51 protein-coding genes and 3 pseudogenes (2 of these 54 running past the window's edge) are annotated in these 56,703 nt (G+C 64.3%); 29 read left to right on the top strand and 25 right to left on the bottom strand.

The annotated features are described in order from the left end of the window. On the top strand, window positions 1-743 hold the 3' portion of the coding sequence (locus HV770_RS32675; RefSeq protein ID WP_175165622.1) for a glucose/quinate/shikimate family membrane-bound PQQ-dependent dehydrogenase. Its footprint begins 1,657 nt before the window's first position; 743 of the gene's 2,400 nt are visible here — the last part of the coding sequence; the start codon falls outside the window, past its left edge; its stop codon occupies window positions 741-743. Between the two features lie 203 nt (window positions 744-946). On the opposite strand, the gene HV770_RS32670 is transcribed toward HV770_RS32675, so the two are convergent. Then, window positions 947-1,120 carry a hypothetical protein gene (locus tag HV770_RS32670; protein WP_175165621.1) on the bottom strand — a complete coding sequence of 58 codons (174 nt, stop codon included), beginning with the start codon at window positions 1,118-1,120 and terminating at the stop codon, window positions 947-949. A 171-nt stretch (window positions 1,121-1,291) separates the two neighbouring features. Here HV770_RS32670 and HV770_RS32665 point away from each other — a divergent pair, with 171 nt between their 5' ends. The 5 genes from HV770_RS32665 to HV770_RS32645 all read left to right on the top strand — a co-directional run bounded on the left by HV770_RS32665 (window position 1,292) and on the right by HV770_RS32645 (window position 5,426). Beyond that, complete coding sequence (locus HV770_RS32665) at window positions 1,292-1,897, top strand: 2'-5' RNA ligase family protein (protein ID WP_175165620.1); 606 nt, start codon at window positions 1,292-1,294, stop codon at window positions 1,895-1,897. A 366-nt stretch (window positions 1,898-2,263) separates the two neighbouring features. After that, a complete protein-coding gene (locus HV770_RS32660) occupies window positions 2,264-2,665 on the top strand; it encodes a DnaJ family domain-containing protein (RefSeq protein ID WP_175165619.1) in 402 nt (133 codons plus the stop codon). A gap of 119 nt (window positions 2,666-2,784) precedes the next feature. Next, window positions 2,785-3,411, top strand: coding sequence for a tRNA adenosine(34) deaminase TadA (gene tadA, locus HV770_RS32655; protein WP_425497524.1), 627 nt, complete (start codon window positions 2,785-2,787; stop codon window positions 3,409-3,411). 25 nt (window positions 3,412-3,436) lie between these two features. Then, the gene (ldcA, locus tag HV770_RS32650; protein WP_175165618.1) at window positions 3,437-4,363 is read left to right on the top strand and encodes a muramoyltetrapeptide carboxypeptidase; all 927 of its coding nucleotides are present in this window, start codon (window positions 3,437-3,439) and stop codon (window positions 4,361-4,363) included. Window positions 4,364-4,688: 325 nt separating this feature from the next. Continuing rightward, on the top strand, window positions 4,689-5,426 hold the full coding sequence (locus HV770_RS32645; protein WP_175165617.1) for a GntR family transcriptional regulator: 738 nt from the start codon (window positions 4,689-4,691) through the stop codon (window positions 5,424-5,426). Window positions 5,427-5,529: 103 nt separating this feature from the next. On the opposite strand, the gene HV770_RS32640 is transcribed toward HV770_RS32645, so the two are convergent. Further along, window positions 5,530-5,790 (bottom strand): hypothetical protein, encoded by a 261-nt coding sequence (locus HV770_RS32640; RefSeq protein ID WP_175165616.1) that lies wholly within the window; start codon window positions 5,788-5,790, stop codon window positions 5,530-5,532. A 14-nt stretch (window positions 5,791-5,804) separates the two neighbouring features. On the opposite strand from HV770_RS32640, the gene HV770_RS32635 reads away from it, so the two are divergent. From HV770_RS32635 to HV770_RS32610, 6 genes are all read left to right on the top strand, one after another. After that, entirely contained in the window at window positions 5,805-7,286 is a 1,482-nt protein-coding gene (locus HV770_RS32635; RefSeq protein ID WP_175165615.1) for an NCS1 family nucleobase:cation symporter-1, read from the top strand. A 52-nt stretch (window positions 7,287-7,338) separates the two neighbouring features. Next, the gene (locus tag HV770_RS32630) at window positions 7,339-8,169 is read left to right on the top strand and encodes an aspartate/glutamate racemase family protein (RefSeq protein WP_175165614.1); all 831 of its coding nucleotides are present in this window, start codon (window positions 7,339-7,341) and stop codon (window positions 8,167-8,169) included. Window positions 8,170-8,398: 229 nt separating this feature from the next. Further along, entirely contained in the window at window positions 8,399-9,349 is a 951-nt protein-coding gene (gene puuE, locus HV770_RS32625; protein WP_175165613.1) for an allantoinase PuuE, read from the top strand. Next, window positions 9,346-9,867 (top strand): 2-oxo-4-hydroxy-4-carboxy-5-ureidoimidazoline decarboxylase, encoded by a 522-nt coding sequence (gene uraD / locus HV770_RS32620; protein ID WP_121317807.1) that lies wholly within the window; start codon window positions 9,346-9,348, stop codon window positions 9,865-9,867. Before puuE ends, uraD begins: the two co-directional genes overlap by 4 nt. 82 nt (window positions 9,868-9,949) lie before the next feature. Next, window positions 9,950-10,963 (top strand): allantoicase, encoded by a 1,014-nt coding sequence (alc, locus tag HV770_RS32615; RefSeq protein WP_175165612.1) that lies wholly within the window; start codon window positions 9,950-9,952, stop codon window positions 10,961-10,963. Then, window positions 10,960-11,472 carry an ureidoglycolate lyase gene (locus HV770_RS32610; RefSeq protein WP_175165611.1) on the top strand — a complete coding sequence of 171 codons (513 nt, stop codon included), beginning with the start codon at window positions 10,960-10,962 and terminating at the stop codon, window positions 11,470-11,472. Before alc ends, HV770_RS32610 begins: the two co-directional genes overlap by 4 nt. Window positions 11,473-11,581: 109 nt before the next feature. Here HV770_RS32610 and HV770_RS32605 read toward each other — a convergent pair whose 3' ends face one another. The 4 genes from HV770_RS32605 to uraH form a co-directional block, all read right to left on the bottom strand. After that, on the bottom strand, window positions 11,582-12,928 hold the full coding sequence (locus HV770_RS32605) for a type II toxin-antitoxin system HipA family toxin (protein ID WP_175165610.1): 1,347 nt from the start codon (window positions 12,926-12,928) through the stop codon (window positions 11,582-11,584). Continuing rightward, the gene (locus HV770_RS32600) at window positions 12,925-13,191 is read right to left on the bottom strand and encodes a helix-turn-helix transcriptional regulator (RefSeq protein ID WP_121317815.1); all 267 of its coding nucleotides are present in this window, start codon (window positions 13,189-13,191) and stop codon (window positions 12,925-12,927) included. Before HV770_RS32600 ends, HV770_RS32605 begins: the two co-directional genes overlap by 4 nt. Window positions 13,192-13,460: 269 nt before the next feature. Next, the gene (locus tag HV770_RS32595) at window positions 13,461-14,654 is read right to left on the bottom strand and encodes a urate hydroxylase PuuD (RefSeq protein WP_175165609.1); all 1,194 of its coding nucleotides are present in this window, start codon (window positions 14,652-14,654) and stop codon (window positions 13,461-13,463) included. Window positions 14,655-14,933: 279 nt separating this feature from the next. Further along, window positions 14,934-15,287 carry a hydroxyisourate hydrolase gene (gene uraH / locus HV770_RS32590; RefSeq protein ID WP_121317819.1) on the bottom strand — a complete coding sequence of 118 codons (354 nt, stop codon included), beginning with the start codon at window positions 15,285-15,287 and terminating at the stop codon, window positions 14,934-14,936. A gap of 516 nt (window positions 15,288-15,803) precedes the next feature. Here uraH and HV770_RS32585 point away from each other — a divergent pair. Continuing rightward, entirely contained in the window at window positions 15,804-17,201 is a 1,398-nt protein-coding gene (locus tag HV770_RS32585; protein ID WP_175165608.1) for an 8-oxoguanine deaminase, read from the top strand. 85 nt (window positions 17,202-17,286) lie between these two features. Here HV770_RS32585 and HV770_RS32580 read toward each other — a convergent pair whose 3' ends face one another. Next, a complete protein-coding gene (locus tag HV770_RS32580; RefSeq protein WP_006051768.1) occupies window positions 17,287-18,219 on the bottom strand; it encodes a LysR substrate-binding domain-containing protein in 933 nt (310 codons plus the stop codon). A gap of 250 nt (window positions 18,220-18,469) precedes the next feature. Between HV770_RS32580 and HV770_RS32575 the strand changes: the two genes are divergently transcribed. From HV770_RS32575 to HV770_RS32560, 4 genes are all read left to right on the top strand, one after another. Next, window positions 18,470-20,071: an ABC transporter ATP-binding protein gene (locus HV770_RS32575; RefSeq protein ID WP_175165607.1), complete on the top strand. Its 1,602-nt coding sequence runs from the start codon at window positions 18,470-18,472 to the stop codon at window positions 20,069-20,071. Between the two features lie 84 nt (window positions 20,072-20,155). Next, window positions 20,156-21,259, top strand: coding sequence for an ABC transporter permease (locus tag HV770_RS32570; protein WP_175165606.1), 1,104 nt, complete (start codon window positions 20,156-20,158; stop codon window positions 21,257-21,259). Between the two features lie 31 nt (window positions 21,260-21,290). Further along, the gene (locus HV770_RS32565; protein WP_175165605.1) at window positions 21,291-22,220 is read left to right on the top strand and encodes an ABC transporter permease; all 930 of its coding nucleotides are present in this window, start codon (window positions 21,291-21,293) and stop codon (window positions 22,218-22,220) included. 60 nt (window positions 22,221-22,280) lie between these two features. Next, window positions 22,281-23,375 carry a BMP family ABC transporter substrate-binding protein gene (locus HV770_RS32560; RefSeq protein WP_175165604.1) on the top strand — a complete coding sequence of 365 codons (1,095 nt, stop codon included), beginning with the start codon at window positions 22,281-22,283 and terminating at the stop codon, window positions 23,373-23,375. Window positions 23,376-23,598: 223 nt separating this feature from the next. Here HV770_RS32560 and HV770_RS32555 read toward each other — a convergent pair whose 3' ends face one another. After that, the gene (locus HV770_RS32555; protein WP_175165603.1) at window positions 23,599-23,805 is read right to left on the bottom strand and encodes a dodecin; all 207 of its coding nucleotides are present in this window, start codon (window positions 23,803-23,805) and stop codon (window positions 23,599-23,601) included. 319 nt (window positions 23,806-24,124) lie between these two features. Between HV770_RS32555 and HV770_RS32550 the strand changes: the two genes are divergently transcribed. The 3 genes and pseudogenes from HV770_RS32550 to HV770_RS32540 all read left to right on the top strand — a co-directional run bounded on the left by HV770_RS32550 (window position 24,125) and on the right by HV770_RS32540 (window position 26,991). Next, window positions 24,125-25,717 (top strand): ABC-F family ATPase, encoded by a 1,593-nt coding sequence (locus tag HV770_RS32550; protein ID WP_175165602.1) that lies wholly within the window; start codon window positions 24,125-24,127, stop codon window positions 25,715-25,717. Between the two features lie 145 nt (window positions 25,718-25,862). After that, window positions 25,863-26,255: pseudogene (locus HV770_RS32545) on the top strand (nitronate monooxygenase); the annotation flags it as partial. 85 nt (window positions 26,256-26,340) lie between these two features. Then, entirely contained in the window at window positions 26,341-26,991 is a 651-nt protein-coding gene (locus tag HV770_RS32540) for an OmpW/AlkL family protein (RefSeq protein WP_175165601.1), read from the top strand. Between the two features lie 153 nt (window positions 26,992-27,144). On the opposite strand, the gene HV770_RS32535 is transcribed toward HV770_RS32540, so the two are convergent. Continuing rightward, window positions 27,145-27,348 (bottom strand): DUF1289 domain-containing protein, encoded by a 204-nt coding sequence (locus HV770_RS32535; protein ID WP_121317842.1) that lies wholly within the window; start codon window positions 27,346-27,348, stop codon window positions 27,145-27,147. Between the two features lie 199 nt (window positions 27,349-27,547). Further along, window positions 27,548-28,852, bottom strand: a complete 1,305-nt coding sequence (locus HV770_RS32530) for an Nramp family divalent metal transporter (protein WP_175165600.1) — start codon at window positions 28,850-28,852, stop codon at window positions 27,548-27,550. A 566-nt stretch (window positions 28,853-29,418) separates the two neighbouring features. Here HV770_RS32530 and HV770_RS32525 point away from each other — a divergent pair. From HV770_RS32525 to HV770_RS32510, 4 genes are all read left to right on the top strand, one after another. Next, entirely contained in the window at window positions 29,419-30,519 is a 1,101-nt protein-coding gene (locus HV770_RS32525; RefSeq protein WP_175165599.1) for a polyamine ABC transporter substrate-binding protein, read from the top strand. Between the two features lie 92 nt (window positions 30,520-30,611). Then, a complete protein-coding gene (locus tag HV770_RS32520; protein ID WP_425497521.1) occupies window positions 30,612-31,805 on the top strand; it encodes an ABC transporter ATP-binding protein in 1,194 nt (397 codons plus the stop codon). Then, complete coding sequence (locus HV770_RS32515; RefSeq protein WP_175165598.1) at window positions 31,802-32,734, top strand: ABC transporter permease subunit; 933 nt, start codon at window positions 31,802-31,804, stop codon at window positions 32,732-32,734. The genes HV770_RS32520 and HV770_RS32515 overlap by 4 nt, the downstream gene beginning before the upstream one ends. Further along, window positions 32,731-33,549: an ABC transporter permease subunit gene (locus HV770_RS32510; protein WP_175165597.1), complete on the top strand. Its 819-nt coding sequence runs from the start codon at window positions 32,731-32,733 to the stop codon at window positions 33,547-33,549. Before HV770_RS32515 ends, HV770_RS32510 begins: the two co-directional genes overlap by 4 nt. 69 nt (window positions 33,550-33,618) lie before the next feature. On the opposite strand, the pseudogene HV770_RS32505 reads toward HV770_RS32510, so the two are convergent. Both HV770_RS32505 and HV770_RS32500 read right to left on the bottom strand, forming a co-directional pair. Then, a pseudogene (locus tag HV770_RS32505) lies at window positions 33,619-35,021 on the bottom strand (methyl-accepting chemotaxis protein). Between the two features lie 241 nt (window positions 35,022-35,262). Further along, window positions 35,263-35,604, bottom strand: coding sequence for an alpha/beta fold hydrolase (locus tag HV770_RS32500; protein ID WP_246291410.1), 342 nt, complete (start codon window positions 35,602-35,604; stop codon window positions 35,263-35,265). A 119-nt stretch (window positions 35,605-35,723) separates the two neighbouring features. On the opposite strand from HV770_RS32500, the pseudogene HV770_RS32495 reads away from it, so the two are divergent. Continuing rightward, a pseudogene (locus HV770_RS32495) lies at window positions 35,724-35,843 on the top strand (TetR family transcriptional regulator); the annotation flags it as partial. Window positions 35,844-35,987: 144 nt separating this feature from the next. On the opposite strand, the gene HV770_RS32490 reads toward HV770_RS32495, so the two are convergent. From HV770_RS32490 to HV770_RS32480, 3 genes are all read right to left on the bottom strand, one after another. Further along, window positions 35,988-37,172, bottom strand: a complete 1,185-nt coding sequence (locus tag HV770_RS32490) for a tetratricopeptide repeat protein (RefSeq protein WP_175165595.1) — start codon at window positions 37,170-37,172, stop codon at window positions 35,988-35,990. A gap of 113 nt (window positions 37,173-37,285) precedes the next feature. Next, on the bottom strand, window positions 37,286-37,966 hold the full coding sequence (locus HV770_RS32485) for a PspA/IM30 family protein (RefSeq protein ID WP_175165594.1): 681 nt from the start codon (window positions 37,964-37,966) through the stop codon (window positions 37,286-37,288). Window positions 37,967-38,510: 544 nt separating this feature from the next. Continuing rightward, window positions 38,511-39,146 carry a hypothetical protein gene (locus HV770_RS32480; RefSeq protein WP_175165593.1) on the bottom strand — a complete coding sequence of 212 codons (636 nt, stop codon included), beginning with the start codon at window positions 39,144-39,146 and terminating at the stop codon, window positions 38,511-38,513. Between the two features lie 469 nt (window positions 39,147-39,615). Here HV770_RS32480 and HV770_RS32475 point away from each other — a divergent pair, with 469 nt between their 5' ends. Continuing rightward, complete coding sequence (locus HV770_RS32475; RefSeq protein ID WP_175165592.1) at window positions 39,616-42,114, top strand: penicillin-binding protein 1A; 2,499 nt, start codon at window positions 39,616-39,618, stop codon at window positions 42,112-42,114. Between the two features lie 130 nt (window positions 42,115-42,244). On the opposite strand, the gene HV770_RS32470 is transcribed toward HV770_RS32475, so the two are convergent. Then, complete coding sequence (locus HV770_RS32470) at window positions 42,245-42,472, bottom strand: hypothetical protein (protein ID WP_175165591.1); 228 nt, start codon at window positions 42,470-42,472, stop codon at window positions 42,245-42,247. 16 nt (window positions 42,473-42,488) lie between these two features. Here HV770_RS32470 and HV770_RS32465 point away from each other — a divergent pair, with 16 nt between their 5' ends. Next, window positions 42,489-43,367 carry a lipid A biosynthesis lauroyl acyltransferase gene (locus HV770_RS32465; RefSeq protein WP_175165590.1) on the top strand — a complete coding sequence of 293 codons (879 nt, stop codon included), beginning with the start codon at window positions 42,489-42,491 and terminating at the stop codon, window positions 43,365-43,367. 537 nt (window positions 43,368-43,904) lie between these two features. Here HV770_RS32465 and HV770_RS32460 read toward each other — a convergent pair. Genes HV770_RS32460 through HV770_RS32450 form a run of 3 tightly spaced genes read right to left on the bottom strand, consistent with a single transcriptional unit; the run spans window position 43,905 to window position 49,686 of the window. After that, window positions 43,905-45,416 carry an efflux transporter outer membrane subunit gene (locus tag HV770_RS32460; protein WP_175165589.1) on the bottom strand — a complete coding sequence of 504 codons (1,512 nt, stop codon included), beginning with the start codon at window positions 45,414-45,416 and terminating at the stop codon, window positions 43,905-43,907. A gap of 2 nt (window positions 45,417-45,418) precedes the next feature. Further along, window positions 45,419-48,547, bottom strand: a complete 3,129-nt coding sequence (locus HV770_RS32455) for an efflux RND transporter permease subunit (RefSeq protein WP_175165588.1) — start codon at window positions 48,545-48,547, stop codon at window positions 45,419-45,421. Beyond that, complete coding sequence (locus tag HV770_RS32450; protein WP_175165587.1) at window positions 48,544-49,686, bottom strand: efflux RND transporter periplasmic adaptor subunit; 1,143 nt, start codon at window positions 49,684-49,686, stop codon at window positions 48,544-48,546. The genes HV770_RS32455 and HV770_RS32450 overlap by 4 nt, the downstream gene beginning before the upstream one ends. A gap of 219 nt (window positions 49,687-49,905) precedes the next feature. Here HV770_RS32450 and HV770_RS32445 point away from each other — a divergent pair, with 219 nt between their 5' ends. Beyond that, entirely contained in the window at window positions 49,906-50,523 is a 618-nt protein-coding gene (locus HV770_RS32445) for a TetR/AcrR family transcriptional regulator (protein ID WP_175165586.1), read from the top strand. A gap of 149 nt (window positions 50,524-50,672) precedes the next feature. Here the strand turns inward: HV770_RS32445 and HV770_RS32440 are convergent, their stop codons facing one another. Next, window positions 50,673-50,885, bottom strand: a complete 213-nt coding sequence (locus tag HV770_RS32440; protein WP_121317873.1) for a hypothetical protein — start codon at window positions 50,883-50,885, stop codon at window positions 50,673-50,675. 256 nt (window positions 50,886-51,141) lie between these two features. Here HV770_RS32440 and HV770_RS32435 point away from each other — a divergent pair, with 256 nt between their 5' ends. Beyond that, complete coding sequence (locus HV770_RS32435) at window positions 51,142-52,191, top strand: LysR family transcriptional regulator (protein WP_175165585.1); 1,050 nt, start codon at window positions 51,142-51,144, stop codon at window positions 52,189-52,191. Between the two features lie 44 nt (window positions 52,192-52,235). Here the strand turns inward: HV770_RS32435 and HV770_RS32430 are convergent, their stop codons facing one another. The 5 genes from HV770_RS32430 to HV770_RS32410 form a co-directional block, all read right to left on the bottom strand. Continuing rightward, window positions 52,236-52,466, bottom strand: coding sequence for a DUF2795 domain-containing protein (locus HV770_RS32430; protein ID WP_175165584.1), 231 nt, complete (start codon window positions 52,464-52,466; stop codon window positions 52,236-52,238). 248 nt (window positions 52,467-52,714) lie between these two features. Next, the gene (locus tag HV770_RS32425; RefSeq protein ID WP_175165583.1) at window positions 52,715-52,969 is read right to left on the bottom strand and encodes a hypothetical protein; all 255 of its coding nucleotides are present in this window, start codon (window positions 52,967-52,969) and stop codon (window positions 52,715-52,717) included. A 228-nt stretch (window positions 52,970-53,197) separates the two neighbouring features. Then, window positions 53,198-54,535, bottom strand: a complete 1,338-nt coding sequence (locus tag HV770_RS32420) for a C45 family autoproteolytic acyltransferase/hydrolase (protein WP_175165582.1) — start codon at window positions 54,533-54,535, stop codon at window positions 53,198-53,200. 173 nt (window positions 54,536-54,708) lie between these two features. Continuing rightward, the gene (locus HV770_RS32415; protein ID WP_175165626.1) at window positions 54,709-56,442 is read right to left on the bottom strand and encodes a ClcB-like voltage-gated chloride channel protein; all 1,734 of its coding nucleotides are present in this window, start codon (window positions 56,440-56,442) and stop codon (window positions 54,709-54,711) included. Between the two features lie 112 nt (window positions 56,443-56,554). Continuing rightward, window positions 56,555-56,703, bottom strand: the 3' portion of a protein-coding gene (locus HV770_RS32410) for a glutathione S-transferase (RefSeq protein ID WP_175165581.1). It continues 589 nt past the right edge of the window; 149 of the gene's 738 nt are visible here — the last part of the coding sequence; its start codon lies off the right edge, out of view; it ends in the stop codon at window positions 56,555-56,557.

Here is a 56,703-nt window from a genome sequence, read left to right as displayed (position 1 = left end):
TGACGGGCGCCGATATGTGGGGCGCCACGATGTTCGATCAACTGGTGTGCCGCGTGATGTTCCAGCATCTGGACTATGACGGTACGTTCACGCCGCCATCGGAACGGGGCACGCTGGTGTTCCCCGGCAACCTTGGCATGTTCGAGTGGGGTGGCCTTGCCGTGGACACGGATCGGCAGATCGCGATTGCCAATCCGATCGCACTGCCGTTCGTGTCGAAGCTGATTCCGCGCGGCCCGGGCAATCCGATCGAACCGGATAAGAACGCCAAAGGCGGCACCGGCACCGAAACCGGCATTCAGCCTCAGTACGGCACTCCGTTCGGCGTCGAGTTGAATCCGTTCTTCGCGCCGACCGGTTTGCCGTGCAAGCAACCGCCGTGGGGATATGTGTCGGCGATCGATCTGAAGACGAATCAGATCGTCTGGAAGAGGCGTATCGGCACCGTGCGCGACAGTGCGCCGCTGCCGCTGCCGTTCAAGATGGGGATGCCGATGCTGGGCGGCCCGATGACGACGGCGGGCCACGTGTTCTTTATCGGCGCCACCGCCGACAACTATATCCGCGCGTTCGACACGGATACCGGCGACATGTTGTGGCAGGCCCGCTTGCCCGCAGGCGGCCAGGCCACGCCGATGACCTATGAAGCGAATGGCAAGCAGTATGTCGTGATTGCCGCGGGGGGACATGGCTCGTTTGGCACGAAGCTGGGCGACTATGTGATGGCTTACGCGCTGCCTTGATTGCCAGGCGGGGGGCCTTGCGGTATCTGTGCCGGCGATCGGCGCAGATGCCGCGAAGCCTTCGCCGGGGTGGCGGTGCGCAAGGTAGCCAAAAGGCTTTGCGGAAGGGTGCGTGTGTGCCACCGGAACGTTCCGTACTGCCCAACTGACTCTGCAATTCCTGTTGTCTCGACCGTATCAACAGAAACTGGCGCGCAGTGTTTTCAGCGACGGCATGCAGCGGCCTTGCGCCGTAAACCCTGCAAAATGCCCGCGCCGATGCAGACGTCCAGCCCGACGATGCCACGCGAGCCGGCTTTCGGGACGCCACTTCTTGCGCGGGGCGCATCGTATTTCGCGGCGTCGTCCAACACTTCGAGCTTTTTGCGCAGTTCCACATTGCCGTGGATACTGTATGAATGTACAGTGTTGTTCGCAGGGCGGAACGTGAGTCCATGTGGTCCCGTCCGGGAAACACAGGGTGTTACTGATGCGTCGTGGTCAGGCGCGCACGAACTTGAACACGAAGAAAGATTCCTCTATGCCGGCTTTACCCGGTGACGAACGAAATGCCTGAACAACTATGGTTGCCCGGACTCGAGGCGCCGCCGACGCCAACGGACGGTCTGTTTTTCGCGGTCTTCCCCGACGCCAATACGGCGGCCATCATGTCGAAGTTCGCGCAAGAACTCTGCGCGGGCACGCGCGTACGCAGCAAACCACTTGCGGCTAACCGTCTGCACGTGACATTGCTGCATCTCGGGAATTTCGCAGGCGGCCTGCCGCCGGATAAGGTCGATGCCGCGATGCGGGCCGCCGCGTCGATTCGCATGGCGCCATTCACGGTGGAATTCGACGCGGTCGCGAGCTTTGCGTCGAAACCCCGGCCGGGTCCTCTGGTGTTGACCGGTGGCGGGGGCGCCGCCGGTCTTCATGCGCTTCATGACGCGCTGGGGCAAGCGTTGGAGCATGCTGGTTTCGGGGGGCGCGTGGGTTCAGTCGTTACGTCCTATGTGCCGCACGTCACTTTGGCGTATGGCATGCCCTGGGCGGCGGAGCGTCCCGTTGAATCCATGTGCTGGAACGTGCGCGAGTTTGCGTTGATACACAGTCTGCTTGGACGCACGCGCCACGTCGCACTAGCGCGTTGGCCGTTGACGGCGGCTCAGTCGTGATGTGCGACGGCATGGCGTGAGGACGCGCGCCAGTCAACCAGGCGGCGCACGCCGCAAGCGAGTGGCGAATAAGTCGTTCATTGCGACGGATCGCACGATTTCGGTTACCTTGAAGCAAGGAGCGGGGCACGGCAGGAGCAGGCGGGAGGCAGCAGGCAGCGCAAGCAGCGTCGTGCACGCACGCGGCTCTTACAGCGCCCGGTTGCCTCCACCAGAAGCATACCCAGTCGGGTCTTTCAGCATTGCCGATCTCTATGTGTGCCAAATACGCAATATCTGAAAGCCGGCGCGTTTTGTCCGCCAGACGGGCAGAACGGTCGTGCGCTCCCTGATAGAATGCTTGGGCCGCAACGTAGTGGATTGCAGATGAAATTGCTTGATGCGCTTGTCGAACAGCGTATTGCCGCCGTCGCCGCGCGTGGCGAATTCGACGACTTGCCGGGCGCGGGTGCGCCGCTGCCCCTGGACGACGATGCGTGGGTCCCGGAAGAGGTGCGCGTCGCCAACCGGATCCTGAAGAACGCGGGCTTCGTGCCGCCCGCTGTCGAGCAGTTGCGCGCGTTGCGCGACCTGCAAACGGAGCTGAATGCCGTGAGCGACCAAGCTACCCGTTGCTGTCTCCAGGCGCGCATGCTGGCGCTCGATATGGCGCTCGAATCGCTGCGCGGCGGCCCGCTGGTTTTGCCGCGCGACTATTGCCGGCGAATCGCCGAGCGGCTGTCGGAGCGCGCCAGCAACCTCAATACAGCTGACGTGGGTTCGCGGTGAGCGACGCGCTCGTCCACCGCGCCGCCTCGGGGTCACGGCCGGAGCCGGCATTCGGCGAATCCCGTGAAACGCCGGACGTGCCGGTCGCGTCTAACGAATCGATATCGACGTGTCCCGACGTGGCCGACGTTGTCGTAGCGTCGGCGGTTGACAGTGGCACGGCAGCGATCGACGCTGGCACACCCGTCGATCCGCCCGCGCCAGCCGTTTTCTCCGAACGTGATCGCCGCTTCATGGGGCTCGCTCAGGCTGCCGCCGAGGAAGCGCGGGCGGCCGGCGAAGTGCCGGTCGGCGCGGTGCTGGTGCGCGGCGACGAAGTCATCTCCACAGGTTTCAATCATCCGATCGGCGCGCACGATCCGTCGGCACATGCGGAAATGGTCGCCTTGCGCGCCGCCGCGCAAGCTGTCGAAAACTACCGGCTGCCGGGCTGTGAACTCTACGTGACGCTCGAGCCGTGCCTGATGTGCGCCGGCGCGATCATGCACGCGCGCATCGCCCGCGTCGTGTTCGGCGCGCGCGATCCTAAAACCGGCGCATGCGGCAGCGTCGTCGATGCGTTCGCAAATCCGCAACTCAATCATCACACCACGGTGTGCGGCGGCGTGCTCGAAGCCGAATGCGGCGCGGCGCTCAAGTCGTTCTTCGCCGAGCGGCGCCGAGCGAGCCGCGCAGCGCGCGCGGCGGCACGCGGCGAAGCAGATCCCGAAGCACACAGCGAAGCGGCCCGCACCGAGCCGCACTAAACAACAACACCAGCAGGTCTTGCCCATGACCGTCCACCGCACTATCGAACTGATCGCGCCGTCCGGCTATCCGCACGACCCCGAGGTCCTGCATCGCGCGTTGCGTCGTCTGCATGCGCAGGGGCACAAGGTCGACGGTGAAGAGGCGACGAAGCGCCGCTATCAGCGCTTCGCGGGCACCGATGGCGAGCGCGCGGCCGATCTGAACCGGCTCGCCGATCCGTCGCGCCAGCTTCCCGACGTGGTGCTGGCCGTGCGCGGCGGTTACGGCGCGGTGCGCATCCTGCACGGGCTCGACTACGAAGGGCTGCAACGGCGCCTCGCCGGTCAACCTGTCGCGCTCGTGGGGCACAGCGATTTCACCGCGATCCAGCTCGCGCTGCTGGCGCGCGCCGGCTTGAAAACGTTCGGCGGCCCGATGCTGATGAGCGATTTCGGCGCGGAGGATCTCAGCGAATTCACGATGCAGCACTTCTGGTCCGCCGTGTCGCAGCCGACCATGACGGTGACGGGCAACACGCCGCAGGCGCAGCCGGTCGACGTGTCGGGCATGCTCTGGGGCGGCAATCTGGCGGTGCTGACGTCATTGATCGGCACACCGTATATGCCGCCGGTGCAGGGCGGCATCCTGTTCATCGAGGACGTCAACGAGCAGCCGTTCCGGGTCGAGCGGATGATTTATCAACTGCATCTGGCCGGCATCCTCGCGCAGCAGCAGGCGCTCGTGTTCGGCGACTTCTCGGGCAGCAAAGCGTACGACTACGACAATGGCTATGACCTGAACGCGACGATCGAGCAGGTGAGGTCGTTGATCGGCATTCCGGTCGTCACGGGGCTGCAATTCGGGCATGTTCCCAACATGCTGACGTTGCCGGTGGGCGCGGACGCGCATCTCGTCGCCGATGCGCGTGGGTTCAAACTGAGCCTGTCCGGCTATCCGTGTCTCGGCTGAACTGACGGCTGGATGGAGCCGGAGCGAAGCGGGGGCCGGCCCGCTTTCTTTTTGAATTCTAAAACGCAACTAACCGTCAATCATTTGCACCGCCCGCATGCAGGGCGAGACCACGGAAGACGCGCACGTTTTGTTGACAAAATGCGCACTCAATAGACAGCGTCCACGCCACCTAATTAAACTCATACTGAAGCCGGGCCTCACAACGCGGCGTGCCGCTTGACCGCCCACTGAGCCTGGCGTTGAAGATTGTCGAAATTCAAGATAAAAATTGTTGACAATCTTTATGTCCATCCTATGATGACCATCATACCGAGACGCAAATATGTCCGACACAGACGCCGCCGCGAACAGTTCGAAGCCCGAAGCAATTGCAGAGCGCATCCGCGCCGCAATCCTCGAGCATCGGCTCGCACCTGGCGCCAAGCTGACCGAAGCACAGTTGTGCGAAGTATTTGGTGTGAAGCGCGGTCCGATCCGCCAGGCGCTCGCGCAACTGGCGACCGACCACCTCGTCGATCTCGAACCGAATCGCGGGGCTTTCGTCGCGAGTCCGTCGCTGCAGGAAGTGCACGAGGTGTTCGAAATGCGCCGCATCATCGAACTCGCGGTGGTCGAAAAGATTTGCAGCGGTCACGGCATGCGGCGATTGAAGAGCATCGGCAGCATGATCGGCCGTGAACGCAAGGCGTTCGAAACACGTGATTTCCCGGCATGGATCCGCCTGTCGGGCGAGTTTCATACCGAGCTGGCGGGGCTCACCGGCAACGCCGTGCTGTGCGATTGTCTGAGTGGACTGGTCGCGCGCTCGACGCTGATTTCCGCACTGTACGAGTCGCTTGGGCGCAGCCCTTGCTCGTTCGAAGATCATCAAGCCATTCTCGCCGCGCTCGACGCCGGCGATGCGAAAGAGGCGGCGGCGTTGATGTCGCGCCATCTGCAAAGCGTCGAGTTGAAAATGCTGGATCGCCCCGCACGTGGCGCAGCGGATTTGCATGAAGTGTTCGGCGCGCTCGGATCGGCATCGAAAGAGGCGTCCAAAGCCGGATCGACCCCGGGCTGAGGCACGCAGCAAGAGGACCGGCGAGCACCCACGAGCACGAATCAGCAGGAACAGGCACGCGTCCATCAGCGGCGCGCGCGGCACTGAATTGAACTGAACCGAATCAGGCGTTGCAAAGCGGCTCGGCGTGAGCGCTGCCGGCTTGCGCACGCACGTCCGTCGCCACGCGACCGACTTCGAGCAGCGACGCATCGCCGGGAATTCGCGGCGGCTGGCGATGCGATAACCACAAGTACTTCAGTACGGAGACGCCCGCGGCACGGCCCACCGGATGGCGCAGGCTTTCTCGATTCCAGATGGACGAGGAGGGCGCGACCGGGATGGCCGGTGCAACGTCCTTCGATGCGCTATCGACGGTCCCCATCTCAAGGAGGAATCATGGCTCAGTTCAGTACAGCGCCCGGCAATCCCTCGATGTCCACTTATATCGACGACGGCGCGCAAGCCGATCCGTCGATGCCGGCCGGCTACAGCGAGCGGCTCTATAACAAAGATCTCGCGCCGCTGCGCAATCAAACCTGGGGCGCGTACAACATCTTCGCGTTCTGGATGTCGGACGTGCACAGCGTCGGCGGCTACGTGTTCGCGGGCAGTCTGTTCGCGCTCGGCCTGACGAGCTGGCAAGTGCTGATCGCGCTGCTGGTCGGCATCACGATCGTCAACTTGCTGTGCAACCTGATCGCGAAACCGAGCCAGGCGAACGGCGTGCCTTACCCGGTCGCGTGCCGCGCCACCTTCGGCGTGCTCGGTGCGAATATTCCCGCGGTGATTCGCGGGCTGATCGCGGTCGCGTGGTACGGCATTCAGACCTATCTCGCGTCGAGCGCGCTGGTGATCGTCGTGCTCAAGTTCGTGCCGTCGTTGCTGCCTTATGCCGACGTCCATCATCATGGCTTCATGGGCCTGTCGACGCTCGGCTGGGCCGGTTTCATGCTGCTGTGGGTCTTGCAGGCGCTGGTGTTCTGGCATGGCATGGAGACGATCAAGAAATTCATCGACTTCGCCGGTCCCGCCGTCTACGTGGTGATGTTCATTCTGGCGGGCTACATGGTGTATCGCGCGGGATGGCGCAACATCGGCATCAACCTGGGCGGCGTCAAATATCACGGCATGGAGGTGGTGCCGGTCATGATCACGGCGACCTCGCTGGTGGTCTCGTACTTCTCCGGGCCGATGCTGAATTTCGGCGACTTCTCGCGCTACGGCAAAAGTTTTCGCAGCGTGAAGCGCGGCAACTTCTGGGGCTTGCCGGTCAACTTCCTCGCCTTCTCGCTCGTGACGGTGATCACGACCGCCGCGACGTTGCCGGTATTCGGGGAGCTGATCACGGACCCGGTCGAAACGGTCGGCCATATCGATTATCCGACTGCGGTGATCCTCGGCGCGTTGACCTTCACGATCGCGACGATCGGCATCAATATCGTGGCTAACTTCGTCTCGCCGGCCTTCGATTTTTCGAACGTCGCGCCGCGCCTCATCAGCTGGCGTGCGGGCGGGATGCTCGCGGCGGTGGCATCGATCTTCATCACGCCGTGGAATCTGTTCAACAACCCGGCGGTGATCCATTACACGCTCGACGTGCTCGGCAGCTTCATCGGCCCTTTATACGGTGTCCTGATCGTCGACTACTACCTCGTGAAGCGTCAGAAGATCGTGCTCGACGATCTGTATACGGTCGCGCCCACCGGCTCGTACTGGTATCGCAACGGCGTCAACTACCGGGCGGTGGCCGCGTTGTTGCCGGCCGCGCTGATCGCGGTAGTCTGCGTGATGATGCCCGGGCTCGACGGTATGGCGAATTTCTCGTGGTTCATCGGCGCGGGTCTCGGTGCGCTGTTCTATCGCGTACTCGCGCGCTGAATCCCGCAGTCCCCAGGCGGGCTCCGTTCGGAGCGCGTCAACAGGAGTTCCTATGCGCATCAAACTGATCAACCCGAATACGACGCAACGCATGACCGACGCCATGGGCCGCTGCGCCCGTGAAGTCGCCGCGCCCGGCACAGAAGTGATCGCGGTGAATCCGACCATGGGGCCACCGTCGATCGAGGGCTATTACGACGAAGCGCTCGCCACACCAGGCCTGCTGGCCGAAGTCGCCGCGGGCGAGCGCGAAGGTTGCGACGGCTACGTGATCGCCTGCTTCGGCGACCCCGGCTTATACGCGGCGCGTGAGCTCGCGCGCGGCCCGGTGATCGGTATAGCGGAGGCGGCGATGCACGCGGCGAGCGTGCTGGCTCCAGGCTTCTCGGTGGTGACGACGCTCGCGCGCACCTGCGGCATGGCGTGGCATCTCGCCGAGCGCTACGGCATGAAGCGCTTTTGCCGCAACGTCCGCGCGACCGACGTCGCCGTGCTCGATCTCGACAAGCCTGGCTCGGCCGCGCGCCGCATCATCCTCGACGAATGCCGGCGTGCGCTTGCCGAGGACGGCTCGGACGCGATCGTGCTTGGCTGTGCGGGCATGGCCGAGCTGTGCGCGCAGATCGAGGATGCGCTCGGCGCGCCGGTGGTCGAAGGCGTGACAGCCGCGGTGAAATGGACGGAGGCGCTGGTCGCACTGCGCCTGTCGACAGCCAAGCGCGGCGACTACGCAAGGCCGTTGGCCAAGCGCTATGACGGCGCGCTGGCCTCGTTCGGCCCCGCGCCGGCTGAGCCGGATCCGCAGCGGCCGCACGACGCCGAAACCGCCGAGCCGCTGCGGGTAAACGCTAGCGCGCCGGGCCAGCACATACATCCCGTCTGACACGCACTATCTGGCCGGGTGTATGGGCGCACCCGGGTGTTTTCGCTACACTGGCTCAACTCGGCGCGGGTGCCTGAAGTGCTTTTTCGCCGCTGATTCAGAAGGTTGGGTCGGTGGCGGCGAGCGACTCGAGCACCGCCCGCCTGCTCATGCACAGGCTGCGCCACGTGCCTGCAGTGTGAGCGCCCGCGCGAATTTTCCGTACCGTCACCACGCATTCCGTCAAACCATGCCACTCGACCCGAACTACCCACGCGATCTGATCGGCTACGGCCGCCACCCGGTGCAGGCCAACTGGCCGGGGCGAGCGCGTGTCGCGGTGCAATTCGTCCTGAACTACGAAGAGGGCGGTGAAAACTGCGTGCTGCACGGCGACCCCGCCTCGGAGCAGTTTCTCTCGGAGATCGTCGGCGCGGCCGCGTATCCGGCTCGTCACATGAGCATGGAGTCGATCTACGAATATGGCTCGCGCGCGGGCGTCTGGCGCATCCTGCGCGAATTCGAAAAGCGCAAGCTGCCGCTCACGGTGTTCGGCGTCGGCATGGCGATCGAGCGGCATCCCGACGTGGCGCGCGCGTTCGTCGAACTCGGCCATGAGATCGCGTGCCACGGCTATCGCTGGATTCACTATCAGGACGTATCGCCGGAGAAAGAGGCGGAGCACATGCGCCTCGGCATGCAAGCGCTCGAACGCGTGACGGGCGAGCGGCCGCTCGGCTGGTACACCGGGCGCGACAGTCCGAACACGCATCGGCTGGTGGCCGAATACGGCGGCTTCCTGTATGACTCGGATTACTACGGCGACGACCTGCCGTTCTGGATGGACGTCGACGTGACGGGCGGCGCGCGGGTGCCGCAACTGATCGTGCCGTACACGCTCGACACCAACGACATGCGCTTCGCGAGCCCGCAAGGTTTCAACACCGCGGACCACTTCTTCACCTATCTGCGCGACGCCTTCGACGTGCTCTACGAAGAGGGCGACGAAGCGCCGAAGATGCTGTCGGTCGGCATGCACTGCCGCCTGCTCGGACGCCCTGGGCGCTTTCGCGCATTGCAGCGCTTTCTCGACCATATCGAACAGCACGATCGTGTGTGGGTGACGCGGCGTGTCGATATCGCGCGGCACTGGCGCGAACATCATCCTTACCAGCCAAACAAGCGCGGGGCGGCCGCATGAAGGCGATGCAATACACTCTGGACCAACTCAACAGCATTTCGGCCGACGCGTTCGTCGCAGCGCTGTCGGGCATTTTCGAGCACTCGCCGTGGGTCGCGGAAATCGCCGCGCGGCAACGGCCGTTCGCGAGCATCGACGAACTGCATCGCACGATGTCGGGCATCGTCGAAACGGCCGGTGACGAGAAGCGGCTCGCGCTGATCAACGCTCACCCGGAGCTTGCCGGCAAGGCCGCGGTGCGCGGCGAGTTGACCGCCGAATCGACCCGCGAGCAGAGCGGCGCGGGCCTCGCGCAATGCACGCAGGAAGAGTTCGACAAACTGCTCGCGCTCAATAGCGCGTATCGCGAGAAGTTCGGCTTCCCGTTCATTCTCGCGGTGCGCGGCTATGACCGTCACGGCATCATCGCGAATTTCGAGGCGCGCGTGAACAACAGCCACGCCGACGAATTGCGCGCGAGCCTCGATCAGATCTACCGCATCGCACGTTTCCGGCTCGACGACCTGATCGACGCGTAGGCCTCAGGTACGGCTGAGGCACGCATCGCGGCCCTCGAACCGCAACGTTTTCCAGCATCTTCACACATCAAGGACGACAACGATGGCACTCCCGATTCTCGACCCCAACGCACCGGAATTCACGCGCCGCTATGTGAACCTGGCGGACCCGCGTCTGGGCGCGCAGGCGCTCGAGTCCAGCGACGATTTCTTCGCCCCGAAGGAGCGCATGCTGAATCCGGAGCCGGCCGTCTTCATTCCCGGCAAGTACGACGACAACGGCAAGTGGATGGACGGCTGGGAAACCCGCCGCAAGCGCGTGACCGGCTATGACTGGTGCGTCGTGAAGCTCGCGCGTGCGGGCGTGATCAAAGGGCTCGACCTCGACACCAGCCACTTCACGGGCAACTTTCCGCCGGCGGCATCGGTGGAGGCGGCGCGCGTGCTGGACGGCGCGCCGAATCAGTCCACGCAATGGATCGAGATCGTGCCGTCCACCACGTTGCAGGGCAATAGCCACCACTATCTCGGCGTGAGCGACGCGAACGCGTACACGCACCTGCGCGTGAACATCTATCCGGACGGCGGGATCGCGCGTCTGCGCGTGTACGGTCAGCCGCAGGTCGACTGGGCCGGTGCGAGCCGCACCGAGCAGTTCGATCTGGCCGCGATGGAAAACGGCGCATACTTGGTCGCGGCCAACAATCAGCACTTCGGTGCGGCGTCGACGCTGCTGATGCCGGGCCGCGGTGTGAACATGGGCGACGGCTGGGAAACACGGCGCCGTCGCGAGCCGGGCAATGACTGGGCAATCGTCGCACTGGCGCAGCCGGGCGTGATCGGAAAGATCGAAGTCGACACGGCGCACTTCAAGGGCAATTATCCGGACCGCTGTTCGATCCAGGCCGCGTACGTGAAGGGCGGCACCGACAGCTCGCTGATCACGCAGGCGATGTTCTGGCCGGTCCTGCTCGGCGAACAGAAGCTGCAGATGGACAAGCAGCATTTCTTCGAAAGCGAGATCGCGGCGCTCGGGCCGCTCACGCATATTCGCTTCAATATCATTCCGGACGGCGGCGTATCGCGTCTGCGCCTGTGGGGCACGCTCGCATCATGAAAACGCTCGCTATCGAACCGCTGACGAAGGAAGCATTTGCCGCGTTCGGCGACGTGATCGAACTCGAAGGCGCGAAGCAGATTCCGATCAACCTCGGCACGACGATCCGCTATCACGATCTCGCGAAAGTGGACGTCGCCGACGAGAACGGCCGCACGCTCGTGAATCTGTTTCGCGGACAGCCGCGCACGCTGCCGTTCGAAGTGAAGATGCTCGAGCGTCATCCGCTCGGCAGCCAGGCGTTCGTGCCGTTGAACGACAAGCCGTATCTGGTCGTGGTGGCGCCCGCGGGTGAGCTGGACGCGGCGAAGATTCGCGCGTTTGTCACGAGCGGCTGGCAGGGCGTGAACTATGCGAAGGGCGTGTGGCACCATCCGCTGATCGCGTTGGCGGAGGTGAGCGACTTTATCGTCGTCGATCGTGGCGGTGAGGGGATCAACCTGAATGAGCAGGATCTGGCCGAGTCGCTCTGGCTGACTGAAGATGCGTTGAGCGCAGTCGCGGTTTGAGGTGATGAGCGATGAAAGCCACGGCGTGTGCCGTGGGCTTTCTTTGCATTGCGCGAACCTGAAGCCGGAACGGACCGTCGGGCGCCCACGCGACACAACGCCCGAACTCTCAGCGCTTACCTAGCAGCGGCGAGCGCCCGATCACTTCGCGCGCCCGTTCGGCCGGCTCGGGCGCGGAAAACCCGGCGGCTTCGATCGCCGGTTTGAGTCCCTTGAACTGCAGGCTTTTCTTCGGCGAGCGCAACGACGCCATGCCGTCGTCCCACGCATGCAGCATCTGCTTCGCGACCGTGTGCCACTGCGGTTCATTGCGCGCCGCTTCGATCACCTCATGACCGACGGCGACCGCCGAATCGCACAACGCCTCGGCCATCTGCGCGTACTGACGTGGCGCAATGCCCATGCGCGTGTTGAAAAAGCGCTCCAGCGTCTTGCCGGCCGCCCAGGTCTTGCGGCCGTCGATCGGCAGGCCCGGCGGATTGGCCGCGAAACGCGGATACGCCTGCGTCGTGACGACGTCGTACACGGGCGTGAACGCGACATCGTCGACCGAGCTGTAGAACAGCGCGATGTTCTTCGTGTGGCAGTCCGCGTTACGCACGACGTAGTTCGTCAGCAGATGCCAGCCGAGCTGCTGGAGCTGCTGTCGCATGCTGTTGCGATCGAGCAGATACGCGCGCGCTGCATTGAGCATTTTCTCGCTGGTCGAATTGTATTTTTCGTGCGGCGGCAAACCAAGCAGGCCGCACATGTCTTCGACGCCATACGCGGGCAGTCCTTGTGCATCGACGTCGAAGCGCTCGACGACCAGCGCCCGGCCATCGTCCGACATCTGCGTGCGCGCCACCGGCACGACGCTGAGCCGTTCCAGCACGCGCATCGAATAGAACTCGTTGAAGCCGAGGAACGGCGTGTTGTCGTCCGAGCCCTTGACGATATGGCGGCTGGTTCGGATGGTCGGCTTGCCGAGCACCAGCGGCGCGGCGGTGCCGGCCGCCTGTTCCTGCGGCGCGATGAACTTCGGTACAGCGCCGGAGATGGCCGCGCGCGCATATTCGCGCACGAGTTGCGCGAAATGATCGGCGGTGTTGTCGCCGTGCAGGATGTCCTGAACGTCGAGCGCCTGCAGTTCGGTGCCCGGCGCGACGCCTTCGGGCGTCACGGTCACGCGGCCGATGCCCATCGCGCCGACCACCGCGAGCAGCGACAGGTCGGTGCCGTCGAGCAACGGACCGAACTGCTCGCGGATCAGATTCAGCAGGTAACCTTCAGGCAGGTTCTGGCGGAAAAACGGATGCAGGTCGCGCGGCCAGCGCCAGGCTTCTTCGCGCACCGGCATGGTCAGGCTGACGAAGTCGGTGGCGCGGGCGTCGGCGTTGTATTTGAGGACGTAGTCGTCGCGCTCGCGAAACAACGTGGCGACGTTCCTGCCCAGCACCTGGACGTCGAGCCTCATGGGTTCGGCTCCGGGCTGCGTTGCTCAGCGAGGATGTCTTCCAGCGTGCGCCCGTGCCCATGCGCGACGAACTTGAGGTCGTAGCCCGCCGCTTCGAGCAGACGCAGCAGCACGGACACGCTCATGTCGTTGCGGGCGAGCGTTTCCATGCGCGCGACGGTGGTGCGCGCCACACCGGCGCGGCGCGCCAGTTCTTCTTGCGATAAGTTGTTTTCGCGCCGCAGCGCTTTCAGCATGTCCGATACGTCGGCGAGATGGGTCATATGTAGCCCCAAGGCATCAATTTCGGCGATTGGTATTCGTATTGTAGCCCATCGGTTACAAAATCATTTTTTAAGTTTGTGTCTCACGGGCTACATTTTACCAGAGTTCGTGCGATTTTGTGGCCCAAGGGCTACATAATGACGCGGCTTCCCGATCTGTGCCAGCCACGCCCCTCAGGACGAAAAAGCGGGCTTGCCGCTCGCGCGAAAAGCCCGCTTCGTGCCGCTGCGTCGATTGGCAAGCCGAACCTCGCGTCCGGCCGCCTCGCTTACTTTGCCGCGCCTCCTTCGAACCAGGCCGCGATTTTCATCCGCTCGTCGTCGGTCATGTGCGTCACGTTGCCGAGCGGCATCGCCTTCAACGTCACAGCCTGCTGATAGATCCGCTGCGCGTTCTGCGAGATTTCGTCGGGCGTATCCAGCAGCACGCCGGCCGGTGCGCTGCCCATCATCGTCGGATGCGCGGAGTGGCAGGCCACGCAGCGCTGTTGCAGCACCGGCGCGATGTCGGTGACCCTGACCGCCGGCGCGTTCGCGGCCTGCGCTTGTGGCACGAGCGGCTTCGGCATGGTCCAGAAGAGGGCGCAGAACATCAGCGCGATGCCGACGAGCGGCAGATACCACAGCACCTGGCCGCGGTGGCGCATCACGAAGAACTGGCGGATCAGCGCGCCCGCCAGCATGATGACCAGCAGCACGGCCCAGTTGTACGGATGCGTGTAGGTCATCGCGTAGTGGTTCGACAGCATCGCGAATACCACCGGCAAGGTGAAATACGTGTTGTGCACCGAGCGTTGCTTGCCACGCTTGCCGTAGATCGGGTTCGGCGTGTTGCCTTTGAGCATCGCGTCGACCATCTTGCGCTGGCCCGGAATGATCACGAAGAACACGTTGGCCGACATGATCGTCGCCAGCATCGCACCCATGATCAGATAGGCCGCGCGGCCCGCGAAGATATGGCAGGCGAGCCACGCGGCGATCACCACGTACACGCCGACGCAGATACCGAGCGCCTTGTCGCGGTTGCCGAGAATGCGGCACAGCGAGTCGTACACGATCCAGCCGGCCGCGAGGAAGCCGATCGCCGACGCGACGGCGACCACCGGACCCATGTCGAGCACGTTCTTATCGATCAGATACGTGGTCGGCGAGAACAGATACAGCACGGTGAAGAGGCCGAAGCCCGACAGCCACGTGGTGTACGACGGCCACTTCGACCAGTGCAGATCGTCGGGCATTTCCGGCGGCGCGACGGTGTACTTCTGCATGTTGTAGAAGCCGCCGCCGTGCACGTGCCACAGTTCGCCGAACACGCCGCGCCGGCGCTGGTTCGGATCCTGCGGCGGTTTGAGGCTGTTGTCGAGCGCGACGAAATAGAACGACTCGCCGATCCAGGCAATCGCGGCGATGACGTGGAACCAGCGAATCGCGAGATTCAACCAGTCGGTGATAAAGCCTTCCATGACACTCCTCCACTTCTGATTCGTTGTATGCGCGATGACGTTCGGCGCCTCGCTGGACCCGTCTGACGGATCTCGGGCCGTCCGGGCTCAGCGCGCTGACCGCGGGGTCGAAGACGCGATGCGCTCAGTTCGCACGGCGTCGAATTTTTTATGGTCTCAGGTCCGCCGGGGGGAGAGGCCACGCGCGTTCGAATGCGTTTCGCGGGTGCTCGCGAGGCATCAGGAAAGTGCCGGCGAGCATCTGCGCAATGCAATCGGACGTGGCCGCGCCAACGCCGCCTAGCTGCCTCGATACGTGCTGTACGACCACGGCGACACCAGCAGCGGCACGTGATAATGCGCAGCGGCGTCGGCCACGCCGAAGCGCAGCACCACACGATCGACGAAACGCGGCTCGGGCACTTTCGTGCCGATCGACGCGAAGTAGTCGCCCGCGCCGAACACGAGCTCGTATTCGCCCGCGACGAGTGCGTCGCCCTCCAGCAGCGGCGCGTCGCAGCGGCCGTCGTCATTGGTGGTGGTGGTTTTGAGCGCGCGGCGCGTGTCGCCCGCCAGCGCGAAGAGTTCGACCTTGATGCCCGCGCCGGGACGGCCGTTCGCGGTGTCGAGCACATGGGTAGTGAGCTTTCCCATTCGCAATTTTCCTTGTGTGTTTGCGAGGTTTCGGCGGCAGCCCGATCCAGATACGTTTGCGGCGGATCGAGGCTCCACGTCAGTGGCTACATACCCGTCGGCGAATTGAAGCGAGCGCCGTGGCAGCCATTGTAAAAAGGTTGTTCCGTTCAGCGCGCGCGAGATAGGAAAGATAATACCTGGCGCATGTTGGACAGCCCGTCGAAAGCCGCAGCGAGTTGCCTGGTTCGGCTGCTGCGCGTCGCTTCGATCGTAGCGGCGCCAAAAAAGGCCCACTATATCGATAGCGTGAGGTTGGGTATCGCATTGGCGCGAGTTGCCATGCTTATTTTGGCCGTCGAAGGTTACACCTGTGCGCCGCGGCGGAGACGAACCCTTTGCGGCGCACCCCGAAGACGGCGGAACACGCCGGGTAACCGGGCCAACGGCGTTCGACGGGACGCGGCGGCGCGGTTGGCGTGCCGTCACATCGCGTTCGAGCGGCTTTGCACGGAAGTATTGAAGCGGAGAAAACGAATGACGATGGAACAGGCGACACAGCAATCGGGAAAGGCGAAGAAAACGATGCTGGTCAAGCACGCGCAGGTGCTGGTCACGATGGACGGCGCGAGGCGCGAACTGCGCGACGGCGGTCTGTATATCGAGGACAACCGCATCGTCGCGGTCGGGCCGACGGCGCAGTTGCCGCCCACCGCCGACGAAGTGCTCGACCTGCGTGGCCACCTGGTCATCCCGGGTCTCGTGAATACGCATCACCACATGTATCAGAGCCTCACGCGTGCGTTGCCCGCCGCGCAGAACGCCGAGCTGTTCGGCTGGCTCACGAATCTGTACAAGGTGTGGGCCCATCTCACGCCGGAGATGATCGAAGTCTCGACGCTGACGGCGATGGCCGAACTGCTGCTGTCCGGTTGCACGACGTCGAGCGACCATCTGTATATCTATCCGAACGGCAGCCGGCTCGATGACAGCATTGCGGCGGCACGGCGGATCGGCATGCGTTTTCATGCGGCGCGCGGCAGCATGAGCGTGGGGCAGAAGGACGGCGGCTTGCCGCCGGATTCGGTGGTCGAGCGTGAAGCGGACATCCTGAAAGATACGCAGCGGCTGATCGAGACGTATCACGATGAGGGGCGCTACGCGATGCTGCGGGTAGTGGTCGCGCCGTGCTCGCCGTTTTCGGTGAGCCGCGAGTTGATGCGCGAGTCGGCGTCGATCGCGCGTCACTACGGCGTGTCGCTGCATACGCACCTCGCGGAGAACGTCAACGACGTTGCATACAGCCGCGAGAAGTTTGGCATGACGCCCGCCGAGTATGCGGAAGACCTCGGTTGGGTCGGCCACGATGTGTGGCATGCGCACTGTGTGCAACTCGACGACGCGGGCATCGAACTGTTCGCGCGCACGGGCACCGGGGTTGCGCACTGTCCATGTTCGAACATGCGGCTTGCCTCGGGCATTGCACCGGTCAGGCGCATGCGTCTCGCGGGCGTGCCGGTGGGGCTGGGCGTCGACGGTTCGGCTTCGAACGACGGCGCGCAGATGGTCGCCGAAGTGCGCCAGGCGTTGCTGTTGCAGCGGGTCGGTTTCGGGCCGGATGCGATGACCGCGCGCGACGCCTTGGAGATCGCGACGCTGGGCGGCGCGAAGGTGCTCAATCGCGACGACATCGGCGCGCTCGCGCCGGGCATGGCGGCGGACTTCGTGTCGTTCGACCTGCGTCAGCCGCTGTTTGCGGGCGCGTTGCACGACCCGGTCGCGGCGCTGGTGTTCTGTGCGCCTTCACAGGTGAGCTATAGCGTGATCGGCGGCAAGGTGGTGGTGAAAGACGGCCAGTTGACGACGCTCGACCTCGGGCCGGTCATCGAGCAGCACAACCGGCTGGCGAAGACGCTTTACGAGGCGGCGGCGTAGAAGGGGAAAGTGCGGGAAAGCGAGCAGGGACGCCAGCGTCATGCGCGGCACGCCCGCCACCCGCGCAACAGCTGAAAACGAGGCGTCAGGGTTTGTCGATCAACGTCCTGGTCGCTTCGGCGACCAGACTGCGCAGCCAGCGCACTTCGTCGGAGTAATGCACGCGTTCGTGCCACAGCTGGTAGTACTGCATGGGCGGGAAATCGAGCGGCGCGGGCACCACGGTCAGCGGCAGGAACTTCGCGTAGTAATCGGCAAAGAGGCGCGTCGTGGTGAAGATCAGATCGGATTTGATCAGCACGTACGGCGCCAGATTGAAGTACGGCAACGTGACGACCACGTGACGCTTCAGGCGCTCGCGCGCGAGATGCACGTCGATCGCGCCGCGCTGGCCCACCGAATAAGGCGTCGGCGCGAGATGCGGGGCGTTCAGGTACTGGTCGAGCGTGAGGCCGCCGCGTTTGGCGAACGGATGCGTGTTGCTCATCAGGCAGACGATCTGATCGACGAACAGGTTCGACAGATGCAGTTGCTCCGGCGGCTCCGGCCAGTTGCCGACCACGATGTCGAGCTTGCCGTCCTCGAGCGCGAGTTCGTAGTCGAAGGCGGGCCCGAGCGAGTGAAATTCGAGCGTCGCGTTGGGCGCGGCCTGGCGAAAACGTTCGACCACCGTCGGCACGAACAGCACGTTCAGGTAGTCCGGGCAGCCGATCCGGTAGCAACGGATCGAGGTCGCTGGATCGAAGTTGTGCTGCTGGAACTTGATGCGTTCGATTTCGCGCAGCGCGTTCTGTACCGGTTCGAGCAGGCGCAGGCCGTACTCGGTCGGCACCATGCCGGATTTGCCGCGCACCAGCAGCGGGTCGCCGGTGATGTCGCGCAGGCGGCGCAGCGCCGCGCTGATCGCAGGTTGCGACTGATTCAGCTTGACGGCCGCGCGGGTGACGCTGCGCTCCATCAACAAGGTGTGCAAGACGCGCAGTAGGTACGTATCGATCGCCTCGCGTTGCTGGCTCATGACTTCTCCGAAATATATGTTCTGGCTGATCGAACGGGCGTGGGGGTATATGCGTTTTAATATGAACGAAAAACGACGTCAAGGGTGGCATACCCGCAGAGCGCGCTGCGGCGCGGGTTTGCGGGAATTTTGATGGCTCGACTGAGCGGGTCGAATTAGGTATTGTCATCCGGTTGTGGTGACGGATCGTCCGCCGGCAAGGTGGACGGACGCGCCGAAACCGGACGTCACTGACGCACTACGGAATCACATGAGCGACTCTTCTTATAGCGACGGCGCCGCCGCGCAGCCGGCAGCGAGGCCGGAACAGGCGGCGCCCCGGCTGATGCTCGAGGGCATCACCAAACAGTACCCGGCGGTGCGCGCCAACGACGACGTCACATTGATCGTCGCCCCGGGCGAGATCCATGCGGTGCTCGGCGAAAACGGCGCCGGCAAAAGCACGCTGATGAAGATCATCTACGGCGCGGTGCGGCCCGACGCCGGCGAGATTCGCTGGGAAGGCGAGGTGGTCGAGATCGCGAACCCGGCGGCGGCGCGCAAGCTCGGCATCGGCATGGTGTTCCAGCATTTTTCGCTGTTCGAGACGCTCACGGTCGGCGAAAACATCGCGCTCGCACTCGACGAACCGTTCGACCTGAAGACGCTTTCCAAACGCATCCGCGAAGTCTCGGCTGACTACGGGCTCGACATCGATCCGCAGCGTCACGTGCATAGCCTGACGGTGGGCGAGCGGCAGCGCGTCGAGATCGTGCGCTGTCTGTTGCAGAACCCGCGCCTGCTGATCATGGACGAGCCGACTTCGGTGCTGACGCCGCAAGCGGTGAGAAAGCTCTTCGCGACGTTGCGGCGGCTGGCGGCCGAAGGCTGCAGCATTCTCTACATCAGCCACAAGCTCGACGAAATCCAGGAGCTGTGCGACAGCGCGACCGTGATGCGCGGCGGCCGTGTGACGGGTCACGTGAAGCCGAAGGGCGAGACCCATGCGTCGCTCGCGCAGTTGATGGTCGGCCATTCGCTGCCCGATTACACGCGGCGCGAGCACAATCCGGGCGCCGTGCTGCTCGACGTGAAGCAGTTGTCGGTGCAGAGCGACGACCCGTTCGGCACGTCGCTGCACGACGTGTCGTTCGGCGTGCATGCGGGCGAGATTTTCGGCATCGCGGGCGTGTCGGGCAACGGCCAGGCGGAGTTGCTCTCGGCGCTGTCCGGTGAAAAACGCGGCGTGCGTGCCGACGCGGTCACGCTTTGCGGCAAGGCGGCCGGGCGCCTCGGCGCGGGCGGCCGGCGCGCGCTCGGTCTCGGCTTCGTGCCGGAAGAGCGCCTGGGCCGTGGCGCGGTGCCGGCCATGTCGCTATCGGAGAACGCGCTGCTCACCGCGCATCGTCAGCAGATGGTGAGCTCGGGCTGGATCAAGGCGGGCGCGATGCGAGCGTTCGCGAAGCGCTGCATCGACGCCTTCGATGTGCGTTGCGGCGGCCCGCAAGCGCTTGCGCAAAGTCTGTCCGGCGGCAATCTGCAGAAATACATCATGGGGCGCGAAATCCTGCAGGCGCCCAAAGTGCTGGTGGTCGCGCAGCCTACATGGGGCGTCGACGTCGGCGCGGCGGCGTTCATCCGTCAACAGTTGCTCGATCTGGCGGCACGCGGCGTCGCGATTCTGGTGATCTCGGAGGAACTGGAAGAGCTGTTCGACATCTGCGATCGCCTCGCGGTGCTCGCCGGCGGCCGGCTCTCGCCGGTACGCGCGACGGGAGCGACCAATGCCGAGGAAATCGGCCGCTGGATGGCGGGTCTGTTCGGCGCGCGCGAGGGCGCGGCGCCGTCGGCGGAACAGGCGGCGCACGCGTAAAGCGCGCGAGGCGAGAAGAGGCGAGAAGAGGCGAGCCACGTCGTTCGAGCCTCACAACCAGAACCAACAAATCACACGCTACCCATGATTCTTCCTTATCGACTCGAAGCACGCACGACGCCCTCGCGCACGATGCAGTTCGCCGTGCCGCTGATCGCCGCGTTGCTCACGCTCGCGATCGGCTTTCTGATTTTCAGCCTCGTTGGCCGCGATCCCTTGCAGGCGATGCACGCGTTTTTCATCGAACCGCTGTCGAGTGTGAACGGCTGGTCCGAGCTGCTGCTGAAGGCGTCGCCGCTGTGCCTGATCGGCCTCGGCCTCGCGATCGGCTATCGCGCCAACGTCTGGAATATCGGCGCGGAAGGGCAGATGCTGCTCGGCGGCATTGCCGCGAGCGGCGTCGCGATCTATTTCGACGAGGCCACCGGCTGGTGGATCCTGCCGACCATGATGATCGCCGGCGTGCTCGGCGGCATGGCGTGGGCGGCGATTCCCGCGCTGCTCAAGAGCCGCTTCAACACCAACGAGATTCTCGTGAGCCTGATGCTCACGTACGTGGCCACGCAACTGCTGATCTATCTGGTGAGCGGCCCGTGGCGCGATCCGCAGGGCATGAATTTCCCGCTGTCGGAAATGTTCAGCGGCGACGCGCTCTATCCAACGCTCTACGGCGACTGGCACTGGAAATGGCTGCGCGGCACGCGGCTGAACGCGTCGGTGTTCGTCACGCTGATCGCGATCCCGCTCGTGTGGCTCTTCATGCGCAAAAGCTTCGCGGGCTACAGGATGAACGTCGGCGGCCTCGCGCCGCTTGCCGCGCGCTATGCGGGCTTCTCCGACAAGAAAACCATCTGGATGTCGCTGCTGATCAGCGGCGGCCTCGCGGGCCTCGCCGGAATGGGCGAGATCGCCGGCCCGATCGGCCAGTTGCAGGCGACATGGTCGCCGGGCTACGGCTTCACGGCGATCATCGTCGTGTTCGTCGGGCGGTTGCATCCGCTCGGCATCGTGCTCGCGAGTCTCCTGATGGCCTTGCTGTATCTCGGCGGCGAAGCGGTGCAGACCTCGATGCAATTGCCGCAGGCGCTTTCCGGCGTGTTCCAGGGGCTCTTGCTGTTCTGCCTGCTGGGTGCCGACCTGTTCGTGAACTACCGGGTGCGCCGCCGCTCGCTGGCCGCCGTTCACTAACCAGGCTCACTGATCTTTTCGCCGGACTTCCATGGATATTCAACAAGCCAGCGCGCTCACCTCGAGCGCCGTCACCGCCGCAATCCCGCTGATGTTCGCGGGCGCGGGCGAACTCGTCACCGAAAAGTCGGGCGTGCTCAACCTCGGCGTCGAAGGGATGATGCTGATGGGCGCCGTGACCGGCTACGCGGTCACGACCATCACCGGCAACCCGTGGCTCGGGGTGCTCGCCGCGATCGGCGCCGGTCTCGCGATGTCGCTGCTGTTCGCGTTTCTCACGCTGACCATGCTCGCCAACCAGGTCGCCACCGGCCTCTCGCTGACGATCTTCGGCATCGGCCTGTCGGCCTATGTCGGCAAGCCGTATACGTCGGCCGCGGTGCGCGCGACCATCGACACGTGGACCATTCCCGGTCTCTCGAAGATTCCCGTGCTCGGGCCCGCGCTCTTCAGCCTTACGCCGCTCGATTACCTGGCGTTCCTGATGTTCGCCGTGATCGGCTGGTTTCTGTACCGCACGCGCGCCGGCCTGGTGCTGCGCTCGGTCGGCGAATCGCCGCAGGTCGCGCACTCGGTCGGCTTTCCGGTGGTTGGCGTGCGCTACGGCGCGGTGGCCTTCGGCGGCGGCATGGCGGGGCTCGCGGGCGGCTACTATTCGATCGTGAATCTGCACCTGTGGCAGGAGAACCTGACCTCGGGCCGCGGCTGGATCGCGCTCGCGCTGGTGGTGTTCGCGACGTGGCGCCCCGGGCGTCTGCTGATCGGCGCGCTGCTGTTCGGCGCGGTGACCGGCCTGCAGTTTTATGCGCAGGCGATCGGCGTGCCGGTGCCGACGCAATTCCTCGCGATGCTGCCGTATGTCGCGACGGTCGCCGTGCTGGTGCTGATCTCGCGCAATCCGAACACGATCCGTCTGAATGCGCCGGCCTCGCTCGGCAAGCCGTTTTTCTCGGCGGGCTGATCGGGCCGCCCGCGACCCTACGTTTCCTATTATTCGACCAACACGACAACAGGACCCAACATGAAGAGAAGAAATCTGCTGACCGCTTTCGCGTGGGGCGCGGCCTCGCTCGCGCTCGCTGCGCCGCTTGCGCAAACCGCGCAGGCCGCCGACGCGCCGGGCGTCGCGTTCGTCTACATCGGCAATCCCGGCGATGCCGGCTGGACCTTCGCGCACGACCAGGGCTCGCGCGAAGCGGAAGCCAAGTTCGGCAACAGGATCAAGATCACGCGCGTCGAGAACGTGCCGGAATCGGCGGACTCGGAGCGAGTGTTCCGCGATTTGGCGAACAAGGGCAACAAGATCATCATCGGCACGAGCTTCGGCTTTCAGGACTTCCAGCTGAAGGTCGCGAAGGATTTCCCGGACACGGTGTTTCTGCACGCGACCGGCTACAAGAAGGCGCCGAACTTCGGCACCTATGACGTGCGCATGTACCAGGGCGCGTATCTCGCCGGTGTCGCCGCGGGCTACGTGACGAAGACCAACACGCTCGGCTTCGTCGCGTCGGTGCCGATTCCGGAAGTGGTGCGCAACATCAATGCCTATACGCTGGGCGCGCGCTCGGTGAATCCGAAGGTGCACACGAAGGTCATCTGGATCAACAGCTGGTTCGATCCGGGCAAGGAAAAGCAGGCGGCTGAAACGCTGATCGGCCAGGGCGCCGACGTGCTGCTGCAAAACACCGATTCGAGCGCGACGCTCGCCACCGCGTCGGAAAAACACGTGCATGCGTTCGGCTGGGATTCGGACATGAAGAAGTTCGGCCCGCAGGCGCATCTCGGTTCGGTGGTCGCGCACTGGGGCGTGTATTACAACGCGGCGATCCAGCAGGTGCTGGACGGTAAGTGGAAGAACGATCCGGTGTGGTGGGGCATTCCGCAGAAGGCCGTCGACCTGGAGGATCTGAACACCTCGGCTATTCCGGCAGAGGCGCAGAAGCAGGTCGCCACGAGGCGCGATGAACTGGCGGGCGGCAAGTGGGACGTGTTCACCGGCCCGATCAAGGATCAGTCGGGTGCGGTGAAGGTGCCGGCCGGCAAGACCCTGACCGATCCGGAGCTGCAACGTCTGAACTGGTATGTGGAAGGCGTGGACGGTTCGCTGCCGAAGTAACGTGTCACACTCGGCCGATGCCGGGCGATGCATGAACGGTCTTACGATCGACGAGGCGGCGGTCCCCGCAACCGCTGCTTTGAGTCGCTGCGTCCAGTTCGGACGCAGCCTTTTTGTTGCGGATCGCCCGCTAGCCCGGCCCTCGCGTCTTGCCCACATGCCGGACATGTGTCACTTGTCTGTCAACGCGCGCCGGCCCCAGGGGCCGGGTGCCGCTATCGCGCTATTCGATCCGCAAACCAACCTTGATCGTCACCTGCCAGTAGGTGACCTTGTCGTCTTCGACCTGGCCCCGCGTTTCAGTGACTTCGAACCAGTGCAGATTGCGTAAGGTCTTCGACGCTTTGGCAATCGCGGTCTTGACGGCGTCGTCGCTCGATACCGTCGACGAGCCGGTCAGTTCGATCTGTTTGTAGACGTGGTCTGACATGAGCTTCCTCCTTGGTCTTCGTTGGTGTCCAGAAAGTATAGGCAACGGGAAACGCCGCACGTGCGGCAAATGCGGCGGCAAACGCCACACGTGAGCGGCCCATCGGCGAGTAGTGCCGCACGTCGTGTGCCCGGTAGCCGATGACGGCGATGGGGCTTGCCGAGGCCGATCTGTCGGCCTTCATCGACGTTTTGCAGACGCCAGGCGGCACCTCGGGCGGGTAGCACGAAGTGCGCGACGAAGTGCGCGTGGGTTGCATTCGCGATAACCTGCTAAAATATTAGGTTTTTCGCCGATATCACATTCAAAGGGACGCGCCGTGCTGTCTACCGCCAATATCACCATGCAATTCGGGCCGAAGCCCCTCTTCGAGAACATTTCGGTCAAATTCGGGGGTGGCAACCGCTATGGCCTGATCGGTGCTAACGGTTGCGGTAAATCCACCTTCATGAAGATTCTGGGTTCCGACCTGGAGCCGAGTTCGGGCAACGTCATGCTCGAACCGAACATTCGCCTAGGTAAATTGCGCCAGGACCAGTTCGCGTACGAAGACGTGCGCGTGCTCGACGTCGTGATGATGGGCCACGCCGAAATGTGGGCCGCGATGACCGAGCGCGACGCGATCTACGCGAACCCCGACGCCACCGACGACGACTACATGCACGCCGCCGAGCTCGAAGCGAAGTTCGCGGAATTCGACGGCTACACCGCCGAAGCGCGCGCGGGCGAGCTGCTGCTTGGCATCGGCATCGCGATCGAAGATCACAACGGCCCGATGAGCAATGTCGCGCCGGGCTGGAAGCTGCGCGTGCTGCTTGCGCAGGCGTTGTTCTCGAAGCCGGACGTGCTGCTGCTGGACGAACCGACCAACAACCTGGACATCAACTCGATCCGCTGGCTGGAAGACGTGCTCAACCAGTACAACTCGACGATGATCATCATCTCGCACGATCGACACTTCCTGAACCAGGTCTGCACGCACATGGCCGACATGGACTTCGGCACGCTGAAGGTCTATCCGGGCAACTACGACGACTACATGCTGGCCAGCACGCAGGCGCGCGAGCGACAGCAGAACGCCAACGCGAAGGCGAAGGAACGCGTCGCCGACCTGCAGGACTTCGTGCGCCGCTTCTCGGCGAACAAGTCGAAGGCGCGTCAGGCCACCAGCCGTCTGAAGATGATCGACAAGATCAAGATCGAGGAATTCAAGCCGTCGTCGCGGCAGAACCCGTTCATCCGCTTCGAATACGAGAAGAAGCTGCACAACATTGCGGTGGTGGCCGAGAAGATCTCGAAGAAGTACGAGCGTACCATCTTCAACGACTTCAGCATGAGCGTGCAGCCGGGCGAGCGGATCGCGATCATCGGCGAGAACGGCGCGGGCAAGACCACGCTGCTGCGCTCGCTGCTCGGCAAGCTCGAACTCGATCACGGCAGCGTGAAGTGGGCGGAGAACGCGAGCGTCGGCTACATGCCGCAGGACACGTACGAAGAGTTTCCGGACGACGTCACGCTGATGGACTGGATCGACGGCTACCGCCAGGAAGGCGACGACGAGCAGATGGTGCGTGGCACGCTCGGCCGCCTGCTGTTCAACGCGGACGACATCCGCAAGTCGGTCAAGGTGCTCTCCGGCGGCGAGAAGGGCCGCATGATCTGGGGCAAGCTGATGCTGGGCCGCCACAACGTGCTGCTGATGGACGAGCCGACCAACCACATGGACATGGAATCGATCGAGTCGCTGCAGATCGCGCTCGACAAGTTCGAAGGCACGCTGATTTTCGTTTCGCACGACCGCGAATTCGTGAGCGGCCTCGCGAACCGGATCATCGAAGTGAAGACCAATGGCACGTTGAACGACTTCGGTGGCAACTACGAAGACTTCCTGCTGAGCCAGGGCGTGCAGTAAGCGTCAACGAAGCAGGCGCGATTCGCATTACCTTGCAGCGCAAAGCCCGCTTCTTCGAAGCGGGCTTTTTTTATCGGGTGTGCGGCGTATCGTCTCGTATCGCATTGAGTATTCGCTACGGGTGATCGGCATCAACCCAATACTGCGCGTGCTGGCCGAAGCGGCTCCCGAGGACATCGTCGAATTCGTCAGTGTGACGGGCTTGCCCGCGCGCGCCGTGAAGACGCCGTGGCTGATGCGCTATCTGCGCCATGAAACGAAAATCCGCGACAAGATCGGCGCGCTTAAACACGCGTGTCCCACCGCGCTCGAATGCCTGAACGTGTGCGGCTGGCGCGACGGTATCGAAAAGCTCGGTCACTTCTGCATCGATACGCGACTCGCTGCGGCCTTGCGTGGCGACGTCGCCAACGGGCTCTTCTCTCGCGGGCGCGAAGCGTTGCCGTTCGGGACGGCGATTCGCAGCGTGCACGATCTGATCGAACTGCTGCTGAGCGGCGCGACGCGACCGGCTGTCGCAGGGCGCCGGTCATTCTAGCTGGGTTGATACGGGTCAACGCGGCGTCAGATGGAAGCTTCGACAATCCCCGCATGACATCGACATTCATCACACGGGGAAGCGCATGAAGTGTTCGCTCAGAAAGAAAATCAAGGCCGCCGCTGCAACGAGTCTGCTTTGCGCGGCCGCGCTGGCACCGCAGGCGCAGGCCGCCGGCGACGCGATGAGCGGCATTCACGCCGGCGACGTGCTGATGCGTCTGCGCGCGATCAGCATCATCCCGAACGTGAGCACGAGCCAGACGCTGACGGCGCTCAGCGTCGGCGTCAACAATGCGATCGTGCCCGAGCTGGATCTGACCTACATGATCCGCGACGAACTCGGCGTCGAGCTGATTCTCGGCACGCCGCGCCATCAGGTGACGTCGAGCCTCGGGGGGCTCGGCGGCGTGAACCTGCTGCCGCCCACGCTGCTGCTGCAATATCACTTCAATCACGCGGGGCGCATCCGTCCGTATCTGGGCGCGGGTTTGAACTACACGCTGTTCTACAACAACGGCCTGAGCGCGGGCGGCCAGCCCATCGCGATCAGCAATCACAGCTTCGGTCCTGCGTTGCAAGCCGGTATCGACGTGCAGGTCACCAAGACGCTGTTCGTGAATGCGGACATCAAGAAGATCTGGATGCACACGGACGCGTCGCTCGGCGGTCAGTCGCTCGGCAGGTTGAGCATCGATCCGGTGATCGTCGGCCTGGGTGTGGGTATGAAGTTCTGATGGCGGCGCGGCGCTAGCCGCGTGCGGCTCGCCAGACGAAACGCCGGGCGTGATCCCGGCGTCTTTTATCAGCGCAGCGCTGTGCGGGCGCGGGGCCGGCGGGGCGCGGGCCTACAGATGCCCCAAAAAGATGCCCCAAAACCGCGCGAGGCTTTAAAGCCTGTCGTTCTGAAAGCGCATCGCGGTGCCTTCCTGCTCGATGCGCACCCACACGGCGCGCTTTTCCTCGTCGCTCAGGAACACCCAGTTCGACACTTCGGTGGCGGTGCGGCCACAGCCTTTGCAAACTTCGTCGAAGAGCGTGGAACACACGCCGATGCACGGGCTGTCGGGAAGATCGTGGAGATTCGAAGACATCGAAAACCTTGGAGCGAAGAGACGAAGTTCCGCTATGTTAACCGATGCGCGGCATGCGCCTCGCCGCAGCAGCCAGCGCAAACCCCGGCGTGGCGATGCCTCTACACGTCATCACCCGCGACCCGATGCTCGCTGCCCGCAAGCAAAGGCAAACGCGCACAGACCGCTTCTCCTGCCACGACGCTGTGGAAGCGCCGCGTCATCCGCCAAACGCCAGTTGCCACAGCAGCGCACCGTTGAGCACGATGATGAACGCCGCGGACAGCCACGCGAGCGCGAGCGGCACGCCGCGCACGCGCCAGCCGCGCATCAGGCCCTCGTCAGACGTGTAGCGGATCAACGGCACGACCGCAAGCGGCAGTTGCAGGCTCAGCACCACCTGGCTCGCCACCAGCAACTGGTTGGAGCCGTGCTGGCCGAACAGCGCGACCGCGAACAGCGCTGGCCCGATCGCGAGTGCGCGGGTGAGCAGCGCGCGCTTCCAGCGCGGCAGGCGGATCTGCAGAAAGCCTTCCATCACTGCCTGACCCGCGAGCGTCCCGGTGACGGTCGCGCTCAGGCCGCAGGCGAGCAGCGCCGCCGCGAACAGAATGCTGGCCCAGTGCGTGCCGACGAGCGGCGCGATCAGCCGATGGGCGTCGGCGAGATCGGTGACGTCGCGATAGCCGCTCGTATAGAACACCGCGGCCGCCACGATCAGCAGCGCCGCGTTGATCACGAAAGCAAACGCCAGCGACGCGAACGTATCGATGTTGACGACCTGCAACGCGACCTTGATCTGCGCGTCGCCGCCTTCCGGCGCGTGATGCTTGACGAGCGCCGAGTGCAGGTAAAGGTTGTGCGGCATCACCGTCGCGCCGACGATGCCCGCCGCGAGCCACACCATGCCGGCGTTCCTCAGCAGTTCGACGCTCGGCGCGGCGCCGGCGAGCGCCGCGTGCCAGTCGGGCCGCGCCAGCGCCAGCTGTACCACGAAGCACAGGCCGACGAAGCCGATCAGCGCCGCGATCACCGCTTCGAGCTTGCGGCCGCCTTTCTGCTGAAGCGCGAGCAGCGCGAACGTACACACCGCCGACATCAGTACGCCGACCGTCAGCGAGACCCCGAGCAGCAATTGCAGCGCGACGGCGCTGCCGACCACCTCGGCGACGTCGCACGCGATGATCGCGATCTCGCTGGTCAGCCACAGGAAGAGGGTGCCGCGCCGACCGGTACGCTCGCGGCAGACCTGCGCGAGATCACGCCCGGTCACGACGCCCAGCCGCGACGACAGCCACTGCAGCAGCATCGCCATCACGCTCGCCAACAGCACCACGCCGAGCAGCCGGTAGCCGTAGCCCGCGCCGGCGCCGAGCGCGGTCGCCCAGTTGCCGGGGTCGATATAGCCGACCGCGATCAGCGCGCCTGCGCCGACGAACGAGAGCCAGTGCGCCGGACGCGGCGAACCATCGCCGGGCACACGCCGGCGGCGGTTGGGCCGTAACGCGAAGGGATTGGTGTTCATCGATGCCTGAGGTTCGGGACTGCATGCTCCCGCAAGCCACGTGCCCAACGCGTAGGCGTCGGCGGCGCATGGGGCCGGCCAGACACGGCGGAACCGGTGAACGAGCGGGGCTGCGCCGGTTGCCGGTCCTCCAGCTGCTATTGTGCACCGTCGGCCGGCGCACGGTGCATACGCCGGCCGGGTGTTCGCGGTAGCTCGTCCGGCGAAAGCCGAAAGCAGGGGAATTCGCAACCGCCTGCCAGCAAAAATATGCCGCCCATCGACCACCAGCCGCCCCCATTTCAGGACCGCGCCCACGCCCCGGCCGCTTCGACCCGGCAGCCGGACAACGACAAAGCCCCTCCCGGGGCATTATTTCGGGTAGACACGCGCCGATAACCCGCTAAAATTGCGGCCATTTTCCAGCGGTGCGGCCTGTGCTGTACCGTTTGCGCGACAGCGCGGCGTTATTTTTTGGCCGCGCAATAATTGATGGTAGCTTTCGTGGTTTTCAGGGGAGCCGTGTGCGCAATGCCGCGGCATGAGTGACGACGGTCGGCGCGAGCGGGCCACGATCGGAGAACGGGATGAAAAGACGGGTACTGGGGCAAATGGTGGCGCTGGTCTTGTGTGCGACGCCGTGGTTGACGGCCGCTGCGAAAGACACTCAACTGAACGTGTACAACTGGTCCGATTACATTGCCAAGGACACCATTCCGAACTTCACCAAGCAGAGCGGCGTCCAGGTCAAATACGACAACTACGACAGCGACGATACGCTGCAGGCGAAGCTCCTCACCGGCAATTCCGGCTACGACATCGTCGTGCCGACCAGCAACTACGCGGGCAAGCAGATCGCCGCGGGCATCTTCGAGCCGCTCGACAAATCGAAGCTGCCGAACCTGAAGTACCTCGACCCATCGCTGATGGCGCTGGTGGCGGGCGCCGATCCGGGCAACAAATATACGGTGCCCTGGGCGTACGGCACGACCGGTCTCGCGTACAACGTCACCAAGGTGCAGCAGATTCTCGGCAAGAACACGCCGCTCGATAGCTGGGACATCCTGTTCAAGCCGGAAAACATTTCGAAGCTGAAAGCATGCGGCGTGTCCGTGCTCGACGCGCCGGACCAGATGTTCGCCGCCGCGCTGCACTATATGGGCAAGGACCCGATGAGCACGAACCCTGCCGACTACCGCGCCGCGCTCGCCATGCTCAAGAAAATCCGCCCGTACATCACGCAGTTCAACTCGTCGGGCTATATCAACGACCTGGTCGGCGGCGATGTGTGCTTCGCGTACGGCTGGTCGGGCGACGTCGTGATCGCCAAGCATCGTGCGATCGAAGCGAAGAAGCCGTACAAGATCGAGTATTTCATTCCGAAGGGTGGCGCGCCGGTCTGGTTCGACGTGATGGCGATTCCGAAGGACGCGAAGCACAAGGAAGCCGCGCTCGAGTGGATCAACTACATCGAAACGCCGCAGGTGCACGCCGCGATCACCAACTCGGTCTACTATCCGAGCGCCAACCTCGAAGCGCGCAAGTACGTGGACAAGGACGTGGCGAACGACCCGGCGGTGTACCCGCCGCCCGAGGTCATCAAGACCCTGTTCCTGCTCAAGCCGCTGCCGCAGGAAATCCAGCGGCTGCAAACGCGGCTGTGGACTGAACTCAAGTCCGGCCGCTGACCCGCGGCAACAGTGAACGGGTAAGCATCATCAAGAAGCCCTCGGTGTTCACCGGGGGCTTTGTTCGTCAAACGCCGGAGTGAAGCAGCATTATGATGAGTAGTGACCAGTCGGGCGCGGTGGCAGGAGCGGCCGCTCCGTCGCGGGGCCAAGGTGCCGTTACAGGCGCCGGCGCGGGCGCCGGTACGGGCGACGCAGCGGACCATTTCATCCAGATCGTCGACGTCGTGAAGAAGTTCGGCGAGACCGTCGCCGTCAAAGAGGTCAACCTGTCGGTGAAGAAGGGCGAGCTGTTCGCGCTGCTCGGCAGTTCCGGCTGCGGCAAGTCGACCTTGCTGCGCATGATGGCCGGGCTGGAAACCGTGACCTCGGGCAAGATCCTGATCGATGGCGAGGACCTCGCGCAATGGCCGCCGTACCGCCGGCCGGTCAACATGATGTTCCAGTCATATGCGCTTTTTCCGCACATGACGGTGGAGGCGAACGTCGCCTTTGGTCTGAAGCAGGAAGGCGTGCCGAAGGCCGAACTGAAAGAGCGTGTGCAGACCGCGCTCGATCTCGTGCAGATGGGCCGTTTCGCGAAGCGCAAGCCGCATCAGTTGTCGGGCGGCCAGCAGCAGCGCGTGGCGCTGGCGCGTTCGCTCGTCAAGCGGCCCAAGCTGCTGCTGCTCGACGAGCCGATGTCCGCGCTCGACAAGCAGATCCGCCAGCGCACTCAGATCGAACTGGTCAATATTCTCGACCAGGTCGGCGTGACCTGCATGATGGTCACGCACGACCAGGAAGAAGCGATGACGATGGCCGACCGGCTCGCCGTGATGAGCGAAGGCCAGATCGTCCAGCTCGGCACGCCGCATGAGGTGTACGAGTATCCGAACAGCCGTTTTTCGGCGGAGTTCATCGGCTCGACCAATCTGTTCGAAGGCCACACGGTCGAAGACGAACCCGACTACGTGTTCATCGAAACGCCCGACCTGCCATGCCGCCTGTATGTGAGCCATGGCATCACCGGGCCGCTTGGCATGCCGGTGACGATTTCGGTGAGGCCCGAGCGCATCGCGCTCACGCGCAAGCCGCCCGAAGGCGCATACAACTGGGGCAAGGGCGTCGTCACGAATATCGCGTACATGGGCGGCTATTCGCTGTATCACGTGAAGCTCGACGGCGGCAAGACGGTGATCGCCAACGTGACGAGCCTCGCGCTCACCGAGATCGATCCGCCCACGTGGGGCGACGAAGTGTACGTGCGCTGGAGCGCCTCGGCCGGTGTGGTGCTGACGTCATGAAGCGCGCGCTCGATGCCTTCGTCAACTGGCCGGTGCGGCGTTTCAATCTGAGCGGTCGCAGCGCGGTGGTGGCCGGGCCGTTCGTCTGGCTGCTGCTGTTTTTCCTCGTGCCGTTCCTGCTGGTCGTGAAGATCAGCTTCGCCGATTCGCAGCTTGGCATTCCGCCGTACACGCAGCTGGTGAATTTCGCCGAAGGCGCGATTCACATCACGCTCGACCTGTCGCATTACGCGTTTCTGCTGACCGACAGCCTCTATTTCGCGACCTATGTGAATTCGCTGGTGGTCGCCGCGATTTCGACCGTCCTGTGTCTGCTGATCGGCTATCCGATGGCGTACTACATCGCGCGCTCGAATCCGGCGACCCGCAATCTGCTGATGATGGCCGTGATGCTGCCGTTCTGGACCTCGTTCCTGATTCGCGTGTACGCATGGATCGGCATCCTGAAGAACAACGGCTTGCTGAACAACTTCCTGATGTCGATCGGCCTGATTCATTCGCCGATCGAGCTGTATCACACGAACACCGCCGTCTACATCGGCATGGTGTATTCGTATCTGCCGTTTCTCGTGATGCCGCTGTACGCGCATCTGGTGAAGATGGACCTGACCTTGCTCGAAGCCGCGTACGACCTCGGCGCGAAACCGTGGAAGGCGTTCTGGAAGATCACGTTGCCGCTGTCGAAGAACGGCATCATCGCCGGTTGCCTGCTGGTGTTCATTCCCGCGGTGGGCGAGTACGTGATTCCCGAATTGCTGGGCGGCGCGGATACGCTGATGATCGGCCGCGTGATGTGGAATGAGTTCTTCGACAACGCCGACTGGCCGATGGCGTCCGCGGTGACCTGCGCGATGGTGTTGCTGTTACTGGTGCCGATGGCGTTTTTCCAGCGCGCGCAGGCCAAGGCGATGGAGGAGAGGCGCCAATGAAGCCGAACCGGATGTTGCAGTTGATTGCTCTCGGGATCGGGTTTCTGTTCCTGTACATCCCGATCGTGAGTCTGGTGGTGTATTCGTTCAACGAATCGCAACTGGTCACGGTGTGGACGCGTTTTTCGCTGCGCTGGTACGCAGCGCTGCTGCGCGACGACGAACTGATCGCGGCGGCTTGGCTGTCGCTGCGGGTGGCGCTGCTGACGGCGTTCGCGTCGGTGATCATCGGTACGTGGGCCGGTTTCGTGCTCGCGCGAATGGGGCGGTTTCGCGGCTTCACGCTGTATACCGGCATGATCAACGCGCCGCTGGTGATTCCCGAAGTGATTCAGGGCATCTCGTTGCTGCTGCTGTTCATCGAAATGGCCCGCTGGCTCGGATGGCCGGCCGAGCGCGGCGTGTTCACGATCTGGATCGGCCACGTGATGCTATGCATTTCGTATGTGGCCATCATCGTGCAGTCACGTGTGAAGGAGTTGCACCCGTCGCTCGAAGAGGCCGCGCTCGATCTGGGCGCCACGCCACTGCGCGTGTTCTTCTCGATCACGCTGCCGCTGATTTCTCAGGCGCTCGTGTCCGGCTGGCTGCTGTCGTTCACGTTGTCGATCGACGATCTGGTGCTGTCGGCGTTTCTCTCGGGTCCCGGCTCGACGACGCTGCCGCTGGTGGTGTTCTCGCGCGTGCGGCTCGGGTTGAACCCGGAAATGAACGCGCTCGCGACGCTGTTCATCGCGCTCGTGACAGTCGGCGTGGTGGTGGCCAACTACTTCATGCAGCGCGCCGAGCGCAAGCGCACGGTGATGGCGTTTTAGGGCGGTGCGCCGCGAGTGCGGCGCACCTTCAGCTTCATGCCGCCATGCAGGCAGGCGCGCCGCGCGCGTTCAAACCTTGTAGCCGATCCGCACACCCCCCAATGGCGTCCGCCGACGAACACCGGCGCCGATGCGTCCTTCATCAGCACGAACTGGCCGCCGCCCATATCGCGGCGGTAAGTCTGCAGCAGAAACTTCTTCGTGTGCGAGGCGGCCGCGATGCCGGTGCGATCGTCGAACATGCGCCGGTTGCGGCAGTTCGCCATGTTCCACACGACGTCGTCGCGCGGCGGCAATGAGAACTTCAGGTTGTGGGTCGGCAGATAGCCGCGCGCATCGACCGCGGCGCAGAACGCAACGCGTGGATCGAGATTGAGCAAGGGTTCCTGAATCGCGGGCAACACGCGGTCGGTGAAAGCGGTGAAGCGCGTCAGAAACTGCGGCGGGTTGGTCCCCGTCACCGGCACGTAGCGTTGATCGAACAGATCGTCGAGCGATACGTCGCCACGCGCAACGGCCGCTTCGAACAGCTTGCTCACCGTCGCGGCGGCCTGCTGCACCGCTTCGATGAAACGCGTGTCCGTGGTTTCGACGCCGGTCGCGGCGGTCAGTTCGATCAGCGTCTCGGACACGCCGAGCAGATTCCCCAGGCGGTCCTTCGCCTGCGCGAAGTTCTCGCTCGAATGCTCGACACCACTCGCCATTTCCAGCACCTGCGCTTCGAGTCCGTCACACTGCGTTTCGATTTCGCCGGTCAATGCCGCGATCTGGCCGGCCTCGTTGTTCAACCGCGCGATCGCGTCGCCGGTTGCATGCACGACGTCGCCGATCTTGCGCGTGCCTTCGCGCACGCGATGCGCCCGCGCGGTGTTCACCGAACCTTCGTTGATCAGCTGCTCGGTCTGCTGCGTGAGTTGCGCGAGCGTCGTCTCGATCTGGCCGGTGGCCTGCGCGGTTTTCGCCGACAGGTTCTTCACCTCGGCGGCCACCACGGCGAAGCTGCGGCCCGATTCACCGGCGCGCGCGGCCTCGATTGCGGCATTCAGCGCCAGCAGATGGGTTTGACGGGCGATCAGCGAGATTTCCTCGGACACGCGGCTCACGTGCGCCAGCGCGCTGCGCAGTGCGCCGATCTGGCTTTCGATCACCGTCACGCCCTCGACCAGCCCGTGAATATCGGCAAGCGATGCTTCGAGCGTCTGTTGCGATCCCTGCACGCCGGTCGCGGCCTCGGCCGATACGCTGCGCATTTCGCGCGCGGCCGCGGCGATGCGATGATTGCCCGCCAGCGTTTGCGCGGCGGATTCGCGCAGCGCCCGACATACTTGCGCCTGGCGCTGCACGCGCGCGGCGACTTCCTCAACGTGCCCCGACACGTCGCAAATCTCGATGCTCAGTTTGCCGGCTTGCGCGGCAATATCGCCGACGACCGTGTGCGAACGGGCCGTTCGGCGAAAGCTGAAACGCGTCATGGACGTCTCCTTGATGGCGCGGGTGGTGCAGATGGAGCGCACGATTGTGATACGAACGCCGTCATCCTGCGCGGATGCAGCGTCTTCTGCCTGCGTTTACGGCACCCTTTCAGGCGACTTGATACGGGGTATCCCGCAGTCGGTATGATGTGCGGTCGAACTGCGCCTTGCAGCCTTTCCTTTTCCTAGCGGTAACGATGATCGACTCTTTTGCGCGCATTTCGGGCTGGGAACAGCTCTATCATCTGTGGGAGCTGCTCGTGATGCTCGCCAGATTTCTGTGGGGGCTATTGCGTCTGCTCGGAGGGGGGTGAGCCCCCGCATCCATGACGGACTTCGCGCGCGGAATGCGACTCGCAAACTCGGCCGCGTGCGCGGTCGGGATCCAGCGATTCCTGGCATCCCATAGCACCAGCGCGGGCACGTCGAGCGTCTTCAGCACGTCGGTGTCGACTTCGCTGAAATCTAGTGTCGGCACCTTCTTGCCGATCGCGGCGCGCGTGCCTTCTCCGTAGAAGAAATCGACGTAACGCCGCAGCGTCGCCGCGTCGATCTTGCTCGGGTCGCCATAGACATTGCGCACCGCGCTTTTGATGATCGCTTCGGGCAGCCACCACGACGAATTCGCCCATGAACGTCATGAGCTTGGAGCCGTGCTGCGTGTAGCGGGCGCCGCAGTTCGGCGCGCGGCACGCTGGTGATGTGCTGCAACTGTTTCATCTGTCGGCCGAATATATCGACGCGGATGCCGCGCGTCGCGAGGCGCTGATCGATTACGCGGAACGCTTCATCGTGAGGCTGGTTGGGGGCTCGGTGCTGCTTGGATTGAAGCTCTGCGAGCCAATGTCTCGTGTGGTCAATCGGCAGAGAGAAAAAAAACAGGCTCCGAGGAGCCTGTTTTTTATTGACGCGACCCATGCCGATGGACGTTGCGTCGCGCATCGGCATGCATGAGCACACGCTGTTTCAGGTATCGGTCCAGCCGCCGGAATCGTCGTTGCTGCCCATGTCGACACCGCCGCCACCGTTATCGTTCCAGTCGTTCGAGCCTTGGCCGAAATCGAGGCCGCCGCCATTGCCGCCGTCGTTGCCACGGCGCCGTGCTTCGTCGTCGACGATCACGTCGCGCTCCACCACGCGATCGCGTCCGGAGTTGAGCGCTTCGCCGAGCAGCACGCCGGTGAGGAGACCGCCCATGCCGCCACCGAAACCACCACCGCCTTGCTGCACGATGACCGGCGGCTGTTGCTGATACGGGCCTTGCTGCGGATAGGGCGCTTGCGGCGGATTGCCAAAGCGTTCGGCTTCCCGCGCATACGGCGACTGCTGCTGGTTGCCGGCGGCCGCTGCGGCAGCTGGATCGGGCCGCCCGTCAGCGCGTGCGCGCAGGCTGGCGAGACGCTGTTCGAGTTCGTCGAGCTGATACGGCGGCAGCGGATTCTTGCCATTCGACAAACCCTCGACGACGCCGCGCAATTGATCTTCGGTTGCTTCGACTTCCTTCTCCAGCGCCTCATGACCCGGCGCGGTGGAGAGTTTCACGTCGAGCTTCAGCGAACGCACCGCGTTGAGCATGTCGGTCGCGCGCTTGAGCTGCTCGCGACGATCGCCGTCGGCGCGCGTGTCGTCCCGCGTGCGGGCGCGGCGCAAAGTCCAGCGCAGCACCAACGCAATTACGCCAATCAGAACAATGATGCCGATCCACATACCGACCCCCGGACCATGTTGTTGCGCTTGCGGCTGCATTGCCGACTGTTGCTGCACAGCAGGCGCATTCTGCTGCGCGAACGGATTCGCGGCACGACCCGTCGTATTGGCGCCCGCACGCTCCGCGTCCCTGCGCAGGCGTGATTCGGTTTGCGCGAAGCGGGTCGGGTCCGTGAAGCGGATTTGCGGGTCGAGCGTCTTGGCCTGTTGCAGTTGGGCGAGCGCGTCGCCATAGCGGCCTTCGCGATCGAGCACCTGGCTATACAGATAATGCGCGCGGGCGTTGTTCGGATGGGCCTGCAGCACCTCGCTCAGACCGGCATCGGCCTGCTGCCAGTTGCCTTGCGACATCGCCGATTCGATCTGCTGAACGGTGGGCACGGCGAACGCCGCGGCCGACACCAACAGCAGCGAAGCGAACGCGGTTGCGAAAAATTTTTTCATTTGCGGGCCGGGCGCATGGCGCCCGTCTCCTTGAGTCGTTACCAGTGGCCGCGCGGATGATCGGCCGGCATGCTGGCGCCCGTATGAGGCCGCCGGCATGTACTGCCGTGCGATTACTGGGCCGGCGTATTGAGCTGCTTCTTCAATGCTTCCAGACGATCTTCGACGGACGGGCCGCGGTTCAAATCTGCGAGCTTGTCGTCGAGGGCCTTGCCGCTCTTCACGTCGGCGGAATTCAGACGGGCGTCAGAGCGGGCATTCGACAATGCCACCTTGTCTTCGAGCTTCTGGAAATCTTCGGAAAGATTCTTGCCGCCGATGCCGCCCAATGCGGTGGCCGCGACGTCTTTCGCTTCGGCGATCTGCTGCTTCGCCTGCAGGATGTTGGAACGCGCGTTCAGGTCGTTGCGGCGGCTGCGCATGTCTTCGATCTGGCTCTTCAACTGCGCGACCGACGGCTCGAGCGTGGTCAGCTCCTTCGTCAACGCATCGCGTTCGGCTTCGGCTGTCGCCTGCGCGCCGAGGGCTTCGCGGGCGAGTGCTTCGTCGCCGGATTGCAGCGCGCGCTTCGCGCCGTCTTCGTACTTCTTCGCCTTGTCCGCGGCAACATCGCGCTTGCTTTGCTGTGTGGCCACTTGCGCCTGAATCTCGATCAGCGAGTTCTCGGCCTTGCCGATGCTTTCGTCGAGTTCGCGCACGATCTGGCGCGAGTCGCGCGACGGATCCTGCACAGAGTCGGCCGCGTCGTTCAGGAGACCTTTGAGCGTGCGCGAAATGCTGTCAAAAAGCGACATGAAAACCTCCAAAGAATGGTGTTGGCGCTGAATAATCCCGCGCGCTTAACTGCTTTTCACTGCTACTCTACGCCGCCGCGCACGAAGCTGCGCAAACGTTCGGACCGGAGTTCGGGGCGCGCTCGCCAATTGCAATAGCGAAGCCGTGAATTGTCCGGTTCGAAAGTTAAAACGGCGAATAGTTTCAAAGGTTAAATCGCGCGAGGAGTCTTCGACTTGACCGCGAATATACACCACGCGTGCTCCTAAAAACGGCTGGCGGGCGCAATGACTCATTGCCTCGCCCGGGGCGCGGCAGGCGAGGGGGAAGTGAGCAAAAAAGGGGCTATGCGCCGTGGCCGATCGGGCCTGCGTGTGAGGCGTGGCGCATTCATACCGAGCGGCTTTAACGATGCGAATGACGCAAATGTCAGACGCTTTTTTCATTGAGCAGATTGCGATTCACATGTCCGAAGCTTGCAATGCCGAAAGCTCGTCCATTTGAATCGCGTTAATGTAACGATCTGCAACGGGTATGCGACGAAATGCGCAATACGCCGTTGCTTTACGCGAAGCGGCCGCCTTCGGTGCTGGGGTCGCCACTCGGTTCGTCGTCGTCGCGCGGCTTGTCGATGCGTGGGCGCTTCAGCACGTTACGCAGCGGCGTGTCCATCTCGGATGGCTGTGGCGCCGAAGCTTTTTCGGCTGCCGCTTTCGCTTCGGCGACTCGCGCCACCGCCTCGGCGGTGGCCGCGGCTTCCAGATCGGCTTCCGCGGCGAGGGCGGCTGCGAGGCCCGCCGGCAGCAGCGGAGCGGGTTCGCCGCCTGGCGCGCGTGGCAATGCATCTGGGGCGCGCGACGAACGCTCGTGACCCATTGAACCGGTAGAGTCTGCGCCTGCGGCCTCCGCAGGAGCCCCGTCCACGCGTGTCTGCAACGCCGCGGGCAATGCGGCACGTGCGTACCGCGTACCGCGCGCCACGCGCTGCAGGGCCGCGTCGAGCGCATCCGGCGCGCGCGGCGCGCGCAACCGGTCGACGATGCTCGCGGCCTTCACCTGCTCGCTGGTCGCGCCGAAGCTCAGCACGGCGCGCCGCATCAGTTCGCTGACGCTAATGCCCAGATTCTCGGCGGTGGAGGTGATCGCGCGTTTCTGCGCGGTCGTCACGAATACAACGATGCGTTCGCTCGGCTTGTTCATGGTTGGCTCGCATACTTGTTGGCATGGGCGGGTCAAGGCGTTATCCGGTAGACGCCAGCGCGCGCACGGTATCGTTGCACGCGCCGGAACCATCATATGACGAGTTGCACCGATGCGAAACGGGCGCGACATGAAAATCCCGTGACATCAACGAGTTGTGGCGTTTCCGAGGGTTTTGTCACAGACCTTTCCCCGTTTTCTGTTGATAACCGGGGCGTAACGCCCAAAATGCCCGGTGGCCACGACGCGAAGGGAATTCTTACAAAAAAACTGGCTTGATGGCGGCTTGATTTCTTTAAAATGCTCTGTTACGTTGCGCCGGACATGGTCCCAGGCGTGCCGTGCGGCCGGCCGGGGGCAAGCGGCTGCGCGGTGGCTTACGCCTCTGGCTACGAGGTTCGATCACCACCCATGCGCGCGCCGCGAGCGCGGGCAGACAGGCGTGCTTCAGGCGCCCACTATTCCAGTCATGCCAATCATCAAACGACCGCATTCCTCCCATTCTCCGTCCGGTGAAGACCGGGATTCCTACCAACGCACTCCAGGACGCAATGCCGCTTCGCGCGATGCCGAGGCCGGCCGCCGTTCTTTCGGCGCGAGGCTCACCCTCTGGTTCGTGGGGCTCCTCGCCACTGTCGCGGTGGTGGGTGCGCTGATCGTCGGTTATGCGCTGGTGGTGATGGGGCCGCAACTGCCGTCGCTCGATGTGTTGACCGACTATCGTCCGAAAGTGCCGCTGCGGATCTATACCGCCGACCACGTGCTGATCGGTGAATTCGGCGAGGAGCGGCGCAGCCTCGTGCGCTTTCAGGACATTCCCGACCAGATGAAGAAAGCGGTGCTCGCAATCGAGGACTACCGCTTTTACGAACACGGCGGCGTCGACTTCGTCGGCATTCTGCGCGCCGGCGTATCGGATCTGATGCACGGCGGCGCCTCGCAAGGCGCGAGCACGATCACGATGCAGGTGGCGCGCAACTTCTTCCTGTCGAGCGAGAAGACCTATACGCGCAAGATCTACGAGATGCTGCTTGCCTACAAGATCGAGCGCGCGCTCACGAAAGATCAGATTCTCGAGCTGTACATGAACCAGATCTATCTCGGCGAGCGCGCGTATGGCTTCGCGTCGGCCGCGCGCGTGTACTTCGGCAAAGATCTGAAAGACATCACGCTCGCGCAAGCCGCGATGCTGGCCGGCTTGCCGAAGGCGCCGTCGGCGTATAACCCGGTGGTCAATCCGAAGCGCGCGAAGATCCGTCAGGAGTACATCCTGAAGCGCATGCTCGAGCTGAAATACATCAGCCAGGAGCAGTACGAGCAGGCCGTGAAGGAAGAGATTCACACGAAGAACCCCGGCAACGAATACAGCGTGCACGCGGAGTACATCGCCGAAATGGTGCGGCAGATGATGTACGCGCAATACAAGGACGAAACTTATACGCGCGGTCTGAACGTCACCACGACGATCGATTCGGCCGATCAGGACGCCGCGTACCGGGCGGTGCGCAAGGGCGTGATGGATTACGAGCGGCGTCACGGCTATCGCGGGCCGGAAGGCTTCGTGCAACTGCCCGCGCCGGGCGACGAGCGCGATCAGACCATCGACGACGCGCTCACCGATCATCCGGACAACGGCGAGATCATCGCCGCCGTGGTGACGGATGCAAGCCCGAAGCAGGTAAAGGCGCAACTGGTGGACGGCACCCAGGTGACGATCGGCGCAGACGGCCTGCGCTTCGTCGCGACCGCGCTAAGCGCGCGCGCGACGGCGGCCACGAAGATCAAGCCGGGCTCGATCGTGCGTCTCTTCGCCGACGACAAGGGCAACTGGCAGATCACTCAACTGCCGCAGGTGGAAGGCGCGCTGGTGTCGCTCACGCCGCAGGACGGCGCGATCCGCGCGCTGGTGGGCGGGTTCGACTTCAACAAGAACAAGTTCAATCACGTCACGCAGGCATGGCGTCAGCCGGGTTCGAGCTTCAAGCCGTTCATCTATTCGGCGGCGCTCGACAAGGGCGTGGGACCGGCGACGATCATCAACGACGCGCCGCTGTATTTCCCCGCCAGCACGCCGGGCGGCGACGCATGGGAGCCGAAGGACGACGACCAGCCGGACGGTCCGATGCCGATGCGGCTCGCGTTGCAGAAGTCGAAAAACCTGGTGTCGATCCGCATCCTGTCGTTCATCGGCACCAAGTACGCGCAGGACTTCGTCACGCAGCGTTTCGGTTTCGACGCCGACAAGACCCCGCCTTATCTGCCGATGGCGCTCGGTGCCGGTCTCGTCACGCCGCTGCAGTCGGCGGGCGCGTACTCGGTGTTTGCGAACGGCGGCTACCGGATCAACCCGTATCTGATCAACGAGGTCACGGACGCGCGCGGCGAGCCGCTGTCGAAAGCGCAGCCCCTGACGGCCGGGCGTGACGCGCCGCGCACGCTCGAACCGCGCAACGCCTACATCATGAACAGCCTGCTGCATTCGGTGGCGACGGCCGGTACCGGCGCCGGCACCAACGTGCTGCACCGTTCGGACCTGCAAGGTAAGACGGGTACGACCAACGACGCGAAGGATGGCTGGTTCGCCGGCTATCAGCAGTCGCTGGTGGCGGTCGCGTGGATGGGTTACGACCAGCCGAAGTCCCTCGGCAGCCGCGAATTCGGTGCGCAGCTCGCGTTGCCGATCTGGATCGAGTACATGCAGCGCGCGCTGCGCGGCGTGCCGCAAGCCGAACCGCAGCAGCCGCCGGGCGTGACCGCGGTCGACGGCGAACTGTTCTTCACCGACATGATGCCGGGCAACGGCTTCGTCGCGAGCATCGGGCTGGATTCGGCGAACCCGGTGGCCGGTACCGACGCGGTGGGCGGCGTGGGACCGGCGGGCATGACGCCGCCGACGGTGCCGCCGCCGAGCGTATCGTCGAACGAGAAGAAGCAGATCATGGATCTGTTCGAGTCGAACAAGCCCTGACGGAACTGCGTGCGCGAGCCGGGCGGCCCGCGCACGCGAGTGTGAAAGCGAGTATGAAAGAGTAGGGAAGGCACGGCCAGATTGGGTTCGAGTGTTCTGGGCAACGTATTCCGGACGCTCTCCCCTCCGTTCATTTCAGCCGATTCTGTGTGCGTGGCCGGCAGTATGTTTTAATCACGCCTCTGGTGCTTTTCATAAGCGGCAACGCACCACAGCACAGCACCACACCGCAACGTCTCGCCGCGAGCGAGACGTCCCCCTCAAAGCGCAGCGCGAGACCCGGTTTGACGCGCGCGCATGTCACGTCGATCGTTGGCAACTCGAGGTTGCCGCGGCCGGTGTGTTCGTCATCCAGCATCCACCGGGTCTCCGCGTTGAAAAGTCGAATTCTCATCTGTCTGACGACAGGTCTGCTGCGCGTGTTCGCGTTCCTGCCCTATGGGGTGGTCGCGCGACTCGGCAGCGGCATCGGCGCCTTGCTGTACCGGATTCCAAGCACGCGCCGGCGCGTCGTGCACACCAATCTGAAGCTGTGCTTTCCGGACATGAGCGACGAAGCGCGCGAGCGTCTGGCGCGCGCGCACTTTCGCCACGTGATCCGCAGCTACGTCGAGCGCGGGCCGCAATGGTTCGGCAATGCGCAGGCGCTCGCGCGCCTCGTTGAAGTGGATAGCGCGATCGATCTCGCGGAGGTCTCGTCGCAGCCGACCATTTTCGTCGGTTTCCACTTCGTCGGCATCGAGGCCGGATGCATGATGTATTCGACGCGCCATCCGGTCGCCTCGCTCTATACGCCGATGTCGAACCTGCTGCTCGACGCGATGGCCAAGCGGCAGCGCGGCCGCTTCGGCACGGAGATGATTCCGCGCAGCGACAGCGTGCGGCGAGCGCTGCGCGCGTTGCGCGAAGGCAAACCGGTGATGCTGGCCGCCGATATGGATTTTGGCTTGCGCGATTCGGTATTCGTGCCGTTCTTCGGTGTACCGGCCTGCACGCTGACGTCGGTATCGCGGATGGCGCGCGCGGGCAATGCACGGGTCGTGCCGTTTGTGACCGAGGTGCTGCCGGATTATCGTGGGTACAAGCTGACCATTTTCGATCCGCTAAGCAATTTCCCGTCCGATGATGTCTCGGTCGATGCGCGGCGGATCACCGAGTTTCTCGAGACGCAGGTAAGACGGATTCCTGATCAATATTATTGGGTGCATAAGCGGTTCAAAAATCGGCCGGCGGGAGAGGCGGGGGTTTATTGAGGTCGCGGTTTTTTGGTTTCTATCCCCTGACGGCGATAGACCATGTGCGGTGATGTCGGAGCGAGGGTGGGCCTGCGGCGATCAGTGCCGCGTCGGAAACGATGATGCCTGATAGTTTCCTGGCTGCTTTCCTGCGCATGGTGTCAGGGTCTGCAGGTTGCTTACCGAGTGTTTAAAAGGGAATCTGTAATTTAGGAGTTGTCGGACGTAATGGTTGCCGTGCTCCCTCCGCGGACTGTTCGCGCAGTATTGCATCCCGCTGCACCTCACCTCGCAAACCGATTCGCTTCAAGCACTTATGTGTGCCGCCCAAGGGTTATCAACAGCCCTTTCAACATAAACTGGGGATAACAATGAGGCATGCCGACTGCCTCATCGCCAGTAAATGCCAGTGCCCAACGCCTGCTGGTTCATTCCGTGCCGGCCCCACAAACTCCAGCACATTCAACGTGTTAGTCCGCTTGTCAGATAGTTTTCAACAGGCTCTTCAACATAAACTGGGGATAACTTCGCGGCTGACCGTACGGAATCCCAGGTTTAGTTGGACACGCCCGCATTTGCAGCCGACGTTGAGGACGCCGCAGCCGCTGACGCCGCCGCCTCAACCGGCGGATTGCCCATCGCCTGAAACAGCGCCGCCGTATCCGTCAAACGGGCGCTCGTATAGCGGATCTCATCGAGCTGTGCGTTGCGAAACTGCTGCTCGCTCGAGCGCGTCGACGCAATCGGCAACGCGCCCAGCCGGTAGCGTCCCGACGTCTCTTCGAAAATCCCCTGGGCCGAACGCGCGGCGACATTCGCCGAGTCGAGCGCCTGCGCGTCGTGCTCTAACGCGGCGAGCGTATCGGCGACGTTCTGGAACGCGGCCAGCACCGTCTGCCTGTACTGCGAGATGGTGGCGTCGTACGTGGCTTGCGCCGCGCGCCGCTGCGCCAGCAGTGCGCCGCCATGGAACAGCGGCTGCGACAACGATGCGCCAATGCTCCATATCGCCCCCGCGCCGGACAGCGCCACTGGCCAGCTAAACCCGCCTTGTCCCATCGACGCGCTCAGCGACAGGCTCGGGAACATCTGCGCCGTCGCGACGCCGACGTCGGCCGCGGCAGCCTTCACCGCGGCGTCGGCGGCCCGAATGTCGGGCCGTGAGCGCAACAGCTCCGAGGGCACCACGACCGGCACCTGCTCGGGCAGATGCAGCCGTGCGAGATCGAGATCGTCCGGCGCCCCGTCCGGCGTGCGGCCGAGCAGCACGGCCAACGCGTGGCGCGTGCTCAGCCATTGCTGCTTCAAACCCGGCAAGCTCGCCGCCAGACTCGCCGCGCTCTGCTGCGCGCTCAACAGATCGGCGTGCGAGACCGCGCCGAGCGCATAGCGCCGCTGGGTGTCGCGCGCCTGATCGTTGGCGAGCGTCACGAGCCGCTCGGTGGTGTCGATCTGCGCATGCAGGGCGGCGCTGGTGATCGTCGCCGTGACGATGTTGGCGGCCAGCGCACGGCGCGCGGCGTCGAACTGATAGGCTTGCACGTTTACGCGTGCGGCAAGCGCCGCATCGGCTAGGCGCGCGGCGCCGAACAGGTCGAACGTGTAGTGCGCCTGCAATTGGCCGACGAAGATGTTGTACAGAAACGTGTTGGGGCCTATCTCGGGGATCGCCAGCGCGCGATTGCGGGTCGCCTGGCCGCCCGCGTCGATGGTCGGCAGCATCGAACTGCCGATCTGCGCGCGCAACTGCTCGCGCGCGGCGGCGAGACTCCTGTCGGTCGCGGCGAGCGTGGGGCTGTTGCGCAAGCCTTCGTCGACCAGCGCGTCCAACGCATCCGATTGATACAGCTTCCACCATTCGGGCACCGCCCGCGCGCCGACCACGAACTGCTGCGTGACGCCTTGCGCGGGCGCCGTCTGCGCCGGCTGCGCCTCGGCGCCGTAGTGTGCCGGCTGCGGCATCGCGGGCGGCTCACCGCTCGGCCCGAACGAGCAGGCGCCGAGCGCGCAGGCGGCGAGGGCGAGCGCACCGAGGCGTGGATAGCGGGAGAGTGTAGGAGTAGCCATGCTCAATTCCCCGTATGCGTCGCACCGGACGGCGTCTGCGGCTCGCGCTCGTCGCCGCGCACCCTGAACGATGCGGCGTACAACGCGGGCAGATAGAACAGCGTGAGGATGGTTGCGCTCGTGATGCCGCCCATCAGCGCGGTCGCCATCGGGCCGAAGAAGTTCGAGCGCAACAGCGGAATCAGCGCGAGCACGGCGGCGGCCGCGGTCAGCGTGATCGGCCGGAAACGCCGCACGGTCGCGCCGACGATCGCGTCGAAACGCTTATGCCCGGATGCGATGTCCTGCTCGATCTGATCGACCAGAATCACCGAGTTGCGCATGATGATGCCGAACATCGCGATCACGCCGAGCATCGCGACGAAGCCGAACGGCTGGCCGAACAGCAGCAGCGTGAGCACCACGCCGATCAGGCCGAGCGGTGCGGTCAGCACGACCATCAGCACGCGCGCGAAGCTCTGCAACTGAACCATCAGCAGGGTCAGCACGGCAATCACCATGATCGGAATCTGCGCGTTGATCGACGCCTGGCCCTTGCCGCTTTCCTCGACCGAGCCGCCGACTTCGATCCGGTAGCCGACCGGCAGCGTCGCGCGAATCTGCGCGAGCGCGCGGTCCACCGAGTGGGTGACGTCGATGCCTTGCGCGCCCGGCGACACGTCGGATTGCACGGTGATGGTCGGCTGGCGGTCGCGCTCCCAGATCACGCCGTACTCCAGATCGTTGCGCAGATGGCCGAGCGTGCCGAGCGGCACGGGGCCGTTCGACGTAGGCATCGCCAGCGCGAGGAGTTGCGACGGGTCGACACGCTCCGCGCGCGGCGCACGCAGATCGACGCTGATCAGCTTGTCGCGCTCGCGATACTGCGTGACGGTGTAGCCGGAGAGTGTCATCGCGAGGAAGCTCGAAATGTCTTCGGAGCTTACGCCGAGTTCGCGGGCCCGTTTCTGGTCGACCTCGAAACGCACCGAGCGCTCGGCCGGCTCGTCCCAGTCGAACTGGACGTTGCGGGTGCCACGATCGGCGCGCATGGTGGCGGCGACGCGTTCGGCGATCGAGCGCACGGTCGCGATGTCGTCGCCGCTCACGCGCAACTGCACCGGATAGCCGACCGGCGGCCCGTTCTCGAGGCGCGACAGGCGCGTGCGGATCGCCGGGAAGTTGTTGCGCAGTTCCGGTTCGAGCCACTGCGCGAGCTTTTCGCGATCCTTCACCGACTTCGCGGTGATCACGAACTGCGCGAAATTGGGCTGCGGCAATTGCTGATCGAGCGGCAGATAGAAGCGCGGCGCGCCGGTGCCGACGAAGCTCACCGTATGATCGATTTCCGGGCGGCCCACCAGCGCTTTTTCGAGCCGCTGTGCCTGGCGCAACGTCGCTTCGAACGACGCGCCTTCGGGCAGCCGCACATCCACCAGCAACTCGGGGCGGTCCGAGCTCGGGAAGAACTGCTGCGGCACCAGACTGAAACCCGCCATAGCCAGCACGAACAGTATGACGGTGATCGCCAGTACAACGAAACGCCGCTCGATGCACCAGCCGATCCAGCCACGCAGACGCTTATAGAAGCGCGTGTCGTAGATGTCGTGCTCGTGGTCTTCCGCTTCGTGCGCCTGACGTTTGCGCTCGGGCAACAGGTGATAGCCGAGCAGCGGAATCAGCACGACCGCCGCGAGCCACGACGCGATCAGCGCAATCGCCGACACTTCGAAGATCGAGCGCGTGTATTCGCCGGTGCTCGATTTCGCCAGTGCGATCGGCAGGAAACCGGAGACGGTTACGAGCGTGCCGGTCAGCATCGGAAACGCGGTGCTGGTGTACGCGAAGGCCGCCGCGCGCGTGCGGTTCCAGCCTTGCTCCAGCTTCACCGACATCATCTCGACCGCGATGATCGCGTCGTCGACGAGGAGCCCCAGCGCGAGCACCAGCGTGCCGAGCGACACCTTGTGCAAACCGATGTCGAACAGATACATGCACAGCGCGGTGACGGCGAGCACCACCGGGATCGAGATCACGACCACCATGCCGGTACGCACGCCGAGCGACACGAGGCTCACCACCAGCACGATCGCGACGGCTTCGGCGACGGCCTCGAGGAAGTCGTCCACCGAGCGCGCGACCGCATGCGGCATGCTCGACACCTCGACGAGTTGCAGGCCGGCCGGCAACGCTTGACGCAATTGCGCCATCTGTTGATCGAGCGCTTTGCCGAGGCGGATCACGTCGCCGCCCGGCTGCATCGTTACGCCGATGCCGAGCACCGCCTTGCCGCCGAAGCGCATTTGCGTGACGACCGGATCGTCGTAGCCGCGTTTGATCGTCGCGATGTCGCCGAGACGGAACGTGCGGTTGTTGATGCGGATCAGCGTGTCGGCGAGTGCGGCGACGTCCTTGAACTGGCCGCTGGGGCGCACGAACACGCGGTCGTCGGTGGTGGTCAGCGTGCCCGACGGCGCGACGCTGTTCTGCGAGTCGATCGCCTGGCCGAGCTGCTGCGGCGAGATGCCCAGACGGGTGAGCTGCGTGTTGGCGATCTCGATGTAGATGTGCTGGTCGGGGTCGCCGAAGTAATCGACCTTGCCGACGCCCGGCACGCGCAGCAGCACCGTGCGCAACTGGTCCGCGTAATCGTGCAGCTGCGCGGCGGAAAAACCGTCGCCTTCGAGCGTATAGATGTTGGTGTAGACGTCGCCGAATTCATCGTTGAAGAACGGGCCTTGTATGCCTTGAGGCAAGGTCGCCGCGATGTCGCCGACTTTCTTGCGCACCTGATACCAGGTTTCGGGCACGTCGCGCACCGGCGCCGAGTCTTTCATCGTGAAGAACATCAACGACTCGCCGGGGCGCGAATAGCTGCGGATGAAATCGATGGCGGGCGTCTCCTGCAACTTGCGGCCGATGCGGTCGGTCACCTGTTCCTGCACCTGCCGCGCGGTGGCGCCGGGCCAGAAGGTGCGGATCACCATCACGCGGAACGTAAACGGCGGGTCTTCGGACTGCGCGAGCCGCGTATAGGCGAGGATGCCGAACGCGGTGGCGAGCGCGATCAGAAAAACGACGAGTGCTTGATGACGTAGCGCCCAGGCGGACAGGTTGAAGCGTCCTTCTTCATGTTCATGGGCCGTGCTCATGAAGCGAAGTCCTCGGGGTGCAGCGGTGCGATCACGCGGACTTTTTCGCCGGCGGTCACGGTATGCACGCCTTGCAGCACGACGCGTTCGCCGTCCTTGAGCCCCTCGCCGATCACGACGGTGCGCTCGGTATAGCGCGTCACCGTTACGCGGCGCAGTTCCAGCGCGTTGTCGGTATTGCGCACGACCCACACGGCCGGCTCGCGGCCTTCGTGGAACAGTGCGGTGACGGGCAGCGTGACGAAGCCGTTCTGCCGCGCCGCGCCGTTCGCCTGCGACGAGGCAAGCGGCGCGACATCGGCGGTCATGCCGAGACGCACGTCCGGGCCAGGATTGTCGAGCGTGAGCCGCGCGCGCCACGTGCGGCTTTGCGGGTCGGCGGCGGGCGAGAGTTCGCGCACGCGCGCCGTGAACTTGCGTCCTGGGAGCGCGGCGAGCGTGACGTTGGCGCTTTGCCCGAGCGCGAATCCCGCGAGCGCGCTTTCCGGCACGTCGCAGAGCACGTCGATGTCGCCGCTCCATGCGAGGTTGTAGACAGCCTGGCCAGCGGACACGTTCTGCCCGGTGTCGGCCTGTTCCGCCGTGATGACGCCCGCGTGAGCGGCGACGAGCGTCGTGTACTGCAACTGGTTCTTCGCGAGTGCGGCCTGTTGCGCGGCCTGGTCGCGCTGCGCGAGCGCAGACGCGTAGGCATTGGTGGTCTGTTCGAGCTGTGCCGGCGCGATCAGATTTTCCTTCGCCTGCACCTGGTCGCGATCGAGTTGCTGCTTCGCGAACACGAGGCCGTGCTCGGCGGCTTCGAGTTGCGCCTGTGCGCTGGCCGCATTTTTTTGCGCATCGGCCGGGTCGAGCAGGGCGACGATCTGGCCGCTCTTCACGGCGTCGCCGAGGCGCACGCGCCGCTCGATGATTTTGCCGCCGACGCGAAACGACAGCGGCGTCGAATAGCGCGACTGCACTTCACCGGGCAAGGACGTTGCCGGCATCCCGTTGCCGTCCGCCTGCACGGCGACGGCCACGACGGGACGCGGCGCGGGGGCCGCTGCTTCTTTTTTCGAGCACGCCGCCAGCGTGAGCACGGCGGCCAGCGCCACGGCGCCGGCTGCGCGGCGCATGGGCCGAGGGGACTGCTGGCGCATCGTCGACGATGCGGGAGGACCGGGACGCTTCACAATTACCCCAACTGGAGACAGCGAACGAACACGGCAAGCCGCAGCGGCCCGCCAGCGAAGACGCGCAGACCGGTTCATGCAATTGGCATACGCGTCTGACTTCGAATGGTGACGTGCATTCTAATACACACCTGTATTTGAATGTTGGAGTGAATTTGAATTCTTTTCGGTGCTAGACTGGCGGCCATGAAACGGCAACGACTGACACGTGAGCAAAGCAAGGACCAGACGCGCGAGCGTCTGTTCAACGCTGCGCAAGCGATTTTCATGAAGAAGGGTTTTGTCGCGGCGAGCGTCGAGGACATCGCGGCCGCGGCCGGCTACACGCGCGGCGCGTTCTATTCGAACTTCAGCAGCAAGAGCGAACTGTTTCTCGAACTGCTGCGGCGCGATCACGAAACGATGCAGGCGGGCTTGCAGGCCATCTTCGCGAGCGCGGCGTCACGTGAGGAGATGGAAGCGCGTGTGCTGCGTTACTACAGCAGCCTGCATCGCGAGAACAAGTGTTTCCTGCTGTGGGTGGAGGCGAAGCTGCTCGCGGTGCGCGACGGCCGCTTCCGGCTGCGCTTCAATGCGTTCATGCACGAGAAGCTCGAGCAGATGAGCGCCTATATCCGCGAATTTTCGGCGCGTGTCGGCACGCCGATGCTGATGGAGCCGGAAGCGCTCGCGATCGGTTTGATGGGCTTGTGCGACGGCGTGCAATTCTTCTACACGGTCGATCCGCACAACGTGCCGACGGAGAAGGCCGAGGCAGTGCTGGCGGGATTTTTTTCGCGGGTGGTGTTCGGGCGCGACGCGTGAGCCGCACGGCTCGCGCGCTACAGGGGAAGCGGGCAGGCCGGCTCAGGTGGTCGCACCGCTATGCGGCGCTGTTGAGCCGGCGCGCGAGAGTTCAGACGACCGCGGGCGTACCTGCTGTATTCAGATGCCGCGCTCGCGGCGAATCAAACTCAGTTGTTCGGCAGGGGCGCGCAGATGTCGGGGTCGGGCGCCGCGCAGGCGAACGAGTACTCGCCGCTATAGCGCAGAACTTGCGCGCCGGCATGCAGAACGACCTTGATATCCGGGCAGCGCTCATAGGCGATGAAAGCCGAGCAGGCCGCGGCGGACCAGCAGACCAGTGAAAACGCGATTTTTTCGAAAAGCTGAAAACGATGTGGCATGGCGGTAATTTCCTTTCGGCCGCTATGTTACCAGCACCTAAGGGTTTATACCTAGTCGAAATCTGCAACAATCGTTGAAACAGTGTCATGAGGGCCTAGTCAATCTGTCTGGAATGTCATGTTCAGGTCAGGGTTGGGACATGATCAGGCCGATACAATCGGTTCGTTGGGCAAACCCGCGCGCGCCTTGTCGCACGGGTATTCAAAGGCGGCGGGGGGTGCGCCGGCCCGGCTTCACCGAGGCAGGAGTCGTCCCATGAATCAACTGCAGTCGATGCGCGTGTTCGTCAAAGTGGCGGACCTCGGCAGCTTCGTCGGCGCGGCCGGCGCGCTGGATCTTTCCACCGCGGTGGTCACCCGGCACGTGGCCGATCTGGAGGCGCGTCTCGGCACGCGGCTGCTCAATCGGACCACGCGCCGGCTGTCGCTCACCGAGTCCGGCAGGGCCTATCTCGAACGCGTGCGCCACATTCTCGACGACCTCGAGGGCGTCGAGCAGATGGTGGTGGCGCGCAATCACGAACCCGTCGGCACCTTGCGCATCGTCGCGCCGGTGGTGTTTGGGCTGAATAGCCTGGCCCCGGTAGTGCAGTCGTACGCCGCGCGCTATCCGGCGGTCGTGCCGGACGTCACGCTCGCGGATCGTCATGTCGACCTCGTCGAGGAGGGCTTCGACGTCGGCATCCTCGCCGCGCGGCACATGCGCAGCGCGAGCATCGTCACGCGGCGCCTGACGACCGGCTACCTGACGGTCTGTGCAACGCCCGCGTATCTGGCGCTGCACGGCACGCCGACGCGTCCCGAGCATTTGCTGAAGCATCCGTGCCTGAGCCGGCCGGCCGAGCAGGGCGGCGAGGAGCGCGTGTTCAGCGGACCGGACGGTGAAGTCCGGGTCAGGCCGGTCAACGCGATCGCCGCGAACAACAGCGAGATGCTCCGGCAATTCGCGCTGCTGGGCATGGGGGTGGCGATTCTGCCGAGCTATCTGATCGGCCGGGATCTGGCGTCCGGGCGACTGGTGCGGCTGCTCGGCGATTACCGTTTGCCGCAGGTGGAAATTACGATCGCCTATCCGAGCCGGATGCATCTGCCGGCAAAGGTGCGTACTTTTATCGATCACCTCGTCGAGCATTACCAGCAGGCCGGCGATCACGCCCGCGATGCACGCATCGTGACGGTGGCGAATCCGGTTGCTGGCGTGCTCGCCGAGCGGGATGAGGTGGCGGTGCCGGCGTTGCCGCGTGAGGTGGCGCGCCGTGTGCCCAAGGCGGTGCGCGCGCGCGCCGTGGCGGCATCGCAGGTTTGAGGGCGATCGCGGCTCTGATCGGGCGTGGTGCCCCGCCGCCCGCTTTACGACCCTAGCCCCGGACCGTAATTGCCGCTGATCAGGCGCGTGACGGATGCAATGTCCGCGTAATCCTGCTCAGGCATTCCATCGAGCATAGACAGCACTTCGTTGCTCGCGCCGGCTTCCCGTGCGGCGTCGACGAGCGCGTCCTTGTTGGTCGGGAAATGGACTTCGCTCAGAAGGTCTGTGATCTGCAGGTCGATCGATTCACCGGGAATAGCCGAGGCAGTCATGCAAATGTTCCTGTGAAAATGCGATTGGAATCGGTGGTTGGGAGAGGTTGGTGCTGACTCGGTTGCGGGACGGCAAAAGCGACATGAAACCGACCCGTTCGGCGCCGGCAGCAGTTTGCGTAGCGCACGCTCATGGCCTGCGCCGCGCGGCTCATGAAAGACTAACGAAGGGCCCGCGAAAACCGCCTGAACATGGAAGCGCCATGACCACGATCACGCGAGCGACGTCGCGAGAACATCGACCGCCGTCAGGTCTGCAGATGCTCGTTCTTCCCCATGACGCTGCGATCCAGATGTCGCGACTTTGGCAGCGCGATGTGCTGCCAATGTTGCGGCCGGTTAGCGTCGATCGCGGCGACATCCGGCGCTGCGGGGGCGACCGGCGCAGCGTTGGCGCGTTCGGCAAGGCTACTGGCATTCGTGCTGTCGATGGCGGTATGAACCGGTGCGGCAAAACACGAGGCGGACAGCGTCACCATGGTCAACAGTGTCGAGGTTTTCATCGCCCGACCTCCTAAACTCACGCGGCGCTGACAATCAAGCAAACGCTATGCCGTCCCCGCGTCGAAAGGACGGCGCAAGCTACACGGGGCACTGCGATGTGCGGCCTGCATCTACTTACCATCTTAGATGGCAAATACTGCAACGCGCGGACATTTGCGACAAAACGGTATTGCAGTTTGCAGATGATGGCATGAACGCCATGACGGCAGGCGCCCGGGGGCACGCCCCTATCGCAACACATCAAACCGCGTCCACGGCCACGACGGCCGGTCGCGCATATACCCGTTCAGCCAGTTCCACTGCGGATGCCGCTTCATGAACGCCTGCGCGTCGAACGGCCGTCCGCAAGGATGACCCCAGCGCGCGGTGAACGCCATCGCGCGCGCCATTTCGCTGTCGACCACCTTGCCGTCGTTGGCTCCCCAGGGATTGAACGGTCCATGATCGGTGCCGCCAAAGCGCGCGTCGTCGAGTTCCAGATGGCCGCAGATGGTACGCGAGCAGGGGTTGTCGTTGCGGTCGAGATAGACGTCGTGGTGATCGGCGATCATCTCCTTGGCCAGCTCCACGTCGATCCTGCCGCGATGCAGTTCTTCGAGCTGCATGAAGCGCAAGCGCCGCGCGCCGTTCTTGCGCACGTCCGTGTAGTCCTCGCCTTCGCCGATACATTCCTGGTTGCGGATCTTCAGGTCGGTCGCCGTGTTATAGCCGCTGTAGAAACCATCCTTGGTGGTCTCGAAGCCCGAATAGTGAAGCCCCAGTTCGTAACGCGCGATCTCGCCGGTCTTCGCGTCGCCGAGCAGCCAGCTGTTCGCATAGCCGCCATTGTTCGCGAGCGCGAACATCTCGCACCATTCGCCGATGCTGTTCGCATACTGCGACGCGCGCCGGGAGCGGTAGAACTCGGGCGCGCCGGCCGCGTTGTAGCCGACGAAGTTGGAGATCGTGGTTTCGGTCACCATCAGCCCGGCGGCCGTGACCCAGAAGTCGGTGAGGCTGGAGATGCAGCCCGGCAAGCCCTGCATCAGGATGCGGTTGCCGCGGTCCGGCACGATGTCGAACACGACGTTGAACGCGTCGCCCGCCGCGTAGCGATCCCAGGAGTTGTGCGCCATCACGATGCGACCGTCGCGCGTCGCGTTGCCGGTGGCGATGAACGCGCTGCAATGGTGCCCGCGCCGGCCGCGCCATGGCTTCGTGCCGAGCTGCGGCTGCTGCCGCGCCGCGTGGCTCGGCCACCAGCTCTGCAGCAGATCCATGTAGCCGTTCCACGCCAGCACTTCGGCGAACGGCAGCTTCGCGCCGTCGGCGATGCCCTGGATTTCATCGGCGAATTCGGTGTCGAGCTTGCTGGCGAACTGGGCGCTCGCGGCTTCGACGAAGGTGTCGAACTCTTCGCCCGTATCCCACTTCGCGAGATAGCGGGCAGTGTGGATCGCGTTGCGGATTTCGGCGGCGAGCAACTGGCCGTGCTGCTCGCCGCGGTCGTAGGGCTCGCCTTCGATATGCAGGAAAATCCAGCCTGCCTGGTCGCGGCGCACGGCATCGAGGGACGGTTCGCTCATCTTCGCTCCGATCGCACGGCGGGCGTCTCGGCGCGCCCGTCCTGACGTAACGCGCGCTGCGGCATCGGTGGCGAAAGCGTGCCGGTTGTGGGCCGCAGCGGTCTCCCCATTGTAGAGAATTTGCGGCGCTTTGCACGGCGCCGCCGGGCCGTGCGCCGGAGGGGGCACGCCGCCTATTGGGTCGGATTCATGCGGAAATAGGCGTCGAGCAGCGAAGTCTTGTAGACCACGCCGGCGAGCTTCGGATGCGCGGCGCTTTCGACCACCGGCAGACGCTCGCCCTGAAATGCCATGAAGTGCTGCAGCGCGACGCCGAGCGACATGTCCGGCGTGAGCACGTCGAAATGCGGCTGAAGATAGTCCGCGGCGGTTTTCGCCGACGTATCGCACTTGTCGAGCAGATCGGACGTGATGTCCTTGAGCGCGACCACGCCGAGAAACGCCCCGGACTCGTTGGCGACGTACAGATACTTCACCGGATATTCGAGGAACACGCGCGTCATGTCCGGCACCGTCGCGTTCGGCAGCACGACGGTTTCGGCGGGGCGAATCAGCTCGCGCATCTGGGTGGCGCGCAGGCGCGTGCGCTCCTGCTCCTCGCGGTTGCGGCGCAACGTGATTTCGTACATCGAGGTCTTGCCGATCGCCCGCGCGATGAAATAGGCGACCACGCATGAGAGCATCAGCGGCAGCACGACCTGGTAGCTGAGCGTCATTTCGAAGATCATCAGGATCGCCATCAGCGGCGCCTGGGTCGCGCCCGCGAGGAACGCGCCCATGCCGACCATCGCGTACGCGTATGGCTCCGAGGTCGCGTGCGGCCACAGCGCGTGCATGCCCTGGCCGAACAGCGAGCCGACCGCCGCGCCGACGAACAGGGTCGGCGTGAAGACCCCGCCGACCGCGCCGGAGCCCGCCGTGGCCGCGGTCGCGGCGAGCTTGAACACGAGCACGACGACGAGCGCGGTCCACGTCCACGGCGAATGCAGAATCGAGTTGACGACGCTATAGCCGTTGCCCCACACCTCGGGCGTCCAGATCGAGATCACGCCGACCACGAAGCCGCCGAGCGCGAGCCGCACGGGCAGCGGCACGGGCAGCTTGCGAAAGGCGGCCTTCGACGCGTCGAGCAGCCGCAAAAACTGCGGTGCGGCGAGCCCGCACAGCGCGCCGAGCGCGACGAACAGCAGCACCTCGAGCCCCGCCACGGCCGGAAACACCGGCATCTCGTACGGCGGCTTGTAGCCAGCGAATTCGCGCATCGTGATGTTGGCGACCACGGCCGACACCACCACCGGCCCGAAGCTCTCCATTGCGATTGAGCCGAGCACGATCTCGGTGACGAAAAACGCGCCCGCGATCGGTGCGCTGTACGCCGAGGTAATGCCCGCCGCCGCGCCGCAGGCGACCAGCAAACGCAGTCGCGACGGATCGAAATGCACCCAGCGCCCGATCAGCGACGAGGCGAGCGCCGCCAGTTGCACCATCGGTCCTTCGCGGCCGATCGAGCCGCCGCTCGCGATCGTGAACAGCGACGACACGCTGCGCCACAGGCTCAGCCTGACCGGCACCACGCCGTCGCCGATCGCAACCGCTTCCATGTAGTCGACGTGATTGCATCTGTCGGCGTGACGCTGCGCGATCAGCAGAAAGAAGCCGGCGATCAGGCCGCCGGCGGCCGGCAACCAGATCCGCACGGTCCACGGCAGGCTGCGCGCCATTTCGACGAAGCTGCCAGCGCGTCCCGCCACCAGCCGTTGCAGCAGCGCGATCGCTTCGCGAAACAGGATCGTCGCGAAAGCGCCGGCGATGCCGACCACCACCGACCAGACCAGCAGCGTGTGGGCGTCCGAAAGACGGAACAGGTTTTGGGCGCGGGTGCGCAGCTTCAGCAGGAATGAAAGCACGTCGACAGTACGGGGCGTGGGAAAGAATTCGGGAACGGACACGGCGACAGCAACGCGCCCGCTGCGGACAGCGGGCGCGTTGCTCGGGCTGGGCGAAGGGAAGCGGCGCGGCTCAAGTCGCCGCCTTGTCGAGTTCCGGGTAGTGCCGGAAGATGCAGGCCTCGTTGTGTTCGATGCGCCGCTCCGACTTCAGATACGCGGCGATGTTGGGCCGCGCGATCACCGCGTCGTGCAACGCGGCGAGGCGCGGATAGTGCTCGC

Origin of the sequence: Paraburkholderia fynbosensis (assembly GCF_902859935.1) — a bacterium.
In the GTDB taxonomy this organism is placed as follows: domain Bacteria; phylum Pseudomonadota; class Gammaproteobacteria; order Burkholderiales; family Burkholderiaceae; genus Paraburkholderia; species Paraburkholderia fynbosensis.
Note: the sequence above shows the minus strand (reverse complement) of the source record. Positions and strands in the feature narration are given on the sequence as shown.

Excerpts from the sequence above, each read along its gene's own strand:
- HV770_RS32530 (WP_175165600.1), bottom strand. The coding sequence starts at position 28,852 with ATGAACACCAATCCCTTCGCGTTACGGCCCAACCGCCGCCGGCGTGTG.
- HV770_RS32570 (WP_175165606.1), top strand. The coding sequence starts at position 20,156 with ATGATTCTTCCTTATCGACTCGAAGCACGCACGACGCCCTCGCGCACG.
- HV770_RS32660 (WP_175165619.1), top strand. The coding sequence starts at position 2,264 with ATGAAATTGCTTGATGCGCTTGTCGAACAGCGTATTGCCGCCGTCGCC.
- HV770_RS32630 (WP_175165614.1), top strand. The coding sequence starts at position 7,339 with ATGCGCATCAAACTGATCAACCCGAATACGACGCAACGCATGACCGAC.
- HV770_RS32600 (WP_121317815.1), bottom strand. The coding sequence starts at position 13,191 with ATGACCCATCTCGCCGACGTATCGGACATGCTGAAAGCGCTGCGGCGC.
- HV770_RS32535 (WP_121317842.1), bottom strand. The coding sequence starts at position 27,348 with ATGTCTTCGAATCTCCACGATCTTCCCGACAGCCCGTGCATCGGCGTG.
- ldcA (WP_175165618.1), top strand. The coding sequence starts at position 3,437 with ATGACCGTCCACCGCACTATCGAACTGATCGCGCCGTCCGGCTATCCG.
- HV770_RS32475 (WP_175165592.1), top strand. The coding sequence starts at position 39,616 with ATGCCAATCATCAAACGACCGCATTCCTCCCATTCTCCGTCCGGTGAA.
- HV770_RS32460 (WP_175165589.1), bottom strand. The coding sequence starts at position 45,416 with ATGGCTACTCCTACACTCTCCCGCTATCCACGCCTCGGTGCGCTCGCC.
- HV770_RS32635 (WP_175165615.1), top strand. The coding sequence starts at position 5,805 with ATGGCTCAGTTCAGTACAGCGCCCGGCAATCCCTCGATGTCCACTTAT.
- HV770_RS32450 (WP_175165587.1), bottom strand. The coding sequence starts at position 49,686 with ATGCGCCAGCAGTCCCCTCGGCCCATGCGCCGCGCAGCCGGCGCCGTG.
- HV770_RS32610 (WP_175165611.1), top strand. The coding sequence starts at position 10,960 with ATGAAAACGCTCGCTATCGAACCGCTGACGAAGGAAGCATTTGCCGCG.
- HV770_RS32490 (WP_175165595.1), bottom strand. The coding sequence starts at position 37,172 with ATGAAAAAATTTTTCGCAACCGCGTTCGCTTCGCTGCTGTTGGTGTCG.
- HV770_RS32515 (WP_175165598.1), top strand. The coding sequence starts at position 31,802 with ATGAAGCGCGCGCTCGATGCCTTCGTCAACTGGCCGGTGCGGCGTTTC.
- uraD (WP_121317807.1), top strand. The coding sequence starts at position 9,346 with ATGAAGGCGATGCAATACACTCTGGACCAACTCAACAGCATTTCGGCC.
- HV770_RS32585 (WP_175165608.1), top strand. The coding sequence starts at position 15,804 with ATGACGATGGAACAGGCGACACAGCAATCGGGAAAGGCGAAGAAAACG.
- HV770_RS32470 (WP_175165591.1), bottom strand. The coding sequence starts at position 42,472 with ATGCTGGATGACGAACACACCGGCCGCGGCAACCTCGAGTTGCCAACG.
- HV770_RS32555 (WP_175165603.1), bottom strand. The coding sequence starts at position 23,805 with ATGTCAGACCACGTCTACAAACAGATCGAACTGACCGGCTCGTCGACG.
- HV770_RS32445 (WP_175165586.1), top strand. The coding sequence starts at position 49,906 with ATGAAACGGCAACGACTGACACGTGAGCAAAGCAAGGACCAGACGCGC.
- HV770_RS32645 (WP_175165617.1), top strand. The coding sequence starts at position 4,689 with ATGTCCGACACAGACGCCGCCGCGAACAGTTCGAAGCCCGAAGCAATT.
- HV770_RS32485 (WP_175165594.1), bottom strand. The coding sequence starts at position 37,966 with ATGTCGCTTTTTGACAGCATTTCGCGCACGCTCAAAGGTCTCCTGAAC.
- HV770_RS32595 (WP_175165609.1), bottom strand. The coding sequence starts at position 14,654 with ATGGAAGGCTTTATCACCGACTGGTTGAATCTCGCGATTCGCTGGTTC.
- HV770_RS32575 (WP_175165607.1), top strand. The coding sequence starts at position 18,470 with ATGAGCGACTCTTCTTATAGCGACGGCGCCGCCGCGCAGCCGGCAGCG.
- HV770_RS32520 (WP_425497521.1), top strand. The coding sequence starts at position 30,612 with ATGATGAGTAGTGACCAGTCGGGCGCGGTGGCAGGAGCGGCCGCTCCG.
- HV770_RS32540 (WP_175165601.1), top strand. The coding sequence starts at position 26,341 with ATGAAGTGTTCGCTCAGAAAGAAAATCAAGGCCGCCGCTGCAACGAGT.
- HV770_RS32560 (WP_175165604.1), top strand. The coding sequence starts at position 22,281 with ATGAAGAGAAGAAATCTGCTGACCGCTTTCGCGTGGGGCGCGGCCTCG.
- HV770_RS32565 (WP_175165605.1), top strand. The coding sequence starts at position 21,291 with ATGGATATTCAACAAGCCAGCGCGCTCACCTCGAGCGCCGTCACCGCC.
- HV770_RS32580 (WP_006051768.1), bottom strand. The coding sequence starts at position 18,219 with ATGAGCCAGCAACGCGAGGCGATCGATACGTACCTACTGCGCGTCTTG.
- uraH (WP_121317819.1), bottom strand. The coding sequence starts at position 15,287 with ATGGGAAAGCTCACTACCCATGTGCTCGACACCGCGAACGGCCGTCCC.
- HV770_RS32440 (WP_121317873.1), bottom strand. The coding sequence starts at position 50,885 with ATGCCACATCGTTTTCAGCTTTTCGAAAAAATCGCGTTTTCACTGGTC.
- HV770_RS32605 (WP_175165610.1), bottom strand. The coding sequence starts at position 12,928 with ATGAGGCTCGACGTCCAGGTGCTGGGCAGGAACGTCGCCACGTTGTTT.
- HV770_RS32430 (WP_175165584.1), bottom strand. The coding sequence starts at position 52,466 with ATGACTGCCTCGGCTATTCCCGGTGAATCGATCGACCTGCAGATCACA.
- HV770_RS32525 (WP_175165599.1), top strand. The coding sequence starts at position 29,419 with ATGAAAAGACGGGTACTGGGGCAAATGGTGGCGCTGGTCTTGTGTGCG.
- HV770_RS32480 (WP_175165593.1), bottom strand. The coding sequence starts at position 39,146 with ATGAACAAGCCGAGCGAACGCATCGTTGTATTCGTGACGACCGCGCAG.
- HV770_RS32665 (WP_175165620.1), top strand. The coding sequence starts at position 1,292 with ATGCCTGAACAACTATGGTTGCCCGGACTCGAGGCGCCGCCGACGCCA.
- HV770_RS32425 (WP_175165583.1), bottom strand. The coding sequence starts at position 52,969 with ATGAAAACCTCGACACTGTTGACCATGGTGACGCTGTCCGCCTCGTGT.
- HV770_RS32455 (WP_175165588.1), bottom strand. The coding sequence starts at position 48,547 with ATGAGCACGGCCCATGAACATGAAGAAGGACGCTTCAACCTGTCCGCC.
- alc (WP_175165612.1), top strand. The coding sequence starts at position 9,950 with ATGGCACTCCCGATTCTCGACCCCAACGCACCGGAATTCACGCGCCGC.
- HV770_RS32640 (WP_175165616.1), bottom strand. The coding sequence starts at position 5,790 with ATGGGGACCGTCGATAGCGCATCGAAGGACGTTGCACCGGCCATCCCG.
- puuE (WP_175165613.1), top strand. The coding sequence starts at position 8,399 with ATGCCACTCGACCCGAACTACCCACGCGATCTGATCGGCTACGGCCGC.
- HV770_RS32510 (WP_175165597.1), top strand. The coding sequence starts at position 32,731 with ATGAAGCCGAACCGGATGTTGCAGTTGATTGCTCTCGGGATCGGGTTT.
- HV770_RS32420 (WP_175165582.1), bottom strand. The coding sequence starts at position 54,535 with ATGAGCGAACCGTCCCTCGATGCCGTGCGCCGCGACCAGGCAGGCTGG.
- HV770_RS32435 (WP_175165585.1), top strand. The coding sequence starts at position 51,142 with ATGAATCAACTGCAGTCGATGCGCGTGTTCGTCAAAGTGGCGGACCTC.